Source organism: Pseudoalteromonas sp. 2CM36K (assembly GCF_023161865.1).
GTDB classification, from domain to species: Bacteria; Pseudomonadota; Gammaproteobacteria; order Enterobacterales; family Alteromonadaceae; genus Pseudoalteromonas; species Pseudoalteromonas tetraodonis.
The window spans coordinates 1-57,671 of the sequence record NZ_JALNTK010000003.1; the positions used below are offsets into that span (position 1 = coordinate 1).

45 protein-coding genes, 1 other RNA gene and 4 pseudogenes (1 of these 50 running past the window's edge) are annotated in these 57,671 nt (G+C 40.8%); 21 read left to right on the top strand and 29 right to left on the bottom strand.

The features are described from left to right. Positions 1 to 307: 307 nt before the first annotated feature. Positions 308 to 1,432: pseudogene (gene tnpC, locus MTN97_RS02085) on the top strand (IS66 family transposase); the annotation flags it as partial. Here tnpC and MTN97_RS02090 read toward each other — a convergent pair. The 3 genes and pseudogenes from MTN97_RS02090 to MTN97_RS02100 form a co-directional block, all read right to left on the bottom strand. Further along, positions 1,425 to 2,175, bottom strand: a pseudogene (locus MTN97_RS02090) (IS4 family transposase); the annotation flags it as partial. The pseudogenes tnpC and MTN97_RS02090 sit on opposite strands and share 8 nt — an antisense overlap. 141 nt (positions 2,176 to 2,316) lie before the next feature. Beyond that, the gene (locus MTN97_RS02095; RefSeq protein WP_248473567.1) at positions 2,317 to 4,950 is read right to left on the bottom strand and encodes a TonB-dependent receptor; all 2,634 of its coding nucleotides are present in this window, start codon (positions 4,948 to 4,950) and stop codon (positions 2,317 to 2,319) included. A 397-nt stretch (positions 4,951 to 5,347) separates the two neighbouring features. After that, positions 5,348 to 7,696: a DNA polymerase II gene (locus tag MTN97_RS02100; protein WP_248473568.1), complete on the bottom strand. Its 2,349-nt coding sequence runs from the start codon at positions 7,694 to 7,696 to the stop codon at positions 5,348 to 5,350. Positions 7,697 to 7,756: 60 nt separating this feature from the next. Here MTN97_RS02100 and dinG point away from each other — a divergent pair, with 60 nt between their 5' ends. The 6 genes from dinG to MTN97_RS02130 are packed head-to-tail and all read left to right on the top strand — an operon-like array spanning position 7,757 to position 12,573. After that, on the top strand, positions 7,757 to 9,832 hold the full coding sequence (gene dinG, locus MTN97_RS02105; protein ID WP_138627063.1) for an ATP-dependent DNA helicase DinG: 2,076 nt from the start codon (positions 7,757 to 7,759) through the stop codon (positions 9,830 to 9,832). Further along, positions 9,832 to 10,608, top strand: coding sequence for a TSUP family transporter (locus MTN97_RS02110; protein WP_036982008.1), 777 nt, complete (start codon positions 9,832 to 9,834; stop codon positions 10,606 to 10,608). The genes dinG and MTN97_RS02110 overlap by 1 nt, the downstream gene beginning before the upstream one ends. A gap of 1 nt (position 10,609) precedes the next feature. Beyond that, positions 10,610 to 11,218: a primosomal replication protein gene (locus MTN97_RS02115; protein ID WP_248473569.1), complete on the top strand. Its 609-nt coding sequence runs from the start codon at positions 10,610 to 10,612 to the stop codon at positions 11,216 to 11,218. Beyond that, positions 11,218 to 12,105, top strand: a complete 888-nt coding sequence (locus tag MTN97_RS02120; protein WP_248473570.1) for a histone deacetylase — start codon at positions 11,218 to 11,220, stop codon at positions 12,103 to 12,105. The genes MTN97_RS02115 and MTN97_RS02120 overlap by 1 nt, the downstream gene beginning before the upstream one ends. Positions 12,106 to 12,155: 50 nt before the next feature. Next, positions 12,156 to 12,428, top strand: coding sequence for a late competence development ComFB family protein (locus tag MTN97_RS02125; RefSeq protein WP_013465384.1), 273 nt, complete (start codon positions 12,156 to 12,158; stop codon positions 12,426 to 12,428). Then, positions 12,421 to 12,573 carry a YbaM family protein gene (locus MTN97_RS02130; RefSeq protein ID WP_081762898.1) on the top strand — a complete coding sequence of 51 codons (153 nt, stop codon included), beginning with the start codon at positions 12,421 to 12,423 and terminating at the stop codon, positions 12,571 to 12,573. The genes MTN97_RS02125 and MTN97_RS02130 overlap by 8 nt, the downstream gene beginning before the upstream one ends. A gap of 2 nt (positions 12,574 to 12,575) precedes the next feature. On the opposite strand, the pseudogene MTN97_RS17995 reads toward MTN97_RS02130, so the two are convergent. Next, a pseudogene (locus MTN97_RS17995) lies at positions 12,576 to 13,009 on the bottom strand (sel1 repeat family protein). Between the two features lie 243 nt (positions 13,010 to 13,252). Continuing rightward, positions 13,253 to 15,409 (bottom strand): exonuclease domain-containing protein, encoded by a 2,157-nt coding sequence (locus MTN97_RS02145; protein ID WP_248473573.1) that lies wholly within the window; start codon positions 15,407 to 15,409, stop codon positions 13,253 to 13,255. Positions 15,410 to 15,604: 195 nt separating this feature from the next. Here MTN97_RS02145 and MTN97_RS02150 point away from each other — a divergent pair, with 195 nt between their 5' ends. The 5 genes from MTN97_RS02150 to MTN97_RS02165 all read left to right on the top strand — a co-directional run bounded on the left by MTN97_RS02150 (position 15,605) and on the right by MTN97_RS02165 (position 19,315). Then, positions 15,605 to 17,029, top strand: a complete 1,425-nt coding sequence (locus MTN97_RS02150; RefSeq protein WP_248473574.1) for a sugar porter family MFS transporter — start codon at positions 15,605 to 15,607, stop codon at positions 17,027 to 17,029. A gap of 202 nt (positions 17,030 to 17,231) precedes the next feature. Continuing rightward, the gene (locus tag MTN97_RS17840; protein WP_282447286.1) at positions 17,232 to 18,086 is read left to right on the top strand and encodes an OmpP1/FadL family transporter; all 855 of its coding nucleotides are present in this window, start codon (positions 17,232 to 17,234) and stop codon (positions 18,084 to 18,086) included. Continuing rightward, positions 18,065 to 18,493, top strand: coding sequence for a hypothetical protein (locus MTN97_RS17845; protein WP_312842957.1), 429 nt, complete (start codon positions 18,065 to 18,067; stop codon positions 18,491 to 18,493). The genes MTN97_RS17840 and MTN97_RS17845 overlap by 22 nt, the downstream gene beginning before the upstream one ends. Positions 18,494 to 18,496: 3 nt before the next feature. Further along, positions 18,497 to 18,910 (top strand): YeeE/YedE family protein, encoded by a 414-nt coding sequence (locus MTN97_RS02160; protein ID WP_036981994.1) that lies wholly within the window; start codon positions 18,497 to 18,499, stop codon positions 18,908 to 18,910. 3 nt (positions 18,911 to 18,913) lie between these two features. Continuing rightward, positions 18,914 to 19,315, top strand: coding sequence for a DUF6691 family protein (locus tag MTN97_RS02165; protein WP_036981992.1), 402 nt, complete (start codon positions 18,914 to 18,916; stop codon positions 19,313 to 19,315). A 74-nt stretch (positions 19,316 to 19,389) separates the two neighbouring features. On the opposite strand, the pseudogene MTN97_RS02170 reads toward MTN97_RS02165, so the two are convergent. The 3 genes and pseudogenes from MTN97_RS02170 to MTN97_RS02185 all read right to left on the bottom strand — a co-directional run bounded on the left by MTN97_RS02170 (position 19,390) and on the right by MTN97_RS02185 (position 23,248). Further along, positions 19,390 to 22,000 (bottom strand): annotated as a pseudogene (locus tag MTN97_RS02170) (response regulator). A 133-nt stretch (positions 22,001 to 22,133) separates the two neighbouring features. Further along, positions 22,134 to 22,230: signal recognition particle sRNA small type (gene ffs, locus MTN97_RS02180), an RNA gene on the bottom strand. 139 nt (positions 22,231 to 22,369) lie between these two features. After that, positions 22,370 to 23,248 (bottom strand): DUF3014 domain-containing protein, encoded by an 879-nt coding sequence (locus MTN97_RS02185; protein WP_248473577.1) that lies wholly within the window; start codon positions 23,246 to 23,248, stop codon positions 22,370 to 22,372. A gap of 345 nt (positions 23,249 to 23,593) precedes the next feature. Between MTN97_RS02185 and MTN97_RS02190 the strand changes: the two genes are divergently transcribed. Next, positions 23,594 to 24,739, top strand: a complete 1,146-nt coding sequence (locus MTN97_RS02190; RefSeq protein ID WP_036981966.1) for a patatin-like phospholipase family protein — start codon at positions 23,594 to 23,596, stop codon at positions 24,737 to 24,739. Positions 24,740 to 24,756: 17 nt separating this feature from the next. Here the strand turns inward: MTN97_RS02190 and MTN97_RS02195 are convergent, their stop codons facing one another. Continuing rightward, entirely contained in the window at positions 24,757 to 26,730 is a 1,974-nt protein-coding gene (locus MTN97_RS02195; RefSeq protein ID WP_248473578.1) for a monovalent cation:proton antiporter family protein, read from the bottom strand. 127 nt (positions 26,731 to 26,857) lie between these two features. On the opposite strand from MTN97_RS02195, the gene MTN97_RS02200 reads away from it, so the two are divergent. Next, on the top strand, positions 26,858 to 27,754 hold the full coding sequence (locus MTN97_RS02200; RefSeq protein ID WP_036981963.1) for a GGDEF domain-containing protein: 897 nt from the start codon (positions 26,858 to 26,860) through the stop codon (positions 27,752 to 27,754). Positions 27,755 to 27,811: 57 nt separating this feature from the next. Here MTN97_RS02200 and MTN97_RS02205 read toward each other — a convergent pair whose 3' ends face one another. From MTN97_RS02205 to lpxB, 6 genes are all read right to left on the bottom strand, one after another. Further along, complete coding sequence (locus MTN97_RS02205) at positions 27,812 to 28,153, bottom strand: hypothetical protein (protein ID WP_248473579.1); 342 nt, start codon at positions 28,151 to 28,153, stop codon at positions 27,812 to 27,814. Beyond that, entirely contained in the window at positions 28,150 to 29,460 is a 1,311-nt protein-coding gene (tilS, locus tag MTN97_RS02210; RefSeq protein ID WP_248473580.1) for a tRNA lysidine(34) synthetase TilS, read from the bottom strand. The genes MTN97_RS02205 and tilS overlap by 4 nt, the downstream gene beginning before the upstream one ends. A 132-nt stretch (positions 29,461 to 29,592) precedes the next feature. Beyond that, positions 29,593 to 30,549, bottom strand: coding sequence for an acetyl-CoA carboxylase carboxyl transferase subunit alpha (accA, locus tag MTN97_RS02215; RefSeq protein ID WP_008110950.1), 957 nt, complete (start codon positions 30,547 to 30,549; stop codon positions 29,593 to 29,595). A gap of 16 nt (positions 30,550 to 30,565) precedes the next feature. Then, positions 30,566 to 34,057 (bottom strand): DNA polymerase III subunit alpha, encoded by a 3,492-nt coding sequence (gene dnaE / locus MTN97_RS02220; RefSeq protein ID WP_248473581.1) that lies wholly within the window; start codon positions 34,055 to 34,057, stop codon positions 30,566 to 30,568. A 3-nt stretch (positions 34,058 to 34,060) separates the two neighbouring features. Next, a complete protein-coding gene (gene rnhB, locus MTN97_RS02225) occupies positions 34,061 to 34,663 on the bottom strand; it encodes a ribonuclease HII (protein WP_036981958.1) in 603 nt (200 codons plus the stop codon). Beyond that, complete coding sequence (gene lpxB, locus MTN97_RS02230; protein ID WP_248473582.1) at positions 34,653 to 35,810, bottom strand: lipid-A-disaccharide synthase; 1,158 nt, start codon at positions 35,808 to 35,810, stop codon at positions 34,653 to 34,655. Before lpxB ends, rnhB begins: the two co-directional genes overlap by 11 nt. A 292-nt stretch (positions 35,811 to 36,102) precedes the next feature. On the opposite strand from lpxB, the gene MTN97_RS02235 reads away from it, so the two are divergent. From MTN97_RS02235 to cydC, 5 genes are read left to right on the top strand one after another with little or no spacing between them, the layout of a single operon-like run. After that, on the top strand, positions 36,103 to 37,686 hold the full coding sequence (locus tag MTN97_RS02235; protein WP_036981954.1) for a cytochrome ubiquinol oxidase subunit I: 1,584 nt from the start codon (positions 36,103 to 36,105) through the stop codon (positions 37,684 to 37,686). After that, on the top strand, positions 37,683 to 38,822 hold the full coding sequence (gene cydB, locus MTN97_RS02240) for a cytochrome d ubiquinol oxidase subunit II (RefSeq protein WP_069438627.1): 1,140 nt from the start codon (positions 37,683 to 37,685) through the stop codon (positions 38,820 to 38,822). Before MTN97_RS02235 ends, cydB begins: the two co-directional genes overlap by 4 nt. Positions 38,823 to 38,834: 12 nt before the next feature. Next, complete coding sequence (gene cydX, locus MTN97_RS02245; protein WP_004586934.1) at positions 38,835 to 38,999, top strand: cytochrome bd-I oxidase subunit CydX; 165 nt, start codon at positions 38,835 to 38,837, stop codon at positions 38,997 to 38,999. After that, entirely contained in the window at positions 38,989 to 40,764 is a 1,776-nt protein-coding gene (gene cydD / locus MTN97_RS02250) for a thiol reductant ABC exporter subunit CydD (protein ID WP_248473583.1), read from the top strand. The genes cydX and cydD overlap by 11 nt, the downstream gene beginning before the upstream one ends. Continuing rightward, positions 40,757 to 42,493: a thiol reductant ABC exporter subunit CydC gene (cydC, locus tag MTN97_RS02255; RefSeq protein ID WP_248473584.1), complete on the top strand. Its 1,737-nt coding sequence runs from the start codon at positions 40,757 to 40,759 to the stop codon at positions 42,491 to 42,493. Before cydD ends, cydC begins: the two co-directional genes overlap by 8 nt. On the opposite strand, the gene MTN97_RS02260 is transcribed toward cydC, so the two are convergent. From MTN97_RS02260 to rpsB, 14 genes are all read right to left on the bottom strand, one after another. Next, positions 42,490 to 42,897 (bottom strand): septal ring lytic transglycosylase RlpA family protein, encoded by a 408-nt coding sequence (locus MTN97_RS02260; RefSeq protein ID WP_036981945.1) that lies wholly within the window; start codon positions 42,895 to 42,897, stop codon positions 42,490 to 42,492. The genes cydC and MTN97_RS02260 overlap by 4 nt on opposite strands. A gap of 177 nt (positions 42,898 to 43,074) precedes the next feature. Further along, positions 43,075 to 43,845 (bottom strand): acyl-ACP--UDP-N-acetylglucosamine O-acyltransferase, encoded by a 771-nt coding sequence (gene lpxA, locus MTN97_RS02265; RefSeq protein WP_013465422.1) that lies wholly within the window; start codon positions 43,843 to 43,845, stop codon positions 43,075 to 43,077. Between the two features lie 2 nt (positions 43,846 to 43,847). After that, on the bottom strand, positions 43,848 to 44,300 hold the full coding sequence (gene fabZ / locus MTN97_RS02270) for a 3-hydroxyacyl-ACP dehydratase FabZ (protein WP_036981943.1): 453 nt from the start codon (positions 44,298 to 44,300) through the stop codon (positions 43,848 to 43,850). Between the two features lie 27 nt (positions 44,301 to 44,327). Beyond that, positions 44,328 to 45,350 carry a UDP-3-O-(3-hydroxymyristoyl)glucosamine N-acyltransferase gene (lpxD, locus tag MTN97_RS02275; RefSeq protein WP_248473585.1) on the bottom strand — a complete coding sequence of 341 codons (1,023 nt, stop codon included), beginning with the start codon at positions 45,348 to 45,350 and terminating at the stop codon, positions 44,328 to 44,330. Positions 45,351 to 45,357: 7 nt separating this feature from the next. Then, a complete protein-coding gene (locus MTN97_RS02280; RefSeq protein ID WP_076922209.1) occupies positions 45,358 to 45,876 on the bottom strand; it encodes an OmpH family outer membrane protein in 519 nt (172 codons plus the stop codon). Between the two features lie 11 nt (positions 45,877 to 45,887). Next, positions 45,888 to 48,359, bottom strand: a complete 2,472-nt coding sequence (bamA, locus tag MTN97_RS02285; RefSeq protein ID WP_069438734.1) for an outer membrane protein assembly factor BamA — start codon at positions 48,357 to 48,359, stop codon at positions 45,888 to 45,890. A 106-nt stretch (positions 48,360 to 48,465) separates the two neighbouring features. Then, positions 48,466 to 49,818, bottom strand: a complete 1,353-nt coding sequence (rseP, locus tag MTN97_RS02290) for a sigma E protease regulator RseP (RefSeq protein ID WP_248473586.1) — start codon at positions 49,816 to 49,818, stop codon at positions 48,466 to 48,468. A gap of 1 nt (position 49,819) precedes the next feature. Then, positions 49,820 to 51,022 carry a 1-deoxy-D-xylulose-5-phosphate reductoisomerase gene (gene ispC, locus MTN97_RS02295; protein WP_069438631.1) on the bottom strand — a complete coding sequence of 401 codons (1,203 nt, stop codon included), beginning with the start codon at positions 51,020 to 51,022 and terminating at the stop codon, positions 49,820 to 49,822. Further along, complete coding sequence (locus MTN97_RS02300) at positions 51,019 to 51,885, bottom strand: phosphatidate cytidylyltransferase (RefSeq protein ID WP_069438632.1); 867 nt, start codon at positions 51,883 to 51,885, stop codon at positions 51,019 to 51,021. The genes ispC and MTN97_RS02300 overlap by 4 nt, the downstream gene beginning before the upstream one ends. Positions 51,886 to 51,906: 21 nt before the next feature. Next, positions 51,907 to 52,686 (bottom strand): isoprenyl transferase, encoded by a 780-nt coding sequence (locus MTN97_RS02305; RefSeq protein ID WP_036981930.1) that lies wholly within the window; start codon positions 52,684 to 52,686, stop codon positions 51,907 to 51,909. 256 nt (positions 52,687 to 52,942) lie between these two features. Further along, complete coding sequence (gene frr / locus MTN97_RS02310) at positions 52,943 to 53,464, bottom strand: ribosome recycling factor (protein ID WP_215908014.1); 522 nt, start codon at positions 53,462 to 53,464, stop codon at positions 52,943 to 52,945. Between the two features lie 50 nt (positions 53,465 to 53,514). After that, complete coding sequence (pyrH, locus tag MTN97_RS02315) at positions 53,515 to 54,264, bottom strand: UMP kinase (RefSeq protein ID WP_016899281.1); 750 nt, start codon at positions 54,262 to 54,264, stop codon at positions 53,515 to 53,517. Between the two features lie 158 nt (positions 54,265 to 54,422). Continuing rightward, positions 54,423 to 55,274, bottom strand: coding sequence for a translation elongation factor Ts (gene tsf / locus MTN97_RS02320; RefSeq protein WP_013465429.1), 852 nt, complete (start codon positions 55,272 to 55,274; stop codon positions 54,423 to 54,425). Positions 55,275 to 55,378: 104 nt separating this feature from the next. Beyond that, positions 55,379 to 56,107, bottom strand: a complete 729-nt coding sequence (gene rpsB, locus MTN97_RS02325; protein ID WP_013465430.1) for a 30S ribosomal protein S2 — start codon at positions 56,105 to 56,107, stop codon at positions 55,379 to 55,381. A gap of 272 nt (positions 56,108 to 56,379) precedes the next feature. Between rpsB and map the strand changes: the two genes are divergently transcribed. Then, a complete protein-coding gene (gene map, locus MTN97_RS02330) occupies positions 56,380 to 57,165 on the top strand; it encodes a type I methionyl aminopeptidase (protein WP_008467527.1) in 786 nt (261 codons plus the stop codon). 168 nt (positions 57,166 to 57,333) lie between these two features. Continuing rightward, positions 57,334 to 57,671: the 5' portion of a [protein-PII] uridylyltransferase gene (gene glnD / locus MTN97_RS02335; protein ID WP_036981926.1), read on the top strand. Its footprint extends 2,281 nt past the window's final position; only the first 338 of its 2,619 coding nucleotides appear in the window; it begins with the start codon at positions 57,334 to 57,336; its stop codon lies beyond the right edge, outside the window.

Here is a 57,671-nt window from a genome sequence, read left to right on the forward strand (position 1 = left end):
CTATGATAATTTAAACGAGTCAGGTAAAGTGGCCTGACTTAAACAAACTGGTCTCCGATGAACTCGGGGCGATTCACGGCGCTACTCCTAACAGAGTTAACACCACAGCTTAGCTGGCAATTGTTTGCCGGCTAAGTAACTATTCGCTGAGCCTTTATAACTCATATTCGTAATCATAGAAAAACTTTAAGGGCGCATTTGGTATGACTACTCTAGCGCCTTTAGTATGAATCTTTATTGTTTTATATGATACTTTATTGTATGGGGTGAAACTTTATAATTCACCCACAAAAGCAGCAGTGAAGCGTTAGAATTTGTGCCAGCGCATATCAAAGTAATCAAAACCATTAGTCCTAAATATGCGTGCCGTCACTGTGAGCGTGAAGGCATTGATTGTGTGGTTAAATCGGCCCCTATGCCCGCAGTGCCCATTCCAAAAAGTATCGCAACGGCCAGTTTGCTGAGTCAACTAATCACCTGTAAATACCAGTTTGGCTTACCGCTTTATCGCCAAGAAACACTGTTAGGCGATATTGGTATTGAGTTGAGCAGACAAACCATGTCAAGCTGGATGCTACGCTGCGCAGAGCTGTTGTCTCCTGTGTATCAACGCTTAAAAGAAGCGTTGTTATCGCAGGCGGTTATTCATGCTGATGAAACCCCGTTAAACGCCATTAACGCAGATAACGTAACCAGCTATATGTGGTTATATTGTTGTGGCGATGATAAGCCGAGGGAAGGCACGAATATTGTCCTGTTTAATTGTCATAATAGTCGTGCGGGCCAATGTGCCGTTGATTTCCTAAATGGTTACCAAGGCTACATTCACGTTGACGGCTATAAAGCTTACGAGCAAACTCAGGCAACGCTGGTTGCATGCCTTGCTCATATACGTCGTTACTTCATCGAAGCGAAAGGGAATAATAAGAAAACGGGTAAAGCGGATGTGGCACTCAATCTTATTGGCAAGCTCTACGGTATTGAGCAAGCCATTAAAGATAAACCAACCACAGAGAAGTACACTGTTAGACAACAAAAAGCCAAACCCATTGTTGACAAGTTATATCAATGGTTGCTCAAGCACAAAGATAAAATCCCACCCAAAATGGCGCTAGGTAAAGCCATTAACTACGTGATAAATCAATTTGAAAAATTCCGACGTTACTTAGAGGATGGCAGGCTTAAAATTGATAACAATCGCGCAGCGCAAGCTATAAAACCGTTCGTGATAGGGCGAAAAAACTGGCTGCTCTCAAATACCAGCAAGGGTGCACATGCCAGTGCGATACTTTATAGCCTTGTTGAAACCGCAAAGGCCAATGACCTTATAGTGCATGATTATATTTCTACTTGTTTACAGCATCTTATTGAGCAGCCTGATAATCTTGAATCGCTGTTACCTTGGAACATTAAACAAGCTGAGTGTCGTTAGCTAGACGCTTACGAACGACTTCGTACTGGGTTCCTTTCCTCATGGAATGGAGCCAATGGCGATTTTTTTCTGCATGATGCCAGCGATTCAGTAAGCCCAGAGAATAAAAACCTCTGTCAAATAACGTGAGTGAATTATCGGGTGTTGCTTCGATTAAGTCTTCTGCAAGTACCATCTCACTTGAGCGGCAGCTATCAAAGGCACTCCCCATTAACAGGTGACTCGTTAACTCCATAAGACATACCATACGAACTTGAGGAAAAGCCGTATCACCGTGCTGGTTTTTCCGAGCTGAAAATGCTTGATGGTTTTCTTGGGTATCAGGTGTGCGCCAAATGACACCATCAACGCCTAAGAGAGATAACCCGCACCATGTGGGATGATTAGCCTCCTTATTCCACATTTTTTGGCTTTGTTCAAAGACTTCTTTCACTCCATCAGCGCCACGGCGTTGTTTTGCTTGTACCACAGCGCTTGGCGCAACTAACGCTTTTTTACCGGGCAATGCTAAACCTAATTTACTGACAATACTCCACAGTGGGTCTTCGCGATAAAGTGACATGCAAATGACTGTCCACACAGCCATTTCGACAGGCAATCTTCTGCGTCTTATCGTTGCAACACCTGCAGTTTCTGCACATTGCTTAATAAATTCAGGACAAAGGAAATCACTGAGCTGTCCTAGTCCTTCGGAGTTTGGGGGCATACCCATTGGCAAGAGAAAGTGCGGTAGTGAGTTGCAAAAAAAAGGCTCCTGAATCAATTCAGAAGCCTTTATATACTAACTAGAAGAACGGTCAATGGATCATTAAATATTTCTTAACTGATCGGCATTAAGCGTATAAGCTAGCTCTAATTATAACTAAATTAAATTAAAATTTAATTTAGAACGTTTGTTCTACTTTTAAGAAAATTGTTCTGCCAAGCACATCATATAGTGCTGTAGAAGCATCACGGTAGTCGTAGAAACCGTCGTACCATTTAGGTGCTTCACGGTCGAAAATGTTATTCACACCAAATGTTACTTTACCATTCCAATCGTGCGTATAAGATACTTGAGCATTATGCTTGAAGTAGCTCGCAACTGGCGCTAAAGAAGGACTGTTAAATTCTTCAGCACCTGATTCTTGTTTACCAATGTAGTAAGTAGACCAAGCAGCACCAAAATTGTCATATTTCCAATCAAGCGTCATATTTGCACGCCACTCTGGGTAATCTTGAAGACCAGAGTAATCGAAAGGATCAGCTCCTACTTCTGTGGTTTCTACAAACTCTTCAACGTAACTTGCTTCACCACGTAATGAGAAATCACCAATGCTAGTTTCATGCATGTAGTTCGCTTTAAAGTCAAAACCAGACGTCTCTAAAGAAGCCATGTTTTGGTCAAAGCTATACATTACATCAATTTTACCTTCTGCATCACGCACAACAGCTGGATTAGAGCCATTTTCAATTTCATCTGAAAGTAAGCGATCTGTACTGATTGCAGCAATACGGTTATCAATTTTTACTTTGTAGTATGAAACTTCCATTGAAAGTGTATCTGTCACATTCCAAACTGTACCAACAGTTAGAGACTCACCTTCTTCTGGCTCTAAATCTGGGTTACCACCAAACCACGTTTTGTGTTGTGTACCACTTGGCGCACAGTAAACAGTATCGCTTGCAGCGTTACCTTGGTTATCACACCAAAGTGTATCGTAGTTAGTTTCGAAGCTTAAAGATTGGCTAGAGAACATCTCACCCATGTTTGGAGCACGGAAAGACTCACCCCAGCTAGCACGCACTAAGAAGTCATCAGTGATACGCCAAGCAGCACCAAGTTGACTAGTTACGTTATCGAATTCACCCGCAACAACAGATGCACCTACGTCACCTTCTTGCTCATATTTATCGTAACGAACCGCAGCATTTAAATCTAAACCGAATGGGAAAGCAGCTTGTAGCTCTAAGTAGCTAGAAGTACGGTCACGTGTTGCAAATACATCATCACCACCTGAACCACCTGACACATTACCTGAAGCAGATAATGGATCTGAATACTGAGTGAAGTCAATTGTTTCAAACTCTGCACCTACTACACCAGCTAAAGTAAATGATTCATTATCAACAAGTGTTGTAGAGACTAAACCGTCAAATTGAGTGCTTTCGAACTCTGCTTTATAAGTACCCATGTGAGCTGCACCAGCATACATATCAGCCATTTGTGCATCCCAAGTTTCGAAATCCATACCTGTAGTATTGAAGATATCGTATTCACCTGTATCGATTAGAGACTGTACAAGTGGATCATTAATTAAATTACGATTAAATGATTCAGTTGTAGAACGGCTACGCTGCGCATTGATTTCCCAGTCAAATCCGTTACCAATATCAGTATAACCTACTAAGCCACCAACAAAATCAATGTTAGCAATTTCAACACGAGTATCACGGTTACCCAAGTTAGCTGAACGCATGCTTAGTGAAATATCTTCACCATATGGGTTCATAGGGTTATCAGCATACATAGTCGGTTTTGTAGTTGATACAGGTGTACCAGCATAACGAGCATCAGTCTTAGACATTGAAGCACTTGCACGGCCACGGAAATATAAGTCGTCTGTTAACTCATACTTAAAGTTTGAAAGGATTGAGTCTTGTTCTGCGTCAGCGAAAAGCTTAGTCACAGCGCCATAACTATATAAACAACGGCCGTCGCTACTTGGTACTGTATTATCTGCAACATCACATAAGTCTGCTGAGTACCAGTTTTTAGAGTCTTTACCTTGACCATTTGGAACAGAGCTGTAAGACGAAAATGCACCGTATAATTCAGAATCTAATTCCCAGATATCACGGTCATAAACTGCATCTGCTTTGTAGTGTTCGTAAGTTAATGTGATATTACCTTTATCAGATGCATAACCACCAGTTACAGAGAAACGATTAGTATCACCACCTTCAACTGAAGGTAACTCGGTGTCATATGTGAAGTTTAAACCATTAAAATCTTTTTTAGTGATGATGTTAATTACACCAGCAACCGCATCAGAACCATATACCGCAGATGCACCTTCACGAAGAATTTCAATACGTTCAACGATTGCCATTGGAATTCGTGATGTATCAGCTGCAGCACCAGAAGAAGAACTAGTACCTGGCATACGACGGCCGTCTAATAATACAAGTGTATAGTTTGCACCAAGGCCACGCATATTAACATTTGAAGTTGCGGCGGCACCTGAACCATAACCTGACATACCACGCCAAGAACCGAAACTGTTTACAGACGAGTTATTTAACACATCTGCAACTGTCGCTTCACCAGATAACTGGATATCAGCTGCAGTAATAACTGTCACTGGTGAGGCAGTTTCCATATCAACTTGCTTGATACGTGAACCTGTTACTTCGATACGTTCAACTTTTTCTGCGCCTTCTTCTGCAGCAAATGAACTTGCTGAGAAAGCAGCAGTAGAAGCTGCACCAAAAGCGATCGCTAAGCGAACTGCTTTTGAAACTTTATTATTTAACATTTGATTCTCCCTAGAATACTATTTGTTTTTTTATTTTTGACCACTTTTGTTAACTAAATTGTGATCATGCTCCAGATGATAATACTATGAATACAAGTCAGTCAACATTAAATTAACTTTAAAAATACTTTAAGTGACTTCTCGTTATCATTTTTACGTTTTTTTGTTTCGTTTTTTAAGCTCTTTTTCGAACCTAATTTATAAAAAACCCAGCCACAAAAAAACAAACCACTGATTTAAAGGGGAATTATTTACTTTAGTTAGATTTTTATTTTGTAGTGCTTTTGAATAAATATGTAACCAAGATCACAAATGTTAACTTTTACAATTTTTATGCAAAGTAGAAACTTAATATCGAAAAACAACCTATAAAATGCCTATTTACCTCATGACTAAGTTAAAATAATGTAGCTTGGGTAGACTCGGTTGGTGTGTTTAATGCGCTTAATATCATTTGCGCAACAGGGTCGAGCTGCCTTTGGATGTACAGTGGGTAGTTCAGAATGTTTTTACCGGTATAAAGCTCAGCGCCGGTTACTGCGTATACATATTCAATCACCTGCCCGCGTTTTATTTCAAACTCAGGATGATTCGCTTTGTATTTTTTAACAGCTTGAACATGAGGAGGAATACTTTTGATGTAATCGTTAAGGTGCTGCCCTAACCGCTTTCTATATACTAATTTACGGTCGAACTCACCATTATAAAGTTTTTGCGTGTAGCTGTTTATTATATTGTGCAGTTGCTGTATTTCGAAGTTATCGGTAAATAAAGTCTCGAATAACTGTGTTTGAAACTCTTGTGCAAACTCAGTCCAATCACTGCGAACTGTTTCCATACCTTTAAAGACCAACTTTTTTTCATTGTTTTTTGTTACTTGACCAACATAACGTTTTTTAGAACCTGTTTTTTTACCTCGTATAGTTGGCATAAAAAATGGACTGTAATGGGTTTCAAATTCAATTTCTAAATAGCTTTTTAAACCATAACGCTGCTTTAAATCTACTTGCCACTTTTCGTTGATATGTCGAACAAGTTGGCAGCCAATTTCGTTGCATTGCTCAGGACTGGTATCTTCACTAAGTTTTACAAACGTAGAGTCGGTATCACCATATATCACCTCAAAGCCTTGCGCTTCTATCCATTTACGGGTTGTTTGCATTATCTCATGGCCACGCAAAGTAATGGAACTCGATAAACGCGGATCGTAAAACCGACAACCCTTAGAGCCGAGTACGCCATATAAGCTATTCATAATAATTTTAATCGCTTGCGAGAGCATGGGTTGATTAGTGTCTTTTGCTTCTTGGCGAGTTTGTGTCAGGTGCTCAATTAATTTTGGCAGGTGGTGCTGCGTTCTTGAGAATAACGCCTGATTAAATCCTTCAACCGCATGCTCTGGTGCATTTAACCCTGCGATTAAACCTAGCGGGTCAATACAAAACGTACGCATAATTGAAGGGTATAAGCTTTTAAAATCAAGTACCAAAACGTTTTTATACAGCCCTGGAGTCGACTCCATCACATAGCCACCGGGGCTTTCAAATGAGAGCCCATGATCGCCTAAATTGGGGGCAACATAACCACTGCGGTGTAATAACGGTAAGTATAAGTTTGTAAATGCGGCAACCGAGCCACCCATGCGTTCCAGTTCGAGCCCTGTTATTTGGGTTCTGACTATGGCAAATTCAAATAACTTTAATTTTTCGAAAATTTGATTAACCAAAATACAATCTTGGCGGTTATAAGCAGCAAGAGCGAGCTTGTCTTCATTAAATTGGCGTACAATTTCAGATAATCGGTTATCGGTTTTTATTAATTTAGATTCGTTAAGCACACGCTCTGCAACATTAGCTAACGAAAAGCTGTCAAATCGGTAAGTCGCATTTTTTAATGTATCAATGCCATCTATTACGCAACGCCCTGGGAGCGTTAATCGGGTGTAATGACCCTTATTAATATATAAAGGTTGATTATCTCGGCCAAAGTTTAGAGTAAGCCCTAACGCCTCTGCGCGTTCTTGCAATAAACTAAAATCAAAATCAATGACATTCCAACCAATAATAACATCGGGGTCATTATTTATAATGTACTGCTGCAGCTTGGTAAGTAGGTTAATTTCGTCATAGCACCAGTCTATTTCAAATGTCGAGTCGCTCTGCAGCTGCGGCTCACCTATCATCAATACGCAATCTAGACCATTTCCCACCAGTGCAACACTAAATAACACCCCGTCGCCATTGCATTCTATATCCAAAGAAACAGACTTAAGCGTTGGCGTATAATCGGTGTTTGCTTTTAACTTTGCGTCACTAATTTCAATAAAGCCGTTTTGAGCTTTGGCGTTACCCGCTACCCACACACCTCCTTTAATAAAGCGCTCCATTAAAAAGCGGTCGCTGTGGCGTACATCGGCCTCATAAATTGGCATTGCTTGTTCTAGTAGAGTTCGCGCAGTATATAAACTATGTATGTCGTTGAAGTAACAAGCCACACACTCGCTGCCACTAAAATGGCACAACTCAACCTTATTAAATTGCGCTTTTATATTTGCCTGTGCGAGTAAAGTATTTGCAGTATGTTGCGCTGACAATGGGATGAAAAACACTGCCTGCTGGTTTTCAATAATAACTTTAAGTGGGCCCTGATCAGAGCTTAGCCAATAGCACAAAGTAATACCTTGTGCATTTTTAGCCGCGTATTGTTGCCTTGATAAAATAAAGCCCTGATAGATTGCTTGTGTCAATGTTCGATCCCACTTAATATATACACTGTAATTATATACATATTTTAGGTTAATCATCACATGCTATCGAGCTCACTTAAAAAAACAATTAGACAAGTACACCAGCATGTTGCAAATAACCTAACCGATTACCGCCCTCGCAGTAGTCAAAACTATTTAGTTGCTGAAATCGCCAAAACATTAGCCGGTGAATACCATAAAAAACAACGTATTTGTGTTATTGAAGCAGGCACAGGCACCGGAAAGTCATTAGCTTACTGCCTAGGCGCTCTACCACTGGCATTAGCACAAAAAAAGAAATTGGTTATTTCCACAGCTACTGTGGCTTTGCAAGAGCAATTAATCGCTAAAGAGCTGCCGTTTTTTAAAAAGCACTCAGGGCTCGATTTTAAATTTGATTTAGTAAAAGGCCGCCAACGTTATATTTGTGCACACAAACTTCATAATGCGCTAAACAGCGATAGCCAAACTCAAATGGAGTTTATGCCTACCCTTACATCGCCATTAAGTGATATGGAAACTCAATGCTTAAAGCAACTTTACGATGCCTATATCAATAAAAAATGGCAAGGCGATAGAGACAGCTGGGCCGATACCATTCCTGATAGGGTATGGGGGCTCATTGCTTGCGATAAGCATGCTTGCCAACGCCAGATGAAAGCACACCAAACATGCCCGTTTCAACTGGCTCGCCAGCAGTTAATGCAAATGGATGTATTGGTTATAAACCATTCGTTACTGTTAGCCGATTTAGACTTAGGGGGCGGAAAAATTTTACCCGAGCCCGACAACACCATTTATGTAATCGATGAAGCGCATCACCTTGCGCATATTACCCGGGATTTTTCATCTGCTGCGGCTACAATAAAAGGCACGATAGATTGGCTCGACAAACTCACTAAATTTAGTGGCAAAATGGCCAAAGTGTTAGTGGGTCAAAAAGGTATTGGGCAAAACTTTAAGTTATGCGATAGCGTTAACGATGCTAACAAAGATTTAAAAGTGGTGCGCGATATACTCGACAACGCTGATTTTGAATATTCAAAAGACGATACCTATCGCTTTGAACATGGTGAAATACCTAAATCGTTACACGCTAAGGCAAAAGACATTAGTGAGGCTACGCTTGATGCTTTACGGTGTTTAAATAAAATGCACGACACCCTCACCCAAGATGTAAGCGACGGTGATATTAAACCTTATATTGCCGACCCCATTCTGGCTGAAAGTGGGCAATACATAAACCGATTAGAGCAACTTAATAAATTATGGTTTAGTTACGCCACTAAAGGTGAAGGCACACCGCATGCGCGTTGGATAAAACGACTTGAATATAAAAGCCATCATGATCACTTGCTTAGCGACTGCCCCATTGAGGTCGGTTACTATTTAAAAGATAAGCTGTGGAGCGAATGTGCTGGAGCCGTGTTATGTTCAGCCACCTTGAGCGCACTCGGTTCATTTGATCATTTTGCCTATGAAAGCGGCCTTGCCAAAGAGGAAGGGGTAAAATTCATTAAAGTCCCCTCTCCGTTTGACTACCCAAAACAAGCCACTTTACGCATTCCGGCCTCAAGTATAGAGCCAACAGATAAAGAATTTAGCGATCATATTGCTAAAACATTACCCGATTATCTAAACACAAAAAAAGCCAACTTAGTGTTATTTGCCTCTTACTGGCAAATGGACCATGTAAGTAAGTTTCTTAGAACAAAAGGTTTTAACTTATTAGTACAAGGTGAAATGTCACGAGAAACTTTACTCAAATTACATACTAAAAATATTGATGAAGGCAAAGGCAGTATTTTATTTGGCACCCAAAGCCTTTCTGAAGGGCTTGATTTACCTGGGAAGTATTTAGAAAACCTGATTATTACCAAAATTCCGTTTGCGGTGCCCACCTCGCCAATAGAAGAAGCACAAGCAGAGTTTGTGCAAAGTAAAGGCGGTAATCCGTTTTTATCGATAACCGTGCCAGACGCAGCAAAGAAATTGGTACAAAGCTGTGGTAGACTGCTGCGCAAAGAAAGTGATGCAGGCACAATAACTATTTTAGATAGACGCCTAGTCACCAAACGATATGGCAAAGCCATGCTTGACACCTTACCACCTTTTAAAAGACAAATAGATTACTGATGTTTGAACTTGCACTCGACCCAACAACTTGGGCTATTTTATGTGGCGTTGCACTTTTAGCGGGCTTTATTGATGCTATTGCTGGCGGCGGTGGATTACTTACTGTACCAGCACTGTTAACGGCGGGATTGCCTCCTCACTTGACGCTCGGCACTAATAAATTGGCCGCCAGTTTTGGCTCGTTAACCGCCAGTATTACCTATTATAAAAAACAGTTATTTAACCCACGATTTTGGTTTGCTTCTATTATAGCTACCGCCATAGGTGCTTTGTTAGGCACACTTATTGTTGATCATTTAAGCATTGAGTTTTTAAATAAACTCTTACCCATTATTATTATTTTAGTGGCTTGCTACAGCTTGTTTGGTAATTTAAGTACCACACAAAGTGATGATCTGCCTAAATTAACCCGCACAATAAAAGTAAAACAGTGGCTACAAGGATTAAGCCTAGGTTTTTTTGATGGTTTAGCTGGTCCTGGAACGGGAACTTTTTGGACTGCCTCAAACGGTATGCTTTATAAAATGAGTTTGCTACTTAATTGTGGTTTGGCGCGTTCAATGAATTTTGTTTCTAACTTTATCTCGCTGATCACCTTTGTTGCACTTGGCCATGTTAACTTTTTACTGGGAATTACAATGGGCTTCTTTATCATGCTTGGTGCATGGTTTGGCGCACATTCAGCTATTCGTTTTGGCAGTAAATTTATTCGCCCAGTATTTAATACTATGGTTATACTTTTAGCGTTAAAACTAATTTACGAGGCATACTTTTAACATGCAATCTGCTGCTTTAGACAAACTACGCCAACAAGTTGCTACGCTTAAGCAACAGGCAGAGCAATTTGATAAAGCAAAATTATTTGCTAAAAACCGGTATATGCAGGCACAGCCGAGCTTATTTGACAGAGGCGTATTTAGTACCAAAAGCATGAACTTAGCCGACTATGTAGTAGAAATAGAAGATGAAATAGCCAGCCTACCACCGAGCGAACACCGTCATGCCTACACCTATGCACTTGAGCGCATTGCCAGCCAGGTACAAGCGGTCTTTAATGTAATTAAATCGACCCCTATTTGGGTGAAAGAAAACAAAAGTCATTATAAGCCTCGTGCCAAACAGCCTATTTACAAACAAGCAGTGCAAAAAATCATGCAATCATCCCATGAGTTATATGATGAACTTAAACAAAACCATGAGTTTGAACGCCGCCTGGTATTAATGATTGAAGAGCGTAAATTGCAAATGGAAAAAGCATCACCAGCGCAAGCGCAAAAGCTTAATCAAGAAATTTTAACCACTCATGCTCGACTCGGCCGTTGTAGAAAAGCAATTTCTGCCACCGAAGACAAAATTCAACAAGTAGAAAAACAACAGCTACGCTAATGCAGCTTTTTTATCACCCTCTGTACTCGCAATTAGAGTTACCTGAGCGCCATCGCTTTCCAATTAAAAAGTATCAGCAGCTTAAGCATGAAATAGAGCGTTTAGGCTACACACAATTTATATCACCTTCGCCAGCAACAACAGCGCAATTGAAATTGTGTCATAGCTCAGAGTACATCGCAGATTTTTTAAATGGCTCGTTAACTGACAAAGCGGTTAAGAAAATGGGGTTTCCGCACTCACCTGAACTAGTCGAGCGAACCCTTTATTCTGTTGGTGCCAGTATTCAAGCAGCTGAGAATGCACTTAAAAGTGGTTTAGCGGCTAATTTAAGTGGCGGGTACCACCATGCTTATAGCAATTACGGCAGTGGCTTTTGTATTTTTAATGATTTAGCCATTGCGGCAGCGCATCTTATTGCAACGGAGCAAGCCGACACCGTATTAATATTTGATTGTGACGTACACCAAGGTGACGGTACCGCGCAAATAACCCAACAGCACGAGCAGATAATTAGCTGCTCAATTCACTGTGAACAAAACTTTCCTCGGCAAAAACAGCACTCAACCTATGACTTTGGCTTACCTGCAAACACCACAGATGCAGAGTATTTAACAACACTAGAGCAAGCTCTTGAGTTATGTGTTCGCCTCCACCAGCCCGATATTATCTTATATAATGCGGGCGCCGATATTTATACCAAAGACGAACTCGGCTTATTTGATGTTTCTTTGGCTGGCGTATACGCGCGTGACTTTGCCGTTCTTAACTTATGTAAGCAGCGAAACATCCCGCTTATGTGTGCTTTAGGTGGTGGTTATCAGCGTAACATTAATGATTTAGTCAGTGTCCATAAACAACTATTTAAAGCGGCTCTCGATTTATAACAGTCCTTGGTATAGACTCATTAAAGACAATAACAAAAAGTGACTGGAATATGCGATTAGATGACGACATACACAATTTTTACGAAAAACTCGTTTTAGAAGAAATAGAAAAACGTAAACTTAATGAACGTTACAACGACGATGTAATGGCTGACTTTTGCTGTACCGTACTCAATCAATTACCCCCACGTTATATTCGATACGATGTAGATATGGCATTTTATTTAACTCAAACAGATCGTTTAGATATGCAGCAACGCGTTGAACTTGCTATTAATTTTGCGATTGATCAGATTGCTAAAAAGAAAGATATTAATGAGTAACCCGCTAGAAGACGCCCCTACACACATAAAACTTGCTGTGGATTTAATTATGATATTAGAGCAACACGACGTAGAGCCCGAAGAAGTATTAAAAGCGCTCGATATCGTAAAAAGTGACTTTGAGAAAAAGCTAGTTAGTAACTAGCTTTACTCTATTGTTTGTATTTCATGAACGGTGACAACACCATCGTGTTTATTACAATCAATTTTAATTTCGCCGAATGTTCGTCTCGGTGATGTTGACCTACGGCAGGTCATGTTTTGAGCTTTAACACTAAACTGCTCAATATAAACGGCCACAATTGCATCTATTTGTTGCTTCTCGTGTGTTGTCGCAGCAGTATAAAAAGTATCATATTGTTGTGACCAATTTTCAACGCCTGCTTGTGCAGCAACACCCAACCACCCCATACTAAGCTTAGTTATTGCTCTAAATATTGCCCTTTTCTGTATGCCTTAACACCATTATATTCTTTTTTCTTCATGGTATTATCGCTGTAAAGACTTATTGGTGACGAATTACAGCCAGTTATTAAAGCCATCAATATCAGCAAAGTGGCACTCAATTGTCGATGATTCATTATTATCCTTAATTTATTATTGTTTTTGCCCAGAAACATACACCACTTTTAAAACACCCGCCCTAAAATATGTTAGCATAAATTTAACATTATCATGGGATTGTAAAGCTTACAGCGATTATTTTATTAGCGCAGTTTTAATCACCCATTTAAAAATAGATAAACCTAATTTTTAATACCCTGTGTTTATACCCAAGCTACTTTACTACTTTAAGTACAATACATTTAACTGGCTCAAATTTATCACTGGCTGTCTGTTTGTTGAACTAGTAGCAATAACTGCGCGGCCGCTTTGGCATCGTCTAATGCACGGTGATGATTGGTTAAATCTAAATTAAAGTGTGCCGATAAATTACCGAGTGAGTATGACTTTAATCCCTTAAATGCTTTGCGTGATTCAACGACTGTACACAGTTTTGGCATTTTAAAATTAATTCCCACCCTCTCAAGCTCTTTTTTAATAAAGCCATAATCAAAATTAACATTATGCGCCACAAAAATACTGCCTGAGAGCTGATTCAGTAACGGCTCTGCAATATCGCTAAATATGGGCGCATTGCTTACCATGGCATCGTTAATACCGGTTAGTTTGGTAATAAAACGAGGGATGGGCCGCTCTGGGTTTATCAGCGTAGTCCATGTATCAATGATGTTGCCTTGCTGTATTTTAACAATACCAATTTCGGTAATGCGGTTACCGCCTTTGAGGCCTCCTGTAGTTTCAATATCTACCACACTATAAATACGGTTAGGGTCTACATACCAGTTTACCGCTGCAATATTGACTTTAAAACCACTGTTTTTTAAATTTTCAATACTCACTAGTTGGTTTCTTTTAAGCTTGTCTCCGGGCGCTTTTACCTCTTCAAAATGAACGCTATTGTTATCAACAATCATTAAATCGGGATAACCATCTTTTAGCTGTCGGTAGTTTTTTGCCATATTTTTTAAATGCTGAAGTAAAGCCGTTATTGGGCTATTTAATATAAGCATCTCTACTGGCTTTAATACATCTTTGTGCCACCTAAATAAGCCATTTGGTTGCTCATAATACTTCGCGGCATGGTCACACACTAAACGCAGCAATTTCTGGGCACTACTACACGCAGCTAGCCGCGCTTCTATTTGTGAGGATTGATTTATATAAAATGTGTCTGTTTTTAACGCTTGCGGGAAAATATCAAATTCGTTACAAGGTGGTGTTGGGGTTTCAATAAAGAGCTCTTGCCAAAAAACCAGCGCAAATAAGCTTTGCCACAACGTATTTTCAGTATAAAAAACGTGTTTGCCTTGACGAGTGTAGTGCTCACTTACACCTAACTCAACATCGCCACGGTAAAGCTCATCAACTTCTATAATACAGCGTGTACTGGCTAACATTTCACTAAGCCGTGAGCGTGTTTGCTTGTTAAATTTTCGCATTAAAAAGTCATCCGCAAAGTACAATAACTCATCGGTGAGCGGATTTTCTATAATTTTCTCAAGTTGCGCCTTTACCCATTCTTTATTGCCTAAACGGTATTGCTCTCTTATTTGAATTTCTAGTGCGTGCGCATCGTCTTCGCAGGCATTAAGTACATCAAACGCTAATACAGGGTTAGTTGTTTTTAGTTGCTTATAAAGTATGACCAATAACTTATTCTTTAGCTCTCGAGCTATAACTCCTACTGCTAATTCATTTATTAACTGTTTTGCTAGCGTCTCATTTTCATTGTCATCTTTCGCGTTTTTAACAGCTAACCGAAAACGGTTTAACACATAGTTAGATTGCGCTTCCTCAATTGAGTCAAAGCGAGACAAACTTTCATTATGCCCTTGCCTAACAGGAGTTACCCCTAAATCTCTTAGTACAAACCGGTTTTGATGATTAACATCACCGGCACTGAGCCTGCCAAGATACAAAAATTCAAAATACTCGTAATACTCTTCTCTATTATTGATCACGTACTGATTATACAAATGCGAAAGACGCTCTGGCTTAGATTCAAAAAATGAAATAGCGACTTCAACTAAACAACTTTTAGCCGCACTTTTTTTAAATAATGGTGGCAGCTCTTGTTGAGCTAACAACTCAATTAAGGCCGGCTTTGTTAAATGACTAAGCAGTTGCTTAGCGTCTGCTTGTGAGGGTTCACAGACTAACCCAGCTGTTTTTAAATTAAAAAGTGCCTGATAAGGCGAAATAATCTCTTCATAGTTTAATGACTGAGCTTGCACTAAATAAGGTTTACGAGAATAGATACGTGCTAGCATGCATTGGCTTTGCTCGTCGAGTGTGTTTATTTTATTAATAAATGTAATGTGCTTTTGCTCAAGTAAATGCATACATTTATCACTCACAAAGCCTATTAGCTCTTTAAAATGTGCCAAATAATATTTTGCTGGTAACTCTTTTCTCATAAAAACCGCCTGCACTGTATATAAAAACAGTATCTAGCATCTCATTATTTTTATCAACCCAATAAAAATTTTTTATGCATACGTATTACTATTGAAATATCTTTTTTAGCGTGATTACTCTGTGCTAAGGTTGCCCGCAAATTATTAGTGGTACTTTAACTTCATTACACATAATAAAAATTAGGATTGAACAACATGACAACACAGCATGCAGCTAAAGGTGAGCAAAGCGCACAGACAAAGTGCTCACTTTTATACGTTATTTTTATATCGGCTGTTGCCGCCATTGGTGGCTTTTTATTTGGTTTTGATTCAGGCGTTATAAATGGCACCGTATCGGCATTAGGTAATACATTTAACTCAAGCAGTGTAGCAACAGGGTTTAATGTTGCCTCTGTTTTACTTGGTTGTGCGCTGGGTGCTTTAGCTGCTGGCCCATTAGCTGACAAATTTGGCCGTCGCGCTATTATGATTGTCACTGCACTTATATTTGCTATCAGTGCATTTGGCTCTGGCATTGCTGATAGCTCAGCTGAGTTTATTTTTTACCGCTTATTTGGTGGATTAGGTATAGGTGCGGCATCTGTTTTAGCGCCGGCTTATATTGCAGAAGTAGCACCTGCCAGCTTACGCGGCCGTTTAGCAACACTGCAGCAGCTTGCTATTGTGCTGGGTCTGTTTGCTGCCTTTTTAAGTAACTACCTAATTGCTAATGCCGCAGGCGGTGCCGAGGGTATTTTACTGTTAGACTTAGCTGCATGGCGCTGGATGTTTTGGGCTGAACTGGTTCCTGCAGGCTTATTTTTAATTGGGGTCTTGTTTATCCCTGAGTCACCGCGCTACTTAGTTGCACAAGGCAAGCTTAAACACGCTAAAACTGTATTTAATAAAATTTCAGACGATGATGCTGATGCGCAAATCAATGACGTAAAGCAGTCTCTGCAAAGCGATAAAAAACCAAGTATTCGCGATTTATTTATCGATGGCAGTAAAAAGGTACACCCTATTGTTTGGGTGGGTGTGGCCTTGTCAGTGTTTCAACAATTTGTTGGTATTAACGTGGTATTTTATTACGGTTCAGAGCTTTGGCAAGCCGCTGGTTTTGACGAATCACAATCACTGTTTATAAACGTGCTTGCGGGTACCACTAATATTTTATCGACCTTTATTGCCATTGCTTTAGTTGATAAAGTGGGACGTAAGCCACTATTATTGGTAGGTAGTATAGGTATGTTTATTAGTTTAAGTGCACTTACCTACACCTTTGGCAGTGCAGGCCTTGATGAAGCGGGCAAGTTAGCACTTAGCGAAAATATGGGTACCTTTGCTTTAATAATGGCTAACCTGTTTGTGGTATTTTTTGGTTTAAGCTGGGGCCCAATTGTGTGGGTACTGCTTGGCGAAATGTTTAATAACCGCATCCGTGGTGCAGCGCTTGCAGTTGCTGCCAGTGCGCAGTGGATAGCTAACTTTGCTATTACTATGACCTTCCCGATTATGCTAGGTAGTATTGGTTTAGCAGGCGCCTATGGCTTTTACACTCTCTCGGCGTTTATTAGTGTGTTCTTTGTGGTTAAATACATTAAAGAGACACGCGGTATGAAATTAGAGTCAATGTAAATTACTTGGCTGGAGTAAAATAGCGCTTAAAAATGCTATTTTACTCCAACGTATTTATCTCTCCTTTGTAAGCCCTTTTATTTGCTTGTTCCTCATCCACAAACAATATGCTTTTTAGTATATATAATCTTTTAAAGTTCTTTTTTAGAATATAAAAAGTTAGCTATTGTTCGCCAACTTTCTCTACTTAGTCTCAATTTAAATGAAAAAACAGTTACTCTCGGGCCTTATTTTCACCTCTGCGTTAAGCACATTTAATGTATTTGCAACGAATGGCTATTTTACTCATGGCTACGGTATGACTCACAAAGGCATGGCAGGTGCTGGTGTAGCGTTATCAGAAGAGTTAATGTCGGGTGCAAATAACCCGGCTACTTTTTCAGCTAATGGCACGCAAATGTCGGTAGGCATAGAATTATTTGCTCCTGAGCGTAACTACACCGCTGCAAAGGTCGATGAATACTTTACCAATGCACTGTATTTGGACGCAACAACCAAAAAAAGTGATAACAGCTTATTTGCAATTCCCGAATTTGCTATTGGCCATCAATTAAATGAGCGCATTAATATTGGCCTATTAGTTTACGGTAACGGCGGAATGAACACAGAATATGTGGCTGCTTCTGCCCCTCAAGGCACATTTTATGGCGGCACCACTGGTGTTGACTTAAAACGGTTATTTGTCAGTCCAACCATGAGCTATCAATTAAATGAACAAATACGCCTAGGTGTTTCTGCTATTTATGTAGTGCAACAATTTGAAGCACAAGGTTTGGCAAATTTTGCCGCCTTTTCGCAAAAGCCAGAGGCGCTGTCTAATAATGGCGTTGATACCAGCACAGGCATTGGAATGCAACTTGGGATCAGCCACATTATTAATTCGTCATTTAGCTGGGGCGCCAGTTACCGTTCATCAGTGTCTCTGGATGAATTTGACCGTTACAGCGGCCTCTGTTTGCAGAGCAAGGCGGGTTTGATTTACCAAGCTCTATTCAGATCGGTACCGCCTGGCAGTTTTTACCATCGCACCAAGTGGTGTTTGATTGGCAAAAAATAAATTACAGTGAAGTAAAAAGTATCGCCAACCCTATTACTAATTTAATGTCAGCGCCACTAGGGGCTGAAGCCGGAGCAGGCTTTGGTTGGCACGATATGAGTATTTATAAACTGGGTTATCAATGGCAACGCACTGAGCAACAAAAAATTAGGTTTGGTGCTTCTTATACTGAGCAACCCATTCCATCATCTGACATTTTATTTAATATTTTAGCGCCCGGTGTGCAAGAATGGCATTTTACAGCAGGCATTAGTCATGCGCTTAGTGACGCGGTGCAATTTAACGCAATGGCTTTTTATTCACCCTCTAAAAATGTAACAGGTGCAAACTATTTAGCGCCTAATCAACAACTATCAATTTCAATGGAACAATCAGGATTGGGTTTATCCCTTGCTTGGAGGATTTAAACGATGACAACCGAATTCACACCACTATCTGGGGCTATTGGCGGTGGTTTAATTGGTCTAGCCTGCGCGTTATTACTGGTTTTATTTGGTAAAGTAGCGGGAATTTCAGGGCTTATAAAATCAATTTTTAATCCACTGGCAGCAGCTTCTCGTTGGAAACTGTGTTTTGTGATGGGGTTATTACTAGCAGGTGTATTTATACAATTATTTGCCCCTGAGCTGTTAGTAGGCGAATTAAACTTATCGCCTTGGATGATTATTATTGCAGGGCTTTTGGTCGGTGCGGGGACCACGTTAGCGAATGGCTGCACGAGTGGTCACGGCGTATGTGGTATGTCTCGCTTTTCGGCCCGTTCATGGGTATCAACCTGTACGTTTATGGCAATCGCCATTATCACCGCTAATTTAGTAGGGTAAATCATGCACGCAATTATTACGCTTATTTTAGGGTTTGTATTTGGTTTGGGACTAATTATTAGTGGCATGACCAACCCAGATAAAGTGCTTAACTTTCTCACTTTTAATCAACAATGGGACGGTAGCTTAATTATTGTTATGGCTGTTGCAATGACCATTATGATGGGCGCATGGTTTTGGCTCACTAAAAAAGGCACGCCGGTGTTTAACGACAAACTAAGCCTTAGCGATTTAAAAAAGGTCGATACGCGGTTAATTACTGGCTCTATTTTATTTGGTTTAGGTTGGGGCTTAAGCGGCGTGTGCCCGGGCCCCGGGCTTGTACAACTGGTATCACTTAAAACAGAGTTTTGGTTATTTTTTGCTTCCGTACTTGGCGGTATGTGGCTGACCAAAAAAATATAATATGAGTCGCCGAGCACGCCTCGGCCACTTAGCATACTAACCGTGATCTATGTTGTGTGCTCTTCAACTGCTGCTCAACTGAGTAAATTACCAATCACTGTATATAAATCATCGCTATTAATGGGTTTGGCTATAAAGTCATCCATACCAACAATTAAACAGCGCTGCTTATCTTCTTCATAAGCATTTGCAGTGATCGCCACTATAGGTACTCGTAAGCCGCTTTTAATTTCATTGGTTCTAATCGCGCGAGTGTATTCATAGCCATCCATATTGGGCATTTGGCAATCCATTAAAATCAAATCAAACGACTGATTCTTCAAGACTTCAAGCGCCTTTAAGCCATCTTCAGCCATTGTTAAACTCGCTTTAGTAGGCTCAAGCATTTTTGCAATCACCTGTCGGTTAATCGCATTATCCTCTACCAACAGTATACGTTTATCCAAAAGACTGGGCTGCGAGGCTGTTTTTTTAGGTAACTTTGAGGGAGCCTCTGCTGATTCTGGCGCACTAATACTAAAGGTGAACGTACTACCTTTACCCTCTTCGCTGTGTAAATGAATTTCACCGTCCATCATCTTTATCAGCTTTTGAGAAATAGCCAGCCCCAACCCTGTTCCGCCATACTTGCGAGCAACGCCAACATCAGCTTGAGTAAACTCACTAAATAATAATGATTGCTGTGCCTTTGCAATACCAATACCGCTATCTTCAACGCTAACCTGAAGTTTATTACCGTTATAATCGAACGATAATCGCACAAAGCCTTGCTCTGTAAATTTATACGCATTAGAGAGTAAATTAATAATCACCTGATTTAAGCGTAATTCATCAACACTAATGTACAGTGGTAAATTTGTGGTTTGAATTATGCTAAATTCCACCTCTTTAGTACTAACAATCGGCGTAAATAAAGAGCGTATATTTTCGATAAATGGAGCTAGCTGCGTGGGTCTACTATTTAGCTCCATGGCATTTGCTTCAATTTTAGAAAAATCTAAAATATCGTTAAGAATATTAAGCAAGTTTTTTGAGCTTTTTTGCTGCGTGAGCAACAACTCTTTTTGTTCATTACTTAAAGACTGATCTCGAAGCAAAACCTCTCCCATACCTAATATGCCATTCATAGGTGTGCGAAGTTCGTGACTCATATTAGCTAAAAATTGTGACTTAGCGATATTTGCTTCATTAGCGAGTTTAACTGCTTGTGTTAGCTCAGTTGTTTGTTCTGCTACTTTATCTTCTAATTGCTGATTAAATTGGCTAAGTTGTTTATTAAGGTCTTCATTTTTTACATTAGAGGCTTGCAAACTTTTGATTGAATGCTGAAATGCATTACTCAACATTTCAAATTGTTGCTGTAATTGCAGTATTTCGTACCAACTAGAGTCTGTATTAAATACGTGTTTTTTAGTTTTACTAAAGCTGTTAATTAAATGAGTTAACTCTATGATGGGTTTAACCAGCAAATGGGTAAATTTATAGATAAATAATACCACCAGTGCAATAGAAAATAGCCCCAGCAACATAGTGGGCAACCAAGAATCCACTACCACCAAGCTTAAATATTTACGATTGTAGAGCGATATAACCTGCCACCCTGTAGTGTCGTAAACATACTGATTTGTATGGTACACCTCGTTATCGTTTGAGCGAAAAAGCTGATTACCACTAAAACGTTGGATACTAAGATCCTGCTGCTTAAAATCAGTCAGCACCGTAAACTGACTTAACGAGCTAAATACTATTTTTTTATCGGCATCAAGAACAAGTAAATCCCCTTTATACTCAAATAAATTGGGAATAAACCGCTCTAACTGATCTAGCTTGAGCGAAATAAGGACGATCATTAACATAACGCTGACTCTGGCTTAAACCACTGAGCAATTCACTGGGTATACTTTTCTCAACATAACCTTCGGAGCTCGCATACAGACTAGTTGCAAAACCAGGGCATAAAGCCATTAGCCGCTCAAGCTGCTGTATTGGTGCTCCGGCACTCATTGCATCACTGGTTATTACCATTGCATTTTATGAAACAACAAATAGTCACTAAGCTGGGCACTGATCGAGCGTGATTTTTCTTTAAGTTGCGTATTTACTTCGTATTCTAAGCGCGAGTAATGCTGATTAACCAAAAAGACACTGGTGATCAAAACCACCAAAACAATAATGATACTGACAACATAACTTAATATACGGGCCAGAGGCTGCCCTTGATAAGCCCGGCTTGCGTGGGTAACAAACACACTCACTAAGTCGACCAAAGCTAACGCTATCATGGCATTGATAAAGTATTTTGAGGCAGCCACAACAAGCGTGAGCCAAGGAAGGCCTATAACAAAGTGACCCAAAACCCACACCAGTGGTAAGCCGACTAAAAACCAAAATACTGCACCTAAAGGAAGTATTGGCTTAGAACGCTTTAAGCAAAAGGTATAAAGCCAAAACAGCTCAAGCACATAAGCAACACTGGCCCAGCTATGCCCCCAGCGATAAAATAAAAAACCAGTGACAATAGCTAAACTAAGGAGGGAATAACGAAGCCCAGCAAACACTAAACTGAGTATTACAAACGTCTGACCAAATAAAAATTCAGAGCTATCAAAAAAATACAGAGGTAAAAAGGTTAGCGCATCCCCCTAAAAGCCCTAATAATATAGCAATCGCCCACTTATTGCTCACTCATTAGCTATTGTCTATAAAGGTAAAAATTTAGCTAAGTAGGTATGATCTAGAATTAGTGTACGAATAATATAAATAAGAAATATTAAAAAATGGAATTTTAATACACCCAAATGAGGAATTTGGGTGGCAGTCTTACCAGCCACATCTCGGCACACACGTCACAAACTGTGGCTGCTCCCTTCCGGGCCTGACCAGGTTCGCCTGCTAGTGTTGCGAGAGGACCAATAAGACTACCATTGAGGGCCTTGGTTGGCGCGATTGAGATTATCGCTACTTTTATTCTATTATTCAAGGGATAATCAAAAAAGAAAGTGCGATTGCATACTTAACATACAATCGCAGAGTGTTTAGTGGTTAAAGCGGTTATTAATTACTCTCTAACTGCGCTTTTATATTACGTAGCGCTGCTTTTACTTTTTTCATGTTCTCTGGGCCCATGCGTAAAAGTTGCTTTTGTGCAGCGGGTAATTGCTCCCACTCAGAAAACGCATACTGATAAGTAACCGAGTCACGCAATAAAGGTAAGCTGCCTTTTGGCTCTGGAGTATCAAGTAGCAAGTCAATGGCATCTTCAAGTGTTTGTGTAAACTCATCATCGCCATAGCCAATTTCAGTGTATGCACTGTTGATTAGCGGTTTATATTCTTCATATAAACGAACAGCTTGTGCGGCACTCATACTCGTTAGTACTTTTACATATGGGGTGTAGCGTTCATAGCTATTAGGGTCAATGGTTAAAATATCGCCTTCGTTTACGCTAAAACCTTCTTCTAACTTTACAACTGGGGTATGTTTCTTAGCTACCTTACCTTTTGCTAAGTTATCGATAAACACCACACCACGACGAATAACATCATCGTTTAACACTAGGCTCATTGCCGCATCGCCTAAGTATTCATCTAATTTTGCAACCACGACAGGATCACTGTCATTTAATGTTGGTAGAGGTACAACCTCAGGCTCTGGCTCAACGTCTGGGCGCTGTGCTGGCACTGCAAACTCTTCAGGTTTTTCTGGCTTAACCGATGGCGCCCCCACCACAGGATCGTTTTCAGGTTTTAGCTCCATAACGGGTTGCTCTTTTATGGGTTCTTCAACCTGCATAACTGTTTCTGGGGCTTCGCTTGGTTTTAATAATATAAACGCGGCGGCAATAATAATGATTAATAAAATAACCCCTGCGAAGATAAGGTTGTTATTCGGTGGACGTTTTTGAACATCTGATTCTGATGGTTTATCTGACATACGAACTCCATAAATATAAAAATGCGATACCGTTTAGAGTACTCTAAACAGATTTAATTCCTAACTTACACTAATATTCATTAATAAGTAGGGTCTGTTGACCTTTCGGATTAAAATTTGTTCAGCCCCCTTAGCAGAGGATGTTTGGTTTTTAAGCTTCGTTATCGCCTATTTATGGGAAGTAACCACAATACATAGGCTCTTCCTTGCCTAAAAATACAAACACACTGATAAAAATTCAACCTCGAAAGATAAATAGACTCTAACATATCCTTTGATTCTTCTAGCTTAAAGACTTACAGTGAATAAATAAAGTAAAGACAGCGAACAGTTTAAATACCTAACATGAAAATTAAGCAAGTCGATCCTAGTAAACCTAAAATTGCCTTATTACTAACAGGTGGTGGTGCCCGAGCGGCTTATCAAGTGGGTGTTTTGAAAGCGTTAGCGCAAAGTATGCCCAGAACCGCCCCGCTGCCCTTTAGAGTGATAAATGGCACCTCTGCCGGTGCAATTAATTCTGCGGCCTTAGCATGTTACGCCTCATGCATGCATTTAGCGGTAAGAAAACTAGAAACAGTATGGAAAAACTTTTCAACTTCGATGGTATATAAAAGCGACTTTTTAAGTGTGTTTGGTCATATTACCCGTAATATTTTAACCAGTTTCCAGTCAGAACATATAAACCATCCACCAGCAAGCTTGTTAAATAACCGACCACTTAGAAAACTGTTAAACGATATACTGGATTTACATCGTATTGAGCGTAATTTACACCGTGACTATTTAGAGGCGCTGTCTATTACTGCATCTAGTTATACTACTGGCGATTCTGTTGCTTTTTTTCAGTCAAATACGCAGCATTCTTGGCAACGAGCCAAACGCGAAGGTCGTGCTACTCGTATCAATGTTGAACACCTAATGGCCTCAAGTGCCATTCCTATGGTGTTTCCAAGTGTGAATATTTATAACCACTATTTTGGTGATGGCTCTATACATCAGCTTTCACCTTTAAGCCCGTCTATTCACTTAGGGGCAAATAAAATATTTATTATTGGGGTTGATCAACCCAAAGAGCCACATCCTCCTGGATACTCTGCACATTTCCCGGGACTTTCGGCCGTGGCAGGGCATTTACTCGACAGTGTATTTACCGACACTATGCAATCTGATCTAGAGCGCTTGGACAGAATAAACCGCACACTCGGTTTATTGCCCAATAAGCATAAGCATCAAGAGTTGAAACAAATAGATAGCTTTATTATTAATCCATCGCAAAACTTCAATGCCATTGCAGCGCAGTATTACGATGATATGCCTTGGGCGATAAAAGTTTTATTACGTATAATCGGGGTAAAAAAGCGCTCTCAGTCGAGTTTGACCAGCTATTTGTTATTTGAAAAACGCTACACCCAGCATTTAATTCAAATCGGATACGACGATGGTATGGCAAAATTACCTGAGATCAGAAAGTTCTTAGAGCTAGAGTAAGTTTATTGCTTGATGGGCTACTCTATACCATCAAGTAAATAATGCTCAACACGTTCTACTCGCCTCGGTTTGCCTTGCAACACTAAAATATCATTAGCATACAATATTGTGTGTTCTGGTGGTGTGCCTATTTCTTCGCCCTCGCGGCGAAGCGCCTTAATTAGCACTTTTCTTTTTGCTAAATTGAGCTCGCTAATAGCCTTGTTTACCGCAAATGCTTTATCTGGTAAGGCTATTACATGTAAATACTCTAAACGCTCTAACAAGTTGGTATCGCTGTCAATGTTTTCGCCTGCAAAAAAACTTTGTAATAGCTTATAGCGGTTACGTCTTTCGCTACTAACACGGCGAATTATTCGGCTCATTGGTACACCCGACATAGACAACACATGTGAGACCAGCATTAAACTTGCTTCAAGCGCCTCAGGCACAACCTCAGTGACGCCTAAATCTTTTAAACGCTCCAATTGGCTGTCGTCACGGGTTCTTATGAGTATTTTTACCCTAGGAGCAACCTGCTTTATGGCATCAATCACTATTTGAGTTTGTTGAAATTCCGTAAAAGTAATAATCACTAAGCGTGCTCGCTCTACTCCTGCACACTTTAAAATATCTTTTTGCTCAACGTGACCAAACAATAACGGTTCACCCGCCGCTTTTCCTTCTTGCACTAATATGGGGTCGCTTTCAATGGCCACATAATCAATAGCCTCTGGCGATAAAAAGCGAGCGATAGTTTGCCCTACCCGAGAAAATCCACATATAACTACATGATTATTATAAAGCGTACTGCTTTGTGGCTCATCTTCATAGGCAAACTTAGCGCGTTCTAACATACCCAGTCGCTTTAAAATAAAGGGAGTTTTATCGATTAAATACGGGGTGAGTGCCATAGAAATTACACTCATGGCAATTAAAAATGATACTTGCTCCGCACTCAGTAAGTCATGCTGTACTGCGAGTGCAATTAACACAAAGCCAAACTCGCCCATTTGCCACAGCATTATAGCGCACGCTAATGCATCTTGTTTTCGCTCTCCCATAAATAAAGAAGATAACATCACTACGGCGATTTTTAAGACTAGAATGCCCAGTAAGGCAACAACAATAATACTCGCATGATTAACAACAAAGCTGATATCTAGCTGCATACCTACGGTAACAAAAAATAACCCCATTAAAATATCACGAAACGGGCGAATATCCGCTTCTAGCTGGTGACGGTAATGGCTTTCACCAAGCATCATACCGGCTAAGAATGCCCCTAATGCCATCGATAAACCAAAAGAGTATGTGAGTAACCCTGCAAACAAAGACACCAATAACGTGGTTAATACAAACAGCTCATCGCTCCGTGCTAGTGCCACTTCTTTAAACACCTTGGGCAAAACCCACTTGCCAATAGTCCATAGCAATACACACACAAACGCGCCTTTAGTCAGCGCTAACAGTAATGCCCAACCAATACTATTGGAATCACTGCTGGCAAATAAAGGCAAAATAATGAGTAACGGCACAGCCGCAATGTCTTGAAATAGTAAAACACCGATTGCTAATTGCCCTCGGCGTTTATTTAAATCCCCACTCTCTTTTAAAAATTTAGCAACCACCGCAGTAGAGGAGAGCGTAATAATAATGCCAATGGTAAAACTGGTTAATAAATTAAAATTTAATAAATGCAGAATCACAATCAGCAAAATACTACTAACAAATACTTGCAACGACCCTAAACCAAATACAATATTACGCATTGCCATTAGGCGCGATACAGAAAACTCCAAACCTAAACTAAACAGCAAAAATACAATACCTAGCTCTGCAATAAAGTCCATCTCATGGCTTTGTGTTATCCAGCCAACACCATGACCACCCGCTAATAAACCCACTGCCAAATAAGCCAACACAGGGGGAAGCCCTATTCGCTTAAATAGCCATACAAATAGAACCGCAGCAACTAAAAGTCCAAAAACCTGAGCATTAATATTTTGCAATGCAATCCTTATAAGCAATCAATGGAATGTGACTTAACTATAGCAACCGTATAAGTTTCAGCAAAAATGTAAATATGGCATATAACCTGCTTAGTTATAAAAAGTAATACTATAGGGGGAATAAATAGTGGAAAACGTTCATATTTTGACACAACGTATCTCTGGTCGCGGCGAATTTTTGCCGTTCTCAGCAGAGCAATATAATAGCAATACACCGACATCACTGCATGAGCTGGCGGCTAAACTACAAACTAGCTTAGTTTTAGAAGATATTTTAGGTACGTTTGCAAACTTTGCAAAACAGCTGCTTAATTTTTCTGGTGTGCATTTTAAAGCAACAAGTATTGATGTAAAAACACCCAATAGTGATGTTGAAAATCCAGCGTACTCGTTTGATTTAAAAGTTGAAAATGAGTACTTAGGCACATTAACTTATTATACAAAGTATCCGCTTAGTGCGGCTATTGAGAAAAAGCTACAACACTTTCATAGTGTACTAATTTATCCATTGCGTAATGCGCTTATGTATAACCGTGTATTAAGGTTAGCCACAAAAGATTCATTAACCGGATTAAACAACCGTAGTCAATTTAATGACATGTTACAACAAAAGCTTGAAAATCATAGGCGCAACGGCTATCCATTTAGTTTAATGCTGCTTGATTTAGATAATTTTAAACAAGTGAATGATAACTATGGTCATAAAATTGGCGATGACGTTTTGATAGAATTTGCTACGGTTTTATCGAGCAGTATTAGAGGGACTGATTCGGTATTTCGCTTTGGTGGCGATGAGTTTTCAATATTAATCGAAGACCCGGCTTTCACCACCAATAAAGTGATCGCTGAACGTATTTTGCATTTAGTACGAAACTCACCGATTATGTCTAAGTACAATGTAACAACCAGTATTGGTTTTACCTTAACTAACAGTGGTGATTGCCAAAACGAGATATTTTCTCGTGCGGACAAGGGCTTGTATAAAGCAAAAGCATCTGGGCGAAACTGCGCAAAAGCTTATTAAGCTATAAAAGAGCCTACTGATTGAAAAGCCTAGCCTCCCCCGCTGGGTTTTTTTATACTACTTTTTTAATATAAAGTATTTGTAAATTAGTAACATGGCGAAAAAGCCAAAAAAGAAACCACTGAGTAAATTAAGTAATGCAGCAATTGTCGTAAGCGGTGTAAAAAGCACTAACAGTAAAGGCGTACTCACCCCTAGAATGAAAAACACGCCCCCTTTACCTAACCAATAGGCAAGTAAAATGGCGGCACATACCATACCACCCAATACAGCGTAGCAGAGAGTAATAATATTATGGGTTAAAAATACATTCGCTAAAACCGCAATCAATAGCGTAATTAATATGCCAGTAGGTGCCTTATTTATAAGCGACAGCCCAACATGAGGTTGTTGACTCATGATTTATACTCCCAAATAAAACCAGTATCATCTTTGTGATTATCACTAATAAAATAGCCAACCACTTGAACTAGCTCATCATTGTAAAAAATTAATGGAATATCAGCACGTAGCCAAGGCGCTACCTTTGCATCTTTAAACCAATGCTTAAGGGTATTACTGCCGGGCTTTTTTAGTGGTTTAATACGCGCACTATTACAGTTAAAACGAACACTGACTTGTTCATCAGCTTTAGGGGCGCGTATACCTATTCCCTGCAGGCATTGTAGTATTTGTCCGTCATTCAGCACTAGTTCGCGACTTGTTACGCGTTCAATATTAACGGCTAAAGGCGTCGGCTGCACAAAATACAGATAACCTTGATGGCGGCGTATTTGTCCATCGCTTAGCTTAATAACCATTTGCGCATCAGCTTTGGCATGAATAGCCTGACTCATTATTTGCATTAACTGTTTTTGCGAAGGCATGGTATGGGTAAATAAAGCCAGCCATGCGCGCAGAAGATTCGCAATGCGAATAGCGCTGTAATGAGCCATATTTTGTATATTAAGCGCCTGATGTTGGTTAAGACACTGTGCGAGATCTTGCTGGGTATATTCATCAAGCAATGCTTGTTGCTGCTGCAATAATTCAATACTTCGTGCTGTACACTGCTCAAACCCAGTAAAACGCTCTGCCAACTTAGGCACTATTTGCTGGCGCAAAAAATTACGATCAAAGCGCTCATTGGCGTTGGATTCATCGGTAATATGGCTAATATTAAATTGCTGGGCAAACGCTTCTATCTCGCTGCGTTTTACCCCAAGTAATGGCCTATAGCACTCACGGCCACTTTCAAGCACACGAGTTTGCTGCATAGCGCCGAGCCCTTTTAAGCCTGAGCCGCGCTTTAAACGAAGTAAAAATGTCTCTACTTGGTCGTTTAAATGTTGGCCTAACAAAATGATACTATCATTTGGGCTATATTCATCAAGCGCTTGATAACGCGCTTCGCGAGCCTGCGCTTCAATACTGGTGCGCGATTGCTGCTTAATAATGACGTGTGCCGCTTTAAAATCAATTGAAAGTTGCTCACAACGTGCTTGGCAAAATTGCTGCCAGTGATGGGCGTTATCACTTAAGCCATGATTTACATAAATTGCACTTAAATTTAATTGTGGGTACTGCTGTTTTAACCCATGCATTATCTGCAACAACACCACCGAATCTACGCCACCAGATAAGGCTACAGTAAATGTGAATTGCCCGTTTTCTATATAATGATTGAGGGCTTTTTGTACCTGCAGATAAATATGTGATGTGTGCATTATTATAACCAATGAGTGAATTGCTAATAACCCGAATAAAAAAGGCTCTACGTTACGGTATTTTAAAACAAAAAAAGCCGCATAGGCGGCTTTTTTCTATATTTGGCTATGTTTAGCTATGTTTAGCTATGTTTAGCAATAACCAAACGACATTAAACGCTTGTAACGTTGATCAAGCATCTCTTCAAGCGATAACGCTTGTAAGTCTGCTAAATCGCGCTTAAGGCGAACTTTTAAATTGCGTGCCATGGCATCATAATTACGGTGTGCACCACCTAGCGGCTCATCAACTAAATTATTAATTAAATCTAGCTCTTTAACACGCTCGGCTGTTACACCCATTGCTTCTGCTGCAAGTGGTGCTTTATCAGCACTTTTCCATAAAATAGAGGCACAACCCTCTGGTGAAATAACTGAGTAAGTGCTGTATTGCAGCATGTTTACTCTGTCGCCAACACCAATCGCTAATGCACCACCTGAACCACCTTCACCAATAACAGTACAAATTGTAGGTACTTTTAGTGCGGCCATTACTTTTAGGTTACGTGCAATTGCTTCTGACTGACCACGTTCTTCAGCGCCAACACCTGGGTATGCACCTGGGGTGTCGATAAAGGTCATGATTGGCATTTTAAAACGCTCAGCCATTTCCATTAAGCGCAATGCTTTACGGTAACCTTCTGGTTTTGGCATGCCAAAATTACGTTTAATTTTTTCAGCAGTACCACGGCCTTTTTGCTGACCGATCACCATAACAGGCTCACCATCTAAACGGGCTACGCCGCCTAAAATGGCAGGGTCGTTAGCAAACGTGCGATCACCCGCAAATTCGTCAAATTCCGTAAAAATACGCTCGATATAATCTCGAGTATAAGGACGCAACGGATGACGTGCTAGCTGTGATACTTGCCAAGCGCCTAGTTCAGAGAAAATTTTCTCCTTCATTTGTGCGCTCTTTTCTTTAAGTTTGCTGACTTCCTCTTCTAATCCAAGGTCTAATTCGCCAGCGCGGCTTACATTTTGTAATTCTTCAATTTTTGCTTCTAATTCTGCAATTGGAAGCTCAAAATCAAGATAATTGAGGCTCATGCTCTAAACTACCTAATTAGTTAAATTCTAGTTCTACATTTTGCGCTGCCATCAGCGATAACTTATGAATTAAGTCGTCACTTGGCGTAACACACCATTCGATCCCTAGGGTTAATTGCACCAACGCATCGGGGCGTTGATAATATACCTTGATCGGACACGTTCCCATTTTGTATGGTTCGAGTACTTTTTGTAATTTATCGAAGAAACCAGCCTCGATCTGCACCATATTCAGCGTCATCTTAATCGCTTTTATACGCTTTTCACGCGCCTGAGCAATGGTGTTTATTTCTCTGGCGGTCATTGTAATGCCACCGGAGAAGTTATCAAAGCTGACCTGTCCAGATATTACCAAGATATTGTTTACTTGAAGCATTTCTTGGTACATTTCGAACTGTTCTGGAAACAAGCGTACATCAATTCGGGCGCTCTTGTCATCTAAAGTTATTAAGCCCCAACGATTTCCCTTTTTATTTATTAAGGTTCGCGTTGAAATAACTAAGCCCGCAGCCGTAGAGAGTACATCACGATTGGTTGGCTGTAAATCCACCAGCTTACCACTGGTGTAATGTCTCAGCTCGCGTCGATATTGATTTATTGGATGCCCAGTTAAATAAAGGCCTAGTGTGTCTTTTTCGCCATCAAGCCATTGGTTATCGGTAAGCGGTGTGGCTTTTATAAACGCTTGCTCAACTTCATCAGGCTCGGTGGCAAGTAAGCCAAATAAATCGCTTTGCCCAAGTTGCTCAGCTTTATTGTGCTGATCGGCTGCACGCATGGCATCTTTTAAACTTGCTAATAACGTTGCACGCCCTGCTTGGGTTTTATCTGGCCCTAGTTGGTCAAGTGCACCGGCGTAAATTAATTTTTCGGTCACGCGTTTATTTAAGCGTTTTAAATCGACACGGGCACAAAAATCAAATAAATCTTTAAAAGGGCCGCCTTTTTCGCGCGCCTCTAAAATAGCCTCTACCGGCGCTTCACCAACGCCTTTAATTGCACCGATGCCGTAAACAATTTCACCTTTTAGGTTTACTGTAAACTTAAACTCACCGGCGTTTACATCTGGCGGTAATAAGGTGAGCTTCATGTTTTCACATTCATCCACCAAGATCACTATTTTGTCGGTGTTATCCATATCGGCCGACATTACCGCCGCCATAAACTCTGCAGGATAATGCGTTTTCATCCACAGTGTTTGATACGATACTAATGCATAAGCTGCTGAGTGCGATTTGTTAAACCCGTAACCCGCAAACTTTTCAACCAAGTCGAATATTTTAATTGCCAGTTCGCCGTCAATACCGTTGTTACGTGCGCCTTCTTCAAAGGTTGAGCGCTGCTTTGCCATTTCTTCAGGCTTTTTCTTACCCATAGCACGACGTAACATGTCGGCGCCGCCCAGTGTATAACCGGCGAGTACCTGCGCTATTTGCATTACTTGTTCTTGATACAAAATAATGCCGTAAGTCGGCTCAAGAATTGGCTTTAAGCTTTCGTGTTGGTATTGCGCATCGGGGTATGAAATTTCTTCTCGACCAAGTTTACGGTCGATAAAGTTATCAACCATGCCTGATTGCAGTGGGCCTGGACGAAACAAAGCTACAAGTGCAATCATATCTTCAAAGCAATCGGGCTTTAATCGGCGTACGAGGTCTTTCATGCCGCGCGATTCGAGCTGGAATACCGCGGTGGTTTCAGCGCGCAGCAATAGCTCTATACTTTTTTTATCATCAAGTGGAATGGTGTTGATATCAATGGGCGCTTTGCCTTCGCGCTTCATGCGCTCATTGGTCATATCCACTGCCCACTGCAAAATGGTTAAGGTACGTAAGCCTAAAAAGTCAAACTTTACCAGCCCTGCAGTTTCTACGTCGTTTTTGTCAAACTGGGTAACCGGAAACTTACCTTCGTCATCGCAATAGAGCGCCGCAAAATCGGTAATTGTGGTCGGCGATATTACAACCCCCCCGGCATGTTTACCGGCATTACGGGTACAACCCTCAAGAATACGACACATGTCGATTAAGTCTTTAACTTCTTCATCGCCGTCGTAGGCTTCTTGCAAACGGGGTTCAACTTCAAACGCTTTGGCTAAGGTCATTCCAGGATCGCCCGGAATAAGCTTAGAAATACGATCGACAAACCCATACGGATGACCAAGTACACGGCCTACATCGCGTATTACCGCTTTTGCTGCCATAGTACCAAAGGTAATAATTTGCGATACCGCGTCACGGCCATACAAGGCCGATACATGATCAATTACTTCATCACGCCTATCCATGCAAAAGTCGACATCGAAATCGGGCATTGATACACGTTCTGGGTTTAGAAATCTCTCAAAGAGTAAGTCAAATTCCAGCGGATCTAGGTCTGTAATTTTAAGCGCGTACGCCACTAATGAACCCGCACCCGAACCACGTCCTGGCCCTACTGGAATATTGTTATCTTTACTCCACTGAATAAACTCCATTACGATTAAGAAGTAGCCAGGGAAACCCATTTGGTTAATGACATCTAGCTCTACTTTTAAGCGATCGTCGTATTCGCGCCGTTTTTCTTGTCGCTCTTGTTCATCAGGGAATAAAAACTGTAGTCGCTCTTCAAGGCCGTCTTGTGAAACCTTAACCAAAAACTCATCAATTTTTAGTGAGCCCGTCGGGTAATCTGGTAGGAAATACTCACCTAATTGCACGGTTACATTACAGCGCTTTGCAATTTCTACGGTATTTTGTAGCGCTTCTGGAATATCACTAAATAGCTCTGCCATTTGTTCTGGCGTTTTTAGGTATTGCTCTTGTGAAAAACGCTTTGGTCGGCGTTTATCATCCAATGTGTAACCGTCAAAAATCGCCACGCGTATTTCATGAGCTTCAAAGTTTTCAGGTTTTAAAAATACCACTTCATTGGTGGCCACTACTGGCAATTGCTCATTTGTTGCAAGCTCCACCGCCATGTGCAAATAGTTTTCTTCTTGGGCACGGTTGGTACGAATAAGCTCAATATAAAAATGATCGCTAAAATGCTGCTTATAAAAACTGACCACCGACTCAACAATAGCGGGGTTACCTTTTATTAAGGCTTTTCCTAAATCGCCATCTTTGGCGCCCGAGAGTATGATAAGCCCCTCTTTTAAATCAACTAACCACTCACGGTCAATGACAGGGCGATGAAAAACATGGCCACGTTGATAGGCTTTAGAGATCAATAAAGTAATATTTTTATAGCCAATGTTATCTTTGGCTAACAATGTTAATCGGCTTGGTTCGTCGGGAAATTCTGGGCTACGTACCCAAAAATCCGCACCAACAATCGGCTTAATACCCGCATTATGCGCTGCGCCATAAAAACGCACCAGACCACAAAAGTTCATTTGATCGGTAATAGCCAGCGCGGGCATTTCAAGCTCTTGCGCTTTAGCGACAATAGGCTTGGTTTTAGCTAAGCCATCGACCATCGAAAAGTCTGAGTGAACGCGTAAATGTACAAACTCTGGTGCAGCCATTATTTATGCCTCGCCCTTTGCTTGCATCAGCACGCGCTGTACCGGCTTAAAGCTTTTACGGTGCTCATCAATTGCGCCGTATTGCTCAAGTGCTGCAAAATGCGCCTTAGTTGGGTAGCCTTTATGCCCTGCAAACCCATATTGTGGGTAGCGCGCATCAAGCTCAAGCATTTCGTCATCGCGAGCCACTTTTGCTAAAATAGAGGCTGCTGAAATTTCTTCTACTAAGCTGTCGCCTTTAACAATGGCTTGTGCCGGCATTGCTAATTTAGGTAAACGGTTGCCATCTACAAACACAAATTCAGGCACTGTGTTAAGTGCTTCCACCGCGCGGCTCATGGCAAGCATGGTGGCTTGTAATATATTTAGCTCATCTATTTCACTGGGGCTACAACGACCAATGGCGTAACACAGTGCTTTTTCTTTTATTTCGATGGCTAATAATTGGCGTTTTTTATCCGTTAATTTTTTAGAATCTGCAAGGCCTGCGATTGGCTTAGCGGGATTTAAAATAACAGCGGCAGTAACCACATCACCCACCAGCGGTCCACGACCAACTTCATCCACACCGGCTATTAAGGTTACATTAGGTCGTTCAATTTGCATCTATTAACTCCGCCACAGCCTTGGCTGCTTGTTTACTGGCATTTAATCTAATTTTTTCATGTATAGCTAAAAAGCGTGCTTTTAATTCTTTATTATCGCTATTGAGCATAGGGGTAAGTGCTGCTGTTAAGTTAGCGACATTACACTCTCTTTGTAAAAACTCTGGTACTAACTCTTCGTCTGCCAATAAATTGGGTAGCGAAAAATATTTAATATTAAAGGTAAATAAGGTTTTAAAAATCCAATAACTCATGGGTTTAATTTTATAACCAACTACCATTGGCTTTTTATATAACATGCCCTCAAGCGTTGCTGTACCTGATGCAAGCAATATAGCATCGGCGGCTTGCATGGCTAAATTTGATTGGGCATCTAGTAAGTTAACATTAAGAGAGGGCGCTGTGGCATTTAAAATAGCAATAAATTGCGCTTTACGCTTTTCGTTCACCAGTGGCACAACGACTTTAAGCGCTGGGTTCTGCGCTTGTAACTGCGCCGCTGTTTTTATGTAGGTTTCACTTAACAAGCCCACTTCTGAGCCCCGGCTCCCAGGTAATAACGCTAACACCTTGTCATCAGCACTTAAGCCTAGTTGGCTGCGGGCTTTGCTATCGTCGTGCTTAAGTGCAATGTCGTCAGCTAATGTATGACCTACAAAAGTACACGGTACTTGGTGTTTGTCGTAAAATTCTTTTTCAAAAGGCAATAAAGCCAATACTAAGTTAGTGGCTGCACTTATAGTGTGAATGCGTTTTTCACGCCACGCCCACACTGAAGGGCTTACGTATTGCACGGTTTTGATGCCTGCGTCTTTTAACGGTTTTTCTACACGTAAATTAAAATCCGGCGCATCAATGCCTATAAAAACATCAGGAGGGTTTTCAATAAAGTGCTGTACTAACTGTTTGCGGATTTTTAGCAAGCGCGGTAAACGGCCAAGGACTTCAACCAAGCCCATAACCGACAACTCATCCATATCAAACAATGTTCTGCAGCCTTGAGCTTGCATTTTAGGGCCTGCAATACCTTCAAAGATTGCATTAGGAAAGTGTATTTTAAGCGCTTTTATGAGCCCTTCACCTAAAATATCGCCCGACAGTTCACCTGCCACAATACCAATTCGTAGTTGTTTTTTATCTTTTTTCATTTGCTATTTTTTCACAAGTAAACCCGGCATTCATACCGATTAGTTTACCGTGTTTTAAGGCTAGGTTAAACGCTTAAAACACACCACTTTTTTCTAACTTACTCTTAATTGATGATTGCGTATTTTATAGACTGATGTAATGTCATGGTATATTAAAGTTTTCTAATATACATATTGACAAAAATTGTACAAACGCCAATAATAACGCAAACTTTCAGAAATTACTGAAAGCTTATTAAAACATTAACAATTGCTTTGTGCTGTCACTGCATCACAACCAAAGGAGCCAAAAATGATAGATGAAACCTTTGTGGATCTATCGCGATTACAGTTTGCTGTCACCGCTCTATTTCATTTTTTATTTGTGCCGTTAACAATCGGTATGACCTGGATTTTAGTTATCATGGAATCGGTTTATGTTATGACCGGTCGCGAAATTTATCGTGATATGACTAAGTTTTGGGGCAAGTTATTTGGTATTAACTTTGCTATTGGCGTGGCGACGGGCCTCACCATGGAATTTGAGTTTGGTACTAACTGGTCATATTACTCACATTATGTAGGCGATATATTTGGCGCGCCGCTGGCTATTGAAGGTTTAATGGCGTTCTTTTTAGAGTCAACCTTTGTGGGTATGTTCTTTTTGGGCTGGGACAGGTTAACTAAACGCCAACATTTAGGTGCTACCTTTTTAATGGCGCTGGGTACTAATTTGTCGGCGCTATGGATATTAATTGCTAACGGCTGGATGCAAAACCCTGTGGGAGCAGAATTTAACTATCAAACTATGCGCATGGAAATGACTAGCTTTGCTGAGCTTGTATTTAACCCTGTAGCACAAGTTAAATTTATTCATACTGTATCGGCAGGTTATGTTGCCGCTTCTATGTTTGTACTGGGTATTAGTAGTTGGTACATATTAAAAGGCCGTGATTTAGCCTTTGCAAAACGCTCGTTTTCGGTGGCATCCGGCTTTGGTTTAGCGTCAATACTGTGTGTTATTTTATTAGGTGACGAATCAGGCTATGAAGTGGGCGAGGTTCAAAAGGTAAAACTAGCCACCATAGAAGCTGAGTGGCACACCGAAGAAGCACCTGCAGCGTTTACTGCGTTTGGTTTTCCTGATTCAGATGAGCAAGTTACCCATGCAGCAGTGAAAATACCCTACGCATTGGGGATTATTGCTACTCGCTCTCTAGATGAGCAAGTAGTTGGTATTTCTGATTTAGAGAAAAAACACGAGAAGCGTATTCGTAATGGCATGATAGCGTACGAATATCTCGAAAAACTTAGAAATGGCGAAGACAGCGAAGAAAACCTAGCTAAATTTGACTCCCTCAAAGATGATTTAGGTTATGGCTTATTGCTCAAACGCTATACCCCCAATGTGGTAGATGCCACAGAGGAACAAATTCAAATGGCGGTTAAAGACTCCTTCCCTAGAGTGGGCCCTATGTTTTGGTCATTTAGAATAATGGTTGCCTGTGGCGTAGTAATGCTCGCCGTGTTTGTACTGGCATTTTATTACAACGCACACCGCATTATTGAGCAAAAACGCTGGTTGCTGTGGGCTGCGGTTTTGAGTATCCCACTCCCTTGGATTGCAATAGAGTTTGGCTGGATCGTTGCCGAATACGGCCGCCAACCTTGGGCAATATCTGAAATATTACCAACCTTTTTAGCGACTTCGTCACTGACGGTAAACGATATTTTAATTAGCTTAACTGGATTTATTATTTTTTACACCGGCCTTGCTATTGTAGAGGGATGGTTAATGCTGCGCTTTATTAAACAAGGCCCAAGCTCATTACATACAGGTAAGTATCACTTTGAATTACCAAACAAAGCAGATAAAGACGCAGGAGAGCAATTATGATTTTTGATTATGAAACATTAAAAATGCTGTGGTGGTTGCTCATTGGCGTACTGCTTATAGGCTTTGCAATTACCGATGGCATGGATATGGGCGTTGCCATGTTACTGCGTATTGTGGGCAAAACAGACAGTGAACGGCGTACCGTTATTAATACCATTGGTGCCCACTGGGATGGTAACCAAGTATGGTTTATTACTGCAGGCGGTGCCTTGTTTGCAGCATGGCCTATGGTTTATGCCGCCGCATTTTCTGGTTTTTACTTTGCTATGATGCTGGTCTTATTTGCATTATTTTTTAGACCGTTAGGTTTTGACTACCGCTCAAAAATAGACTCTAAACGCTGGCGTAATAACTGGGATTGGGGCCTATTTGCAGGCAGCGCCATTCCCGCTTTAGTATTTGGTGTAGCCTTTGGTAACTTATTTTTAGGTGTACCGTTTAACATTGATAATCTACTACGTGTAAGCTACCAAGGCTCATTTTTTGGCTTACTTAACCCATTTGGTTTGCTAGCGGGTTTAATCAGTGTAGCCATGTTAATTGCCCATGCAGGTATGTGGTTGCAATTGCGCACAGCAGATGCGGTTGCACAGCGATCAGCGCAATATGGCCGCTATGCCTTAGTGGTATTTATTGTTTTGTTTGCAGCAGCTGGCTTTTGGGTGGCAAACATTAATGGCTACCAAATTGTGTCGATGCCTGATACGCAAAGCCACGCAGATCCGCTGGCAAAAGTAGTAAGCACAGCAAAAGGCGCATGGCTTAACAACTACAGTGAGCGCCCATGGACAATAACCTTCCCTATTTTAGGTTTTGCTATGGCATTCAGTGCCCTGCTTTTCTCAAAGCTTAACAAGCCAGCACTTGGGCTTATTTCAACCAGCTTTATGTTAATTGGCGTTATTATGACGGCAGGTGTGTCGCTGTTCCCATTTATTATGCCATCGGTTAATAACCCTGATATTAGCTTAACTATTTGGGATGCTGTATCGAGTCACAAAACACTCAATATTATGTTTGTTGCTGTTGTTATATTTATTCCGTTAATCCTGGCCTACACCACGTGGTGTTACGTAAAAATGTGGCGCAGAGTAACAGTCGAAGAAATTGAAAATAACACACACGGTAGCTACTAAGGAGACTAAATTATGTGGTATTTTGCTTGGATTTTAGGGGTACTTTTAGCCTGTACCTTAGGGGTTATCAATGTAATGTGGTACGAGTTTCATCAAAATAAGAACAGTATTGCTGATGATGAACAACCTATGCACGATTTACTAAACGAAGCTAACAATACAAAAGATGACGACTAACCCCCGACCAAATCGCGCGCAGCAGCAATCTCTGCGCGCTTTTTTAAAAAAGCAAAGTAAGTCTGCGGGTGCATGGTTAAAGTTAAGTATTGCACTGGGCACATTTAACGCTATTTTAATGATTGCTAGTGCGTATTTACTGGCACAGGCTATTCACAACGTCATGTTTGCAGGCGCAAGCCTTGAGCAAGTAAATCACTTACTTTGGCCTCTCGCGGGAATTATTTTACTCAGAGCTCTATTTTTAGCTATTAGTGAAAGGCTCAGTGCTTATGCGGCACTTAAAATAAAGTCGGCTATGCGCCAAACCTTATTAACCAAATTGACTCAACTTGGCCCTAGTTATATTGAACAACACGGTCAAGGCGCTACACTCAACACGCTGCACAATGGCGTTGAAGCACTTCACGATTACTACGCTAAATATTTACCTGGTGTTGCCTATAGCGCGCTTATTCCAATGGCCATATTAGTGGTTATATTCCCTACCGATTACAAGGCAGGTTTAATATTTTTATTAACCGCCCCGCTTATCCCATTTTTTATGATTTTGGTTGGCCATAAGGCCGAGGCACTCAATCAACAGCGCTGGCAACAATTAGCTGTACTCGGTAATTACTTTTTTGACCGCGTACAAGGGCTTACCCAACTAAAATTGTTTAATGCTACGCGCAAAGAGCTAAAGCAAATAGCCCAAATTTCAGATGATTTTAGGCATGCAACGCTAAGCGTGTTAAAAATTGCTTTTTTATCTTCTTTTGCACTGGAGTTTTTAGCCACAATTAGTGTGGCACTGGTAGCGGTTATTATTGGTTTTAGATTATTTTTTGGCACGCTCGACTTTGCAACCGGCTTTGTAGTATTGCTGCTAGCGCCTGAATTTTACTTACCGCTTCGCCAATTAGGCAGCCATTATCATGCGCGCTTACAAGGAATTAGTGCTGCTGCAGATATGCTAATCATTTTAAATGCACCACTGCCATCAAAAAATAATAACCACACAGCTCATATAAACATGGAGGGTAACAGCACTATCAGCGTCCATGATCTCAATTTTAGTTACCCTAATAGCAATGAGGGAATTAATAATATTAATTTAACCCTGCCAATCACAGGACTAGTAGCCATTGTGGGAGCTAGCGGCTCAGGTAAGAGCACCCTACTTGATTGCATGCTTGGTTTTCACCCAGAAGTAATACAACACATATCCATTGACCAACAACCATTGACGACAGCCGATATAAGCCAATTACAACAAAACATTGCCTGGATCCCACAAAAGCCAACCTTATTTTACGACACCATTGGCGCTAATATAAAGCTAGGTAATCCAGGCGTTTCAAATGCAGCACTTGAACAGGCGGCGCAGCAAGCTGGTGCGCTGGAATTTATTAACGACTTACCTGATGGGTTTAACACCTTAATAGGTGAACAAGGCGAAGGGCTCTCTGGAGGGCAAAAGCAGCGTATTGCTTTAGCTCGTGCATTTTTAAAAAACGCCCCTATTTTAATGCTTGATGAGCCAACCGCTCATTTAGACAGTCAAACTGAACAGCTCATTCAAAACGCTATTGCTGAGTATGCAAAAGAACACTTAGTGATCACCATAGCGCACCGCTTAAATACAGTAAAAAATGCTAAACAACTTATCGTTATGGAAAACGGTGCCATCGCTCAGCAAGGCGACTTTATAACGCTCAGCCAGCAAGCTGGCGAATTTGCAAAGCTGCTGCAAACAGCGCAACATGGAGCGACTAATGACTAACTTTATTCGTTTACTTAAATTGTGCCGCCCTCATTATAAAGCGATGCTTTTAGGGACGTTTCTAGCGTCACTCACGGTGCTAGCTAATGCAGGCTTACTCGCTATTTCCGGCTGGTTTTTAGCTTCTATGGCTGCCGCAGGACTTGCAGGCGTCCATATGAACTACTTTACCCCAGCTGGCACCATTCGTTTTTTGGCAATTGTGCGCACCGCCTCACGTTACGCTGAACGCTTAGTTACTCACAACGCCACATTTTTATTGTTAAGTGAAATACGAGTAAATATGTTCGCCACACTCAGTAAACTTAATAACCTTGATTTGGCTATGAGCCGCAGTGCCGATTTAGTTAACCGCTTACAAAATGATGTAGACGCACTAGATAAATTTTATTTAAATGTGTTGCTACCGATGTTAGTAGCCCTACTCACTGTGCCTATTATTATGCTGTTTATGTCTGCTTACAGCCCAAGTGTAGCCTTAATTTGCTTTACGGGCATCGTTGTTATTGGGGTGGTTATACCCGTTATATTGAGCAGACAATTAGATAAAAACAGCCACCAAGAAACATTACTCAGCGCCCAATTAAGAGCTGAGCTAGCTGATACCTTAACGGGTCTTAGAGAACTAAATATTTACCAAGCTCGAAACCAACAACTCACTAAGTGTGATCAGTTAAGTAAGCAGTATAATCAGCAATTATTTATTCGTCATAAGGCTCTTAGCAATGCTGATGGTTTGAGCTTACTCATAGTGCAACTGGCTATGCTCGCCAGCATTGTCACTATTGTGCCGCTGGTATTTAGCGCCGAGATGGTAAATGTTGAATTGGCGATGTTGAGTTTGTTTGTACTGGCCAGTTTTGAAAGCGTATTGTTACTACCCAACGCGTTTATTGAACTACCTAATGTATTAAAATCAGCTGAGCGACTATTTACCCTTGAAGATAAAGTACTGAAGAAAAACGAGGTTCCGCCACAAGTTATTGATTCAAAAAATAAAAAATGGACACTTTCGCTAGATAAAATTAGCTACCACTATGGCCAAAAGCAAGCATTAAATAATGTGAGCTTTGAGCTACCTGCAAAGCATAAAGTGGCGATTGTTGGACGAAGCGGCAGTGGTAAAACAACCTTAGTGAATTTACTAAGCGGTTTATGGCCTCTGCAACAAGGTGCAATTAGCTTACAAAACGAAAAAGAAACAATAAACCTGCAAAATTTAAATAATGAAAGCCGTGCAAAAACATTAAATATTTTAGCCCAGCAGCATCATATTTTTGATGGTACATTAAGCGATAATCTTGCCTATGCGGCACCTGATGCAACAGCGCAACAAATGACAGCGGCGTTAAAACAAGCCGAGCTGGGTAACTGGTTTAGCGCGCTAAAAGAAGGTTTAAATACTCGTTTAGGTACCGGCGGGCGAAATGTATCTCAAGGCCAGTCAAGACGCATTGCCTTGGCACAAGCGCTGCTGCAACAACCCGCCATTGTAGTGCTCGATGAACCCACTGAAGGGCTCGATAATATTTCTAAACAAGCCGTTATGAACAGTATTTTACAGCTAAAAGAGTGTGCCAGTGTACTAACAATCACACACGATCCAGCGTTGTTATCGCAAATGGATAGTGTCATCTGGTTAGACAGTGGGAAAATCATCGCTCAAGGTTCACATCAACAATTGCTCAATGAACACCCTGACTATGTGGCGTTAACGACCCGCTTTTAGTCCTTAGCAGTATTACTTTTATCAATAACGGTGACCGTTACATCAATAACGCCGACTTTAGGGTCGGCTATTTTTTTAAACATCGCCTTAGATAAATCAATAATTCGCCCCCGAATATAAGGCCCCCTGTCATTAATTCTGACCACTACAGACTTATTATTAGCAATATTGGTAACTTTCACTTTTGTACCAAATGGGAGTCTTAGGTGCGCAGCACTTGCTGCTTGTTGGCTAAATCGCTCGCCACTGGCAGTAGTTCGGCCGTGGTATTTATCAGCATAAAATGATGCTTTACCTTGCTCTGCAACATCACGTTGTTGATTATTTATATTACTTGGCGCAGTACTACAGGCGGTCAAAATCACTAATAATACTGAAATAAATACTAACTTTATCCGTTTCATTATTAATACTTTATAGGAAAATGTGTAGGGAGTGTAATAAGGTAAGCCTGAGTAGAGACTGAATTTAATAAACACAGCAACATGCACTTCATGACTGAGTTATTAATCAAATATCAGCTAAAAAAACCACCTTGATTACTCAAAGGTGGTTTTTTTTATAAATTAAAATGCTCTTTATTAACGCACGATACCGCGCTCTGAGCTTTTAACAAAATCAATCATCAGTTGAACAGCTGGGTATTTTTCAGCGTCTTCTGAAAGCGATTCTATCGCTTCATCAACGCCTAGGCTCTTGCGATAAAACGCTTTATAAGCGCGGCGTACTGCCATTATCTCATCACTTTCAAAACCACGGCGTTTCATACCTTCGGTATTGATTGCTGCAGGGCCTGCTGGCATCCCAATGGTGGTAACAAAAGGAGGTACGTCTTTATTTACACCAGAATACATACCAACAAATGCATGAGCACCAATTTTACAAAATTGATGCACACCTGAGTTACCCGCTAAAATAACCCAATCACCAACATGAACGTGACCCGCTACACTGGCATTATTTGCAAAAATAACGTTATCGCCAATCACCGCATCGTGTGCAACGTGAGTGTAAGCCATAAACAAGTTATTGCTACCTATTTTGGTAACACCTTCATCTTGGATTGTACCGCGATGAATAGTCGCACATTCACGAATAACATTGTTGTCGCCAATAATTAAGCTGGTTGGCTCGTTGTTATATTTTTTGTCTTGGCAGGCTTCGCCCACAGAAGCAAACTGAAAAATATGGTTACCAGAGCCAATAGTAGCAGGCCCTTTAACAACAACGTGAGACTCAATAATACAGTCATCACCAATAACAACATCATTACCGATGTAACTGTATGGTCCAACTGACACATTGTTACCAAGTTTTGCACCCGGTTCGATTATTGCCGTAGCATGGATCACAATTAAAACTCTCTTCTAGCACACATGATTTCGGCGCTACACACTGTTTTGCCGTCAACTTTAGCTTCAGCCGCAAATTTCCATATGTTACGACGCTCTTTCAAAAACTTAACATGAAGATGCATGGTATCACCTGGCACAACCGGCTGCTTGAAACGAGCATTGTCTACGGCTGCAAATAGGTAAAGTTCGTTTTCATTACGATTTTCAACCGTTTTAAACCCTAATAGACCCGTTGCTTGTGCCATTGACTCTAATATTAGCACACCAGGAAAAATCGGCTGGTTTGGGAAATGGCCGGTGAAAATGGGTTCATTAATCGATACGTTTTTAATTGCATGTAACGATTCACCAGGGGTGAAATCTATAACGCGATCAATCAGAAGCATCGGGTAACGGTGCGGTAATAAACTTAAAATTTCTTGAATATCAAGGCTATTTAATTCGTTTGCCAAAATAGCATCCTTATTAGTGTTCAACGTTCATGACTTATTCAATGCTTCAAGCGCTTTTAGACGTGACTTCATGTCTGAAAGGTTACGCAAATGAGCAATTGATTTTCGCCATTCTTTGTTAGTCGTATGAGGCATACCGGATGAGTAAATACCCGGTTCGGTGATTGATTTAGTCACCATACTCATACCAGTAATTATAACACCATCACATACAGACATGTGACCGTTAATTGCGGTCATGCCGCCAATCTGGCAATTTTTACCTATGCTGACACTGCCTGCAAGTACAGTACAACCGGCAATTGCAGTGCCTGACTGAACTTCAACGTTGTGTGCTATTTGACACTGATTATCAATAATAACGTTACTGTGAATAATAGTGTCATCGAGTGCACCACGATCTATGGTGGTGCTTGCACCAATTTCGACTTTATCGCCAATGATCACTGAGCCTAGTTGTGGAATTTTAAGCCACTGACCACGTTCATTCGCATAACCAAAACCGTCGCTGCCAATAACAGTATTCGCTTGAAATAAACAGTCTGCACCAACCTCAACATCATGATAAACGCTCACACTTGACCATAGTTTGGTGCCTGAGCCTATTTTAACACGTTCACCAATAAAACTGTTCGGACCAATTTGTACGTTATCGCCAATCACAGCGTCAGCTTCAATTACAACATTCGCGCCTATGGATGCGCTTTTACTGACTTGCGCACTGGCATGTATAACCGCACTTGGGTGTATACCACTAATGGCACTACGTGGCGTGGTATCCATTAACTGAGCGAGTTTAGCGTAATTCACATACGGATTGGCGACGATGATTTTGTTGCCTGAAAAATAAGGCGTATCCTCAGGACCCAGTATCACAGCACTGGCTTGTGTTGTTTCAAGCTGAGAGCGATATTTCTTGTTCGCTAAAAATGCAATATGCCCAGTCTGGGCATTTGCAAGTGTCGCTATTTTTTTTATTTCTAAAGCGCCATCACCTTGAAGCTCAGCGCCTAGAAGTTCCGCAATTTGCGAAAGCGTATAATTTTGCATAGATTAATTATTTCTTACTTACAGCGTCTACAACTTTTTCAGAAAGATCAGTTACTTCTTTAGGATTAAAGTAAATAGTTGTGTCTTTTACTTTAACTTCGTCGAAGTCGCCTTTTTTAGCAATCTCTTGGATAGTTTCAATGATTAGAGTCTGAACTTTAGCCAACTCTTGATTTTGACGTGCTTTAATTTCTTGCTCTAACGGACGACCCTTTTCAGCAAGGTTTTTTTGCATACCTTGAATTTTATCACGTAATGCGTCTTTTTGATCTTGACTCATTGTGGTGCTTTCACGCTTAAACTTTTCAGCTTCAAAGCGAATATCGCCTTGTAACTTTTCAAGCTCTTGACGACGCTCAGCAAATTCAGTTTGTAAAGACTGTTCAATTTTAGCCATTTGTGGAAGCTGCTTGTAGATTTCTTGCATATCTACAATACCCACTTTATGAGCAAAAGCATTAACTGATGTACCCATCATAAGTGTAGCTAAAACGGCAACAGCTGTTGATTTGAATAATTTTTTCACAAAAAACTCCTTTAGAAAGTGTTACTAATATTAAAACTGATGGTCTTGGTATCGTCATCTTCTTCTTTTTGCAACGGATACGCAAAGCTGATCAGCATAGGACCCATAGGTGAGATCCATTGTAATGATAAACCGGTTGCAACCCTAAAGCGCATTGGGTCTGAATAATCATCTAATTTTGCACGCTCATCAATACCTAAGTTTTGATAGCGATCAACACTGAATTCGGTATCCCATACATTGGCAGCGTCAACAAAGAAACTCGTTCGCACCGAACTGGTATTTTCTTCATCTAAGAACGGTGTAGGAACAATAAGCTCCATACCTGCCACTGCTTTAGCATTACCACCAATACGACCTTGTGGTATTAGCACGTCAAACTCTGACGCCCCACCAATATTACCTGTGGTTGTACCATCACCCGATGGCGTGCCTGGTATAGATTGCGGTACTCGTGATACTGCACGCGGTAAGATAGTATTTCTATCAAAGCCACGTAGTTCCATTTCTGTAATACGGAAATACTCTTGGAATGGCAGCGTCTGCTCATACCCGTTAGTAGAGCCATAACCATTACCGTAACCTAATGCCGCACGCGTTGAGAACACCCAACGATGATCGTTTGAAATCGGCCAGTAAAAACGTGAATCGTAATTTAATTTAAAGTATTTTAAATCTGAATTCGGCGTTGTTGCTGTTAGGTTTAATGTTTGTCTTGAGCCAGCGGTTGGGAATAAACCACGGTTTACCGTTACACGCGACCAACCTACACTTAACTCATACTTGGTAAACTCAAAGCCCGCATCAGGGTTCTCTGGATCGAGGAAGGTTTCACGTAATACACGTGTTTGCTCATATTCAGCGATATCTGATAGTTCTTCTTCTATCCAACGAACCCCAAAGTTAATACGGTTAATGGCATCAATTGGAAAACCAATGTTTGTCCCAAGGCCATAACTTTTTGACTTATAGTCAATCAAGCTAAACTGGCTAGCATCGTAGTTACTGTAAAAAACGCTGCTGCCTTGCGATACGCCATCTGGCGTAAAGTAAGGGTCTGTGTAAGACACACTGACACGCTCAGAGCCACGCGAGGTATTAATGTTAAAACCAATTTGGTTACCTGTGCCTAAAAAGTTAGATTCAGTTACACCAATATTAAATTGCAGACCTAGGTACGAACCATAAGCAAGACCGGCATTGAAGCTGCCCGCAGATTGCTCTTTAACAGTAAAATCAACATCTACTTGGTCATCTACACCTGGAACAGGCACTACATTAAAATCAACGGTTTCCATATAAGGTAAACGTTGAATTTGTAATTTAGAACGCTCAAGGTTTTGGTTAGATAGCCATGCACCTTCAAGCTGTGTCATTTCACGGCGCAGTACTTCATCAGCCGTGTTTTGGTTACCACCTACAATAATTCGACGAACATAAACACGTTTTCCAGGGTCAACTGACAAAGTTAGTTGTACTTCTTGGTTTTCGTCATCAATTTCTGGAATGGTGCGTACTTCAGCGTTAGCATATCCAAAACGAGCTAAGTAACTTTTTATAAACTCTTCTGAAGAAGTCACCACCGAGCCGTTATAGAGCTCTCCGGTACGAAGTGGAATAACACTTTTTATTAATTCTTCTCGGCCGAGTAAATCACCGATAAAATCAAAGCCTTTCACTTTGTATTTTACACCTTCGGTGATATTTGCCGTTACGTAAACCGATTCACGCTCAGGACTCACTGATACTTGAGTTGAATCAATATTAAAACGCAAATAACCACGGTCTAAATAAAAGCTACGAATTTTCTCTAAATCGCCTTCAATGGTTTGTTTTTGATAGCGGTCGCTACCCATAAACTGCCACCATGGTAAGTCTTGCTGCGACTCAACTAGTTGCAATAATTCTTCGTTTGAGAAAAGCTCATTACCCACTAAGTTAATTTGACGAATCGAGGCTGCATCGCCCTCGTCAAACTCAAGTCTTAATTTAACGCGATTACGTGGTAATTTAGTGACACTGATCTCCACTTTTGCATTGTATTTACCAATACTGTGAAAAAATTCAATCAGGCCTTTTTCGATGTTATCGATTACCGTTTTATCAAGCTGCTCGCCTTGGCGAATATCTTGTTGATCGAGTGACTGATTTAACTGCTCATCTTTTATGTCTTTATTGCCTTCAAATTCAATAAAGCTAATGGTTGGACGTTCAGTTACTTTAAAAATAACGTTATTACCATCGCGTAACGCTTTTATATTGTCAAAGTGACCAGAGCGATAAAGTGACTTAATTGTTTTTGAAATTGTATATTCATCAACATTGTCCCCCACGTTAATAGGAATATGCGTTAATGCAGCACCAAGTGCAACACGTTGCAATCCCTCAACTTTTAAATCTTCAACAATAAAGGAGCTTTGGCCTAGGGCTGCAAAGCTTGCACCCAATAAACTTGAAACTACCAAATGTTTTTTTATAGCCATTTTATTATCTTTATCCTTTACAACTGTATTACCGCTTAGCATCGGAAATTAAATATTTACGAGCTTTACAATCGTGTTCTAATTTGTCGTTACCACGCTTACATAACTACAAGCGGGATACATCATTGAACAAAGCGAAACATGTTAGAAAAATGAGTAGCAAGGCTCCCACTTTAAAACCAAACTCTTGTGTCTTTTCAGAGACTGGCTTTTTACGAAAAAGTTCAATTATGTAATACATTAAGTGCCCACCATCAAGCACTGGCAGAGGAAGTAAATTAAATACTCCCAAGTTAACGCTTATCAAAGCTAAAAAGCTTAAAAATGCGACTAATCCATAACTAACACTGGTGCCGGCGCCTACGGCTATGCCGACGGGTCCACTTAGGTTTTTAACCGACACTTGGCCTGTTATTAAGTTACCTATCATGTCAAAGCTCAGCGTAATTAAACGCCATGTTTCTTTTATGCCCAGCACAATACTATCTAGTGGCCCATAATGTCTAGTCTCTACAAAATCATCAGGCCACTGCTCTACAACGGGAGCAACACCCAAAAAGCCTTGCTCTATGCCATTACTGACGACCCGGCGCTTTGGAGTAACTGTTATTGTTTTTATACTATCTTGTCTTTTTACACTAAATTGTAAGGATTTGTTAGCCGATTGAGTAATAAGATTAACTAATTGCTGCCAACCGCTCATTGTTTCACCATTCACAGCTAAAATAACGTCGTTAACCTGTAAATTAGCCTGTTCAGCAGCTGAGTTTTTAGTAATAGCGGCAATAACTAAGGTTGCCTGAGGACGAAACGGTACAATACCTAACGAACTGAGCGGCGGTACATCTTGTTGATCAAGCTTCCAACCATCTAGGTTAAGTGTTTGCACTGTTTGCTGATAATTTTCGTTACGTAAGGTTACGGCAACGCTTTTATCACCTAAATGAGACATCAAAGAAAAGGTCGCATCTTGCCAATTACTTATGTCGTCATCACCAATTTTAATAATTTGTTGGGTTGGCATAATACCGGCCTGTTCAGCTCGGCTGCCTTCAACAACACTACCCACAACAGGTTTTATGGTTTGCACACCTACCATGTACATGGCCGCTAAAGCAAAAATAGCGAACAAAAAGTTCGCCATCGGCCCTGCTGCCACAATGGCTATGCGGGCTTGAACTGATTTAGCATTAAACGATAAATGACGTTGGTTTTCGGGTACTTCATCAACACGCTCGTCTAACATTTTTACGTAACCACCGAGTGGGATTGCCGCAATCACGTATTCAGTATTGTATTTGTCGTACCATTTTAGTAAGGGTTTACCAAAACCAATTGAAAAGCGCAGTACTTTAACGCCCGCCTTGCGTGCCACCCAGAAATGACCATATTCATGAACGGTCACTAGAATACCGAGTGCGAGTATAAACGAGCCTAAATTCCAAAAAAAATCGAACATTTTAATGCACCACTTTGGTTATAAACTGCGCTGCGCTCAAACGTGCTAAACGATCACACTCTAAAATTTCATCGAGCGTTTGCACATTGGTAAACTTTGCTGCCTCTAACGTTTTCGCATTCACTTTATAAATATCAGTAAAACTAATTTGCCCCTGCAAAAATGCATTTACAGCCATTTCATTGGCAGCATTCACCGTAGTGGTTGCGCCCTGTCCCGCATCACACGCGGCAATTGCCAATTTTAAATTAGGGTAGCGCGAGAAATCAGGTTTGGTGAACGAAAAATCACAAATATCAGAAAAATTTAATGGTTTAACACCCGCATCAATTCGCTGTGGAAAGGCAAGTGCATGTGCTATCGGGGTGCGCATATCAGGGTTACCCATTTGCGCTAAAATAGAGCCATCTTGGTATTGCACCATAGAATGGATAATACTTTGAGGATGAATCACCACATCAATATCGCTTGCATCACAGTTAAATAACCATTTTGCCTCAATAAACTCTAAGCCTTTGTTCATCATTGTAGCTGAGTCTACCGATATTTTTTGCCCCATAGACCAATTAGGGTGAGCAACCGCTTCATTGACGCTAACGCTATCAAGCGTATTAATATCACGGTTTAAAAATGGGCCACCAGAACCGGTTAGTAAAATTTTGCTAACCCCATGATGCTCAAGTTTTGCTTCACCTTGGGTATTTTGTAACGCACCAGGTAAACACTGAAAAATAGCATTATGTTCGCTGTCGATGGGTAATAAAGTTGCTTGATGCTTTTTAACTTTATCAATGAATAACTGACCCGACATCACCAGTGACTCTTTGTTGGCAAGCAATACTTTTTTGCCCGCTTCAACAGCGCTCAAGGTAGGGAGTAATCCGGCTGCACCAACAATCGCTGACATAACCGTATCAACATCACCATGAGCACAGAGCTCACTCATGGCTTTCTCGCCATGCATTACTTGTGTTTTACTCTCATGCTTTAAAAGCGCAGAAAGCTGCTTAGCCGCCAATTCAGATGCCATTACAGCATAACGAGGCTGGTGAGCTATACACAGTTCAGCCATTTTTTTTGCATTTTGTCCTGCGGTCAATGCAAAAATTTTAAATTGCTGTTGGTTTCTTGCAACAACATCTAACGTGCTAAGACCTATCGACCCCGTCGCACCCAAAATAACCAGTTGTTGCACAGCACTCATAAGCTAAGCGTCCAAGCAAAGCAAATAACAAACATCGGTGCTGCCGCAGTTAAACTATCAATACGGTCTAAAATACCACCGTGACCTGGTAAGCAACTGCCGCTATCTTTAAGTCCCGCTTCGCGCTTAAACATACTCTCAAGTAAATCACCTACCGCAGAAAACAAGGCAATAAACGCTGTCATAACTGCATAAATAGGCCATACAGAGGTATCAACGTTAGTGTAATAACAAAAAGCCAGTACAAATAACACCGCAGCAACCACGCCACCTGCGAGGCCTTCTATGGTTTTATTTGGACTAACTTTAGGCATTAACTTATGTTTACCAAAACTTTTACCTGTAAAGTAAGCGCCTATATCGGCACTCCATACAATGCCTAATACAACTAAAATAAGCACAGAGCCATAGTGAGTAGATTCAGTATATTGCGCACTACGCAGTGTGTTAAGTGCAAGCCATAGCGGTACTAAGGTCAACAAACCAGCAATGCCGCGCATCACAAGCCCTTCGTTCCACCCTTTGGCCATAGCAGGGTAACGCCACACTAAATAACTGGCTACCAACCACCAAGAAAACGACAAGGTAAATAAGTAATTAGCATCGCCTACAAGTTGACCATTTTGCCATAGAGTCTCTATAGGCCAATGCAAATTGAGTAACCCTAGTAATACTGCCACTAATAATACAAAGGCGCCACGTTTTGGCTTATCGCATAGTCCCATAAAGGCAGACCACTCCCACGCGCCCATTAATACAATAGCACCCGCAAAATAACTAAATAACGTTAGTGGGGTGTAAAAAACCAAAGCCAGTGCTAATGGCGCTAGCACTAGCGAGGTTAAAATACGTTGTTTTAACAAAATGATGACCCTTAATCTATTTTAGGTTTGAGCGAGTAATTGTTTTATTTGTTCGCCCGTGCAACCAAAACGTCGCTCTCTGGCAACGTAACATGCAATGGCCTCTGCAAAAGCAGCTTCATTAAAATCAGGCCAAAGTGTATTTGTGAAATAAAGTTCAGCGTAGGCTGCCTGCCAAAGTAAAAAGTTACTAATTCTGACATCGCCACCGGTACGGATCAATAAATCAGGCTGAGCTTGATCTGCCATACTCATATGCTGTGCAATATGTTCTTCTGTAATATCTGCTGGGTCAATTTCTCCATTCGCTACTTGTAAAGCAACTTGCTTAGCAGCGTGAGTCATATCCCAGCGACCACCGTAATTTGCCGCAACATTTAAGTGCAGCCCGGTATTGTTCGCTGTTAGTTCTTGAGCTGTATGTACTTTAGCGCGCAAGCTTTCAGAGAATCGAGATAAATCTCCAATGATGGTTAGTTTTACGTTATTTTTTTGTAGCTTTTTAACTTCTTTACTCAGTACAAATAAAAAAAGCTCCATAAGTGTATTTACTTCGTCTTCAGGGCGGCGCCAGTTTTCACTACTAAAAGCAAATAAGGTTAACGATTGTATTCCTAATTTAGTACAAAACTGCACGGATTGACGAACTGCATCCACGCCTTTTTTATGCCCATATACACGAGGTCTATTTCTAGCTTGTGCCCAACGCCCGTTCCCATCCATGATGATGGCAACATGTTTAGGTAAACATTGCTGTGAAATTGTATCAGCGTCTAGAACCATAAATTTTGTGTATTCCATAAAAAAACGCCGCCTAGTATACCCCAGACGGCGTTTCAAAACTAATAATTTTAACCTGTACCCGTGATAATAAATCTACATAAAGCAAATAATTATACAGCTAACAACCTTGTATTTACTGATAATCGAGCCAATAGTAAAGAGTAAACACAATCTGCTACCCTTTAAAATCAAACAATTAAAGTTAAGTGCGAAGGCATATAAACAACGACTTAGTTACTTTAGTAAAGCTGTTAATCCGAGCCTAGATTAGCAATTAGATTTCCATCAACTCAGCTTCTTTCGCTGTTAGTTGCGTATCCATTTCTTTGATAAACTTATCAGTGATTTTTTGGATAGCATCTTCAGCTTGACGCGCTTCATCTTCAGAGATGTCTTTATCTTTTAATAAGTTTTTAATATCGCCATTTGCATCACGACGAATGTTACGAATAGCAACACGACCGCTTTCTACTTCACCACGTACGATTTTAATTAAATCTTTACGACGTTCTTCAGTCAATGGAGGAAGTGGTACACGGATCACTGTACCTGCAGACATTGGATTTAAACCAAGGTCAGATGCCATAATGGCTTTTTCAACAGCTTGCGCTAATGACTTATCAAATACACCAATAGCCAATGTACGTGAGTCTTCAATTGTTACATTTGCAACTTGGTTTAACGGTGTTGGTGCGCCGTAGTACGACACCATGATGCCGTCTAAAATTGCAGGATGAGCACGGCCAGTACGAATTTTAGATAATTGACTACCAAGTGCTGCTACACTTTTTTGCATGCGCGCTTGCGCATCTTTTTGAATATCGTTAATCACGGTTTAATCCTAATCTAGTTACTAACTTCATCTGAGGCTTGTGAAGAAATAAGGGTTCCTTCTTCTTCACCCATTATTACGCGTTTTAATGCGCCTGATTTATTCATATTAAATACGCTCAATGGCATATTATGGTCGCGAGCTAATGTAAATGCCGCTAAATCCATTACTTTTAGTTCTTTATCAATAATTTCATTGTAGCTTAAGTGACGGTAAAGTGTCGCATCTGGGTTTTTAACCGGATCATCGCTAAATACACCATCTACTTTGGTTGCTTTAATTACTGTGTCAGCTTCAATTTCAATGCCACGTAAACACGCTGCAGAGTCAGTTGTGAAGAACGGGTTACCCGTACCAGCTGCAAAAATAACTACACGACCTGTTTTTAATAAGCTAATGGCTTCTGCCCAGTTATACGCATCACATACGCCATTTAAAGGAATGGCTGACATTAAACGGCAATTTACAAATGCACGGTGCAACGCATCACGCATAGCAAGACCATTCATCACAGTTGCAAGCATTCCCATGTGGTCGCCAACAACGCGGTTCATACCCGCTTCGGCTAGTGAGCCACCACGTAAAAAGTTACCGCCACCAATAACTAAACCCACTTCTACGTCGAGTTCTACGAGCTCTTTAATTTCTTGTGCCATACGATCTAAAACTTTAGGGTCGATGCCGAAGCCTTCGTCTCCCATTAAAGCTTCACCACTTAATTTGAGAAGAACACGTCTAAAAATAGGTTTGCGATTGATAGTCATAGTTTTGGGGCCAACTTTTATTGAATTATGGATAAAAAATAACCGCGCTTATGTTAAACATAAAAGCGCGGTTATTTTAAAGAATTTCTAAGCGTGACGCAAAAGCAAATAGTACTTTAATTGCATGTATTTTCCTTTGGCATCACAAATAGCTAATCTTACTTAGCTTTAGCAGCTGCAATTTGAGCAGCAACTTCAGCAGCAAAATCTTCTTCTTTCTTCTCGATACCTGCACCAACTTCCATACGTACAAAGCCAGTAACTGTTGCGTTTTTCTCTTTAAGAATTTCGCCAACAGACTTTTTAGGTTCCATGATGAAAGCTTGACCAGTAAGAGAAACCTCACCAGTGAATTTTTTCATACGACCAACAACCATCTTCTCAGCGATTTCAGCAGGCTTGCCTTCATTCATCGCGATGTCGATTTGTACTTGCTTTTCTTTTTCAACAACATCAGCAGGTACATCATCTGGCGTTAGGTAGTCTGGGTTTGAAGCAGCAACGTGCATTGCAACGTGCTTAAGTGTTTCTTCATCAGCAACACCTGCAACAACAACACCAATACGCTCGCCGTGACGGTACTCAACTAGTTGCTCACCAGTGATGTACTGAAGACGACGTACATTGATGTTTTCACCAATTTTAGTTACTAGCTCAACACGATCTTCTTCAAACTTAGCTTGTAAGTCTTCGATAGATGAAGTGTCAGCAATAGCAGCATCTGCAACTTTATTAGCAAACGCTAAGAAGCTTGCATCTTTAGCTACGAAGTCAGTTTGACAGTTAACTTCTACAAGTACTGCAACACCCGCGTTTTGCTTGATGATGATAGTACCTTCAGCAGCGATGTTACCTGCTTTTTTAGCAGCCTTTGCAGCACCGCTCTTACGCATGTTTTCAATCGCTAACTCGATGTCACCATCAGTCTCAGTTAACGCTTTTTTACAATCCATCATGCCAGCGCCAGTACGCTCGCGTAATTCTTTAACTAGGGCAGTAGTTACAGCCATTAGTAAATCCTCAAATCTGAAATCAGGTTTAGATAAGCGGGTTACCCGCTCCACAAGAATAGCAAGTCTTCACCTTTAGAAGATGAAGACTTGATGACAGCTAATTACTCAGCTTCTACGAAGTCATCTTTTTCAGCTTGAGCAACGATGTTACTCTCACGGCCTTCAGTGATCGCAGCTGCAACAGCACTAGTGTAAAGGTTGATTGCACGGATAGCATCATCGTTACCAGGTACGATGTAATCAACACCGTCTGGGTTAGAGTTAGTATCAACGATTGCAACAACTGGGATACCTAGGTTGTTAGCTTCACGGATAGCAATGTGCTCGTGGTCAGCATCGATTACAAAGATAGCGTCTGGAAGGCCACCCATGTTTTTAATACCACCAAGGCTTTTTTCAAGCTTGTCCATTTCACGAGTAAGCATTAACGCTTCTTTCTTAGTTAACTTCTCGAAAGTACCGTCTTGGCTTTGAGCTTCAAGGTCTTTAAGACGCTTGATTGATTGACGAACTGTTTTCCAGTTAGTCAACATGCCGCCTAACCAACGGTGGTTAACGAAGAATTGATCGCTTTGTAAAGCAGCTTCTTTTACTGCTTCGCTTGCTGCGCGCTTAGTACCAACGAAAAGAACTTTACCTTTGTTTGCAGCAGCACCAGATAAAAACTTAAGTGCAGTGTTGAACATTGGTACAGTTTGCTCAAGGTTGATGATATGTACACGGTTACGTGCGCCGAAGATGAAAGGCTTCATCTTAGGGTTCCAGTAACGTGCTTGGTGACCAAAGTGAACACCAGCTTGAAGCATATCGCGCATTGAAACGTTTGCCATTTTGTAAATCCTCTAAGTTGTTTAGGGTTAGGCCTCCACATATCCCATAGCACCAACACCGCAGTTAAATGAAACTGAAATGCACCCAAGTGTATGTGACGATACGTGTGTGTGTTAAAATAAAATTGTGTTTGCCTTAAATACAAAAAATCATTTAAGAATTTATTTGTAAAAAGACGGCGCGCTTTATACCATATTAAAATTAAATACTCAACGTCTCGTGCAAAAATTGTGCGACGATAATCATCTAAAAACGCAACTTTGGAGCCTCAATGAGCGCTGTGATTAAGACCCCTGAAGAAATCGAGAAAATGCGTGTAGCCGGCCGTTTGGCTGCTGATGTGCTAGAAATGATCGAACCACATGTGGTACCAGGTATCACCACCGATGAGCTAAATACAATTTGTCATGATTATATTGTTAATGTGCAAGATGCCGTTCCTGCTCCTCTTAATTATCATGGTTTTCCAAAATCAATTTGTACCTCGGTAAATCATGTAATTTGTCACGGAATTCCGAACGACAAAGCATTAAAAGACGGTGACAGTGTCAATATTGATATTACTGTTATTAAAGATGGTTACCATGGTGATACTTCAAAAATGTTCCATGTTGGCACACCTAACATTCAAGGCAAACGCCTTGCAGAAGTGACTCAAGAAAGCCTTTACCTTGCCATTAAAATGGTAAAACCGGGTGTTCGCCTTGGTGATATTGGTGCAGCTATTCAAAAATATGCAGAGAGCTTTAATTACTCTATCGTACGTGAATACTGTGGGCACGGTATTGGCAGTGAATTTCATGAAGAACCACAGGTAATGCACTACGGAAAACCAGGTACAGGCGAAACATTAAAAGCCGGTATGTGTTTAACAATCGAGCCCATGGTCAATGCAGGCAAACGCCAATGTAAATTACTAAAAGACGACTGGACTGTGGTAACAAAAGACCGTAGTTTATCAGCTCAGTGGGAACATACCTTACTGGTAACTGAAAATGGTGTTGAAATTTTAACACTACGATCAGATGATACTATCGATAGAATCATCGAGCACTAATCTTAGTGTGCGCTTAATCATGATACTAAGCAGGCTTTAGCCTGTTCACAGATTAAGTGGTTTGTTGCAAAGGGAAATAACATGATTTATTCCCTTTGCAGCAAACACAGTATAAAAATAACTTAATCCAAGACTTATAATGCAGTCCATACATAGGAGCCAGCCTAAGTGGCATTACCTAACAAAGTAAAAAAGTTGCTTAATGATGCTCAGCAACTTAGCGAATACCGCGATTGCTCCGCCTATTTTTATAAATGGTTGCATAATGAATTCTCAAAACAACCCGTTGGTAATCTAATAAACGCCCGTGCAGAATTTATAGACCGGTTACTGATTAAACTCTTTCATGTTTTCGATTTAGCCCACGAGCCAGATCTCGCTTTAATTGCTGTAGGAGGTTATGGTCGCGGTGAACTTCATCCCTACTCCGACATTGACTTTTTACTGCTTGTTACCCAGCAACCCAATGACGATATTTGCGAAAAAATTGGCCAGTTTGTCACTAT

What these genes read in the sequence shown, in the direction of transcription:
- MTN97_RS02145 (WP_248473573.1), bottom strand. Translation starts at nt 15,409, where the DNA reads ATGAGAAAAGAGTTACCAGCAAAATATTATTTGGCACATTTTAAAGAG.
- MTN97_RS02160 (WP_036981994.1), top strand. Translation starts at nt 18,497, where the DNA reads ATGACAACCGAATTCACACCACTATCTGGGGCTATTGGCGGTGGTTTA.
- rpsB (WP_013465430.1), bottom strand. Translation starts at nt 56,107, where the DNA reads ATGGCAAACGTTTCAATGCGCGATATGCTTCAAGCTGGTGTTCACTTT.
- MTN97_RS02190 (WP_036981966.1), top strand. Translation starts at nt 23,594, where the DNA reads ATGAAAATTAAGCAAGTCGATCCTAGTAAACCTAAAATTGCCTTATTA.
- MTN97_RS02260 (WP_036981945.1), bottom strand. Translation starts at nt 42,897, where the DNA reads ATGAAACGGATAAAGTTAGTATTTATTTCAGTATTATTAGTGATTTTG.
- MTN97_RS02120 (WP_248473570.1), top strand. Translation starts at nt 11,218, where the DNA reads ATGCAGCTTTTTTATCACCCTCTGTACTCGCAATTAGAGTTACCTGAG.
- MTN97_RS02130 (WP_081762898.1), top strand. Translation starts at nt 12,421, where the DNA reads ATGAGTAACCCGCTAGAAGACGCCCCTACACACATAAAACTTGCTGTG.
- MTN97_RS02165 (WP_036981992.1), top strand. Translation starts at nt 18,914, where the DNA reads ATGCACGCAATTATTACGCTTATTTTAGGGTTTGTATTTGGTTTGGGA.
- MTN97_RS02235 (WP_036981954.1), top strand. Translation starts at nt 36,103, where the DNA reads ATGATAGATGAAACCTTTGTGGATCTATCGCGATTACAGTTTGCTGTC.
- MTN97_RS02125 (WP_013465384.1), top strand. Translation starts at nt 12,156, where the DNA reads ATGCGATTAGATGACGACATACACAATTTTTACGAAAAACTCGTTTTA.
- tsf (WP_013465429.1), bottom strand. Translation starts at nt 55,274, where the DNA reads ATGGCTGTAACTACTGCCCTAGTTAAAGAATTACGCGAGCGTACTGGC.
- MTN97_RS02115 (WP_248473569.1), top strand. Translation starts at nt 10,610, where the DNA reads ATGCAATCTGCTGCTTTAGACAAACTACGCCAACAAGTTGCTACGCTT.
- ispC (WP_069438631.1), bottom strand. Translation starts at nt 51,022, where the DNA reads ATGAGTGCTGTGCAACAACTGGTTATTTTGGGTGCGACGGGGTCGATA.
- lpxB (WP_248473582.1), bottom strand. Translation starts at nt 35,810, where the DNA reads ATGAAAAAAGATAAAAAACAACTACGAATTGGTATTGTGGCAGGTGAA.
- MTN97_RS02110 (WP_036982008.1), top strand. Translation starts at nt 9,832, where the DNA reads ATGTTTGAACTTGCACTCGACCCAACAACTTGGGCTATTTTATGTGGC.
- MTN97_RS02185 (WP_248473577.1), bottom strand. Translation starts at nt 23,248, where the DNA reads ATGTCAGATAAACCATCAGAATCAGATGTTCAAAAACGTCCACCGAAT.
- cydD (WP_248473583.1), top strand. Translation starts at nt 38,989, where the DNA reads ATGACGACTAACCCCCGACCAAATCGCGCGCAGCAGCAATCTCTGCGC.
- rseP (WP_248473586.1), bottom strand. Translation starts at nt 49,818, where the DNA reads ATGTTCGATTTTTTTTGGAATTTAGGCTCGTTTATACTCGCACTCGGT.
- cydC (WP_248473584.1), top strand. Translation starts at nt 40,757, where the DNA reads ATGACTAACTTTATTCGTTTACTTAAATTGTGCCGCCCTCATTATAAA.
- MTN97_RS02095 (WP_248473567.1), bottom strand. Translation starts at nt 4,950, where the DNA reads ATGTTAAATAATAAAGTTTCAAAAGCAGTTCGCTTAGCGATCGCTTTT.
- accA (WP_008110950.1), bottom strand. Translation starts at nt 30,549, where the DNA reads ATGAGCCTCAATTATCTTGATTTTGAGCTTCCAATTGCAGAATTAGAA.
- rnhB (WP_036981958.1), bottom strand. Translation starts at nt 34,663, where the DNA reads ATGCAAATTGAACGACCTAATGTAACCTTAATAGCCGGTGTGGATGAA.
- MTN97_RS17840 (WP_282447286.1), top strand. Translation starts at nt 17,232, where the DNA reads ATGAAAAAACAGTTACTCTCGGGCCTTATTTTCACCTCTGCGTTAAGC.
- dnaE (WP_248473581.1), bottom strand. Translation starts at nt 34,057, where the DNA reads ATGGCTGCACCAGAGTTTGTACATTTACGCGTTCACTCAGACTTTTCG.
- pyrH (WP_016899281.1), bottom strand. Translation starts at nt 54,264, where the DNA reads ATGACTATCAATCGCAAACCTATTTTTAGACGTGTTCTTCTCAAATTA.
- MTN97_RS02150 (WP_248473574.1), top strand. Translation starts at nt 15,605, where the DNA reads ATGACAACACAGCATGCAGCTAAAGGTGAGCAAAGCGCACAGACAAAG.
- MTN97_RS02205 (WP_248473579.1), bottom strand. Translation starts at nt 28,153, where the DNA reads ATGAGTCAACAACCTCATGTTGGGCTGTCGCTTATAAATAAGGCACCT.
- tilS (WP_248473580.1), bottom strand. Translation starts at nt 29,460, where the DNA reads ATGCACACATCACATATTTATCTGCAGGTACAAAAAGCCCTCAATCAT.
- bamA (WP_069438734.1), bottom strand. Translation starts at nt 48,359, where the DNA reads ATGGCTATAAAAAAACATTTGGTAGTTTCAAGTTTATTGGGTGCAAGC.
- cydX (WP_004586934.1), top strand. Translation starts at nt 38,835, where the DNA reads ATGTGGTATTTTGCTTGGATTTTAGGGGTACTTTTAGCCTGTACCTTA.
- map (WP_008467527.1), top strand. Translation starts at nt 56,380, where the DNA reads ATGAGCGCTGTGATTAAGACCCCTGAAGAAATCGAGAAAATGCGTGTA.
- frr (WP_215908014.1), bottom strand. Translation starts at nt 53,464, where the DNA reads ATGCAAAAAAGTGTAGCAGCACTTGGTAGTCAATTATCTAAAATTCGT.
- MTN97_RS02305 (WP_036981930.1), bottom strand. Translation starts at nt 52,686, where the DNA reads ATGGAATACACAAAATTTATGGTTCTAGACGCTGATACAATTTCACAG.
- dinG (WP_138627063.1), top strand. Translation starts at nt 7,757, where the DNA reads ATGCTATCGAGCTCACTTAAAAAAACAATTAGACAAGTACACCAGCAT.
- lpxD (WP_248473585.1), bottom strand. Translation starts at nt 45,350, where the DNA reads ATGCAAAATTATACGCTTTCGCAAATTGCGGAACTTCTAGGCGCTGAG.
- cydB (WP_069438627.1), top strand. Translation starts at nt 37,683, where the DNA reads ATGATTTTTGATTATGAAACATTAAAAATGCTGTGGTGGTTGCTCATT.